Genomic DNA, 48,319 nt, shown 5'->3' on the forward strand with positions numbered 1-48,319 from the left:
TGTGGCGGCCGCCCGAGGAGTCGAACGGGGACTTGCGCACCAGGCGGTGCACGCCGGTCTCGGTGCGCAACAGGCCGAAGGCGTAGTCGCCCTCGACCTTGATGGTCGCGCCCTTGATTCCGGCGGTGTCGCCGGGCGTTTCGTCTTCGATCTGCGTCTTGAAGCCCTTGCGCTCGGCGTACTTCAGGTACTGGCGCAGCAGCATGCTGGCCCAGTCGCAAGCCTCGGTGCCGCCGGCGCCGGCCTGGATGTCGACGAAGGCGTTGAGCGGGTCGGCCGGGTTGTTGAACATCCGGCGGAATTCGAGCTGCTTGATGTCTGCTTCGAGCGCGGTGGCGTCATCAGAGATGGACTGCAAGCCGTCCATGTCGCCTTCTTCCTTGGACATCTCGAAGAGCTCGGAGTTGTCCGAAAGGCCATTGGTGAGCCGGTCGAGCGTGACGACCACGTCGTCGAGCGACTTCTTTTCCTTGCCCAGTTCCTGGGCCTTCTTGGGGTCGTTCCAGACGTTGGGGTCTTCGAGCGACGCGTTGACTGTCCTCAGTCGTTCAGCTTTGGCATCGTAGTCAAAGATACCTCCGTAAATCGACCGTGCGGGCGCTCAGGTCCGCGAGCATTGCGCCGATTTGGTTGATCTGTTCTGCGTCCATGGGGTGTCCTGACTGTGTTGGGTTGGTGTTCGGGGGAACCGGGTATTTTCTCACGCCCGAGAAGCCCGCCCTGGAGAGCCCCCGTATTGCTCCTTCCCCTCCCGGGGGAAGGCTGGGATGGGGGCACGACGGCCTTGAAAAAGCGGTGCGTGTCCAGAGGCCGCGTGCCCCCACCCCAACCCTCCCCCGGGAGCGGAGGGAGCCGGACAAGAAAAAGCCCCCTGGGCGCGTCGCGTGCGCACAGGGGGCAAGGGGGAAGATCAACCCGGGTCTGACTGCCTGCGCCGGATCAGAACGCCGGCACGAGCGAACCCTTGAACTGCGTCTCGATGAAGCTCTTCACCTCCGGCGACTGGTAGGCGGCCACGAGGCGCTTGGCCCACGGCTTGTCCTTGTCGGCGCGGCGCACGGCGATCAGGTTGGCGTAGGGGCTCTTCGGGGCTTCCTTGATCACGGCGTCCTTGTTGAGCGACAGGCCCGCCTTCTCGGCGTAGTCGTTGTTGATGGAGGCGATGGCCAGGTCGTCCAGCGAGCGCGGCAGCTGGGCCGCATCGAGCGCCACGAGCTTGAGCTTCTTGGGGTTGGTCACCACGTCCAGCGGGGTGGCGTTGTTGTTCTTCACCGCCTCGGGCTTGAGCGTGATGAGGCCGGCCGTCTGCAGCAGCAGGAGGGCGCGGTTGCCGTTCGACGGGTCGTTTTGGATGCCGACCGAGGCGCCATCGGGCAACTGGTCGATCGACTTGATCTTGCGCGAGTAGAAGCCCAGCGGCGCGGTGATCGTGAGGCCCACGGGCACGATGTCGAAGCCGCGCGCCTTGTTCTGGTTATCGAGGAAGGGCTGGTGCTGGAAGGCGTTGGCGTCCAGGTCGCCCGAGGCGAGCGCTGCGTTGGGCAGCTGGTAGTCGTTGAACACCACGACCTGGATGTTCAGGCCGTCCTTGGCGGCGACCTTCTTGACCACCTCGAAGATCTGCTCGCCGTTGCCGACCGAGACGCCGACTTTCAGGGTGTTCTTGTTGTCCTGCGCGAAGGCGGTGCCGCCGGCGAAAAGAGCGGTGGCCAGTGCGGCAAGGGCCAGGGTGCGGCGGCGGAAAGTGCTGTGCATGTTGTTGCGCGAAATCAAAAAATGAAGGCGCGAATGTGGCACTGCCGCACGGATTTGGGAACGAACCAATCCGCATATCGTTATGGCGCTCGCGGCGCGCGTCTTGAAATGCTTATGCGTTTTCATGCATAAGCAAGCGCCGATTTGTTCGTTCCCTTTTGGCGCCTTTGTTTTCATACTCGGCACCTTTTTGCGAACTCCGCGACCTGCCTTCATGCAGGCCGTGCCTCTCTCCATGACCAACCATTCGCCTGATACGGCCCGCGGCAACGCGGAGCAGCCGGTCATCCGTCTCCAATCGGTGCAGAAGTCCTTCGCCTTGCCCAGCGGCGAGGTGTTCGACGCCGTGCAGTCGCTCTCGCTCGACATCCACCAGGGCGACGTGTTCGGCCTGATCGGCAAGAGCGGCGCCGGCAAGTCGACGCTGCTGCGCCTCATCAACCTCTTGGAGCGTCCCGATGCGGGCCGCGTGCTGGTCGGCGGGCGCGACCTCACCACGCTCTCGCGCCGCGAGCTGCGCGACACGCGCCAGAACATCGGCATGATCTTCCAGCAGTTCAACCTGCTGCAGAACGCCACGGTGTTCGACAACGTGGCCTTCCCGCTGAAGATCCACGGCCGCCACTCCAAGGCCGAGATCAATGAGCGGGTGCGCGAATGCCTCGACCTCGTGGGCCTCGCCGAAAAGATCGACACCTACCCGGCCCAGCTCTCGGGCGGCCAGAAGCAGCGCGTGGCCATCGCCCGCGCGCTGGCGCCGCGCCCGCAGGTGCTGCTGTGCGACGAGCCCACCTCGGCGCTGGATACCGAAACCACCCGCGCGCTGCTCGAGACGCTGCGCGACATCAACCAGAAGATCGGCGTGACCATCGTGATCGTCACGCACGAGCTCTCGGTGGTCGAGGTGCTGTGCCGCAACGTGGCCATCCTCGAGAAGGGCCGGCTGGTGGAGCAGTTCGCCGTCGATGCGCCGAGCGAAGAGCGCAAGACCGCGCTCGGCCGCGAGATCGACGAGCTGGTGCGCCGCCGCGAGCGCGAGGCGCGCCTGCCGGTCGAGCCGCGTTCCGCATCCACCGCGCGCAATGCCGAGGAGGTGGCCTATGTTTGAGAACATCGCCCCCATCCTTCCCGAGCTCTGGACCGCCACGGGCCAGACTTTCATGATGCTGGCCATCGGCCTGTCGGCCGCGGTGCTGATCGGCGGGCCGCTGGGCATCCTGCTCTTCCTGCTGGGGCCGGGCCAGTCGCTGGAAAACAAGCCGGCGTTCCTGGTGCTGAACTGGATCGTGAACACGGTGCGGTCGTTCCCTTTCATCATCCTGCTGGTGGCGCTGGTGCCGTTCACGCGAATCATCGCGGGCACCTCCATCGGGCCGCTGGCGGCCGCGGTGCCGCTGTCGTTCGCGGCCATTCCGTATTTCGCGCGGCTGGTGGACCAGTGCCTGCGCGAAGTGCCGCGCGGCGTGATCGAGGCGGCGCACGCCATGGGCGCCTCGGAGCTGCAGATCGTCTGGCGCGTGCTGGTGGTCGAGGCGCGCTCGGGCCTGGTGCTCGCGCTCACGGTGCTGGCGGTGAGCTTTCTCTCGTACTCGGCGATTGCCGGCGTGGTGGGCGGCGGCGGCATCGGCGACCTGGCGATCCGCTACGGCTACTACCGCTTCCAGACCGACGTGATGGTGCTCACCGTGGCGCTGCTCGTGGTGCTGGTACAGATCCTGCAATTCGTGGGGAACACCACGGCGCGCAGGCTGGACAAGCGTTGATTTCCTTCTTTTCTCCTTTTCTCTTTTCTCCTGTTGCTCATTCCATGAAAACCGCATTGCTGCGCCGCTCCGTCCTCGCCCTGTCCCTCGTCGCGCTGTCGTTCGGCGGCCTCTCGCTCGCGCAGGCGCAAGACGCCAAGAAAAACCTCGTGATCGGCGGCACCGCCGGCTCGAACATCGACCAGCTGAAGGTCGGCATCGTCCCCATCCTCGAGAAGAAGGGCTACAAGGTGAAGCTGGTCGAGTTCAACGACTACGTGCAACCCAACCTCGCGCTCGCCCAGGGCTCGCTCGACGCCAATTTCTTCCAGCACCAGGTCTATCTGAAGAAGTTCTCCGCCGACCAGAAGCTGGACCTCGCCGAACTGGTGCAGGGCCCGATCGCGCCGCTGGGCGTGTATTCGACCAAGCGCAAGACGCTGGCCGACGTGAAGGAGGGCGACCGCGTGACGCTCCCGAATGACCCGAGCAACCTGGCGCGGGCGCTGGTGCTGCTGGAGCAGAACAAGCTCATCACCATCAAGGCCGGCGTGGACCCGATCCGGGCGTCTGAAAAGGACGTGGCCGAGAACCCGAAGAAGCTCAAGTTCATTCCGCTCGAAGCCGCGCAACTGCCGCGCTCGCTGGGCGACACCGAGTACGCCATCGTCAACGGCAACTTCGCGATCTCCTCGGGCCTGAAGCTCACCGAGGCCGTGGTGCTGGAGAAGACGCCCGACTACTACCTCAATGTGGTCGCGGTGAAGACCGGCGACAAGAACTCGGCCTGGGCCAAGGACATCGTCGAGGCCTACCACTCGAAGGAATTCAAGACGGTGGTCGATACCAAGTTCCAGGGCTACGCCAAGCCCAGCTTCCTGCAGTAGTCAACTTCAACGAAGGACGCCTCTCATGCCCGTGCTCGCCGTATTCGATGCCCAAGCCAACTGGCGCGACACGCACGTGTGCGACGGCTGGATCACCGAGCATCTGGCCCAGCAGGGCGTGAGCTGGGGGCGGGGCAAGGCGAAGAAGGGGCAGCGTGCGCTCGATGGGGCGGGGTTGTTCTATCTGCCTGTTGCAGATGGGTATCTGGGGCTGTTGTTCGAAGGGGGCGAGTGGGTTTCCATTCCCTCGGACAAGCCGCATTTCTTCGATGCGGGGGAGGCGGAGGCTCTCGATGGGCTGCCTGCCGAGTTGCCGCTGTTCGAGGCCTTTGTCGAAGAGGTGCTGTCGCTGACAGGGAACGACGCCGACGAAGAGTGAAGGTGGGATCGGGCTTCGAGGGCGTCGCTCGCAAGTTCGACGCCGCGCGCCCCCACCCCGGCCCTCCCCCGGAAGGGGAGGGAGAAAGTCAGAACGCGGCCCCGGTCTTAGATGTTGGCATTGCTCCTTCCCCTTCCGGGGGAAGGTTGGGATGGGGGCAAGCGGCGCTTGCAAAAGCTGTGCATGCGCGAAGGCCGCGTGCCCCCACCCCGACCCTCCCCCGGGAGGGGAGGGAGAAAGTCAGAACGCGGGCCCGTCTCAGGTGTTGGCATTGCTCCTTCCCCTTCCGGGGGAAGGTTGGGATGGGGGCAAGCGGCGCTTGCAAAAGCTGTGCACGCACGAAGGCCGCGTGCCCCCACCCCGACCCTCCACCGGGAGGGGAGGGAGAAAGTCAGAACGCGTCCCCGGTCTTAGGTGTGGTATTGCTCCTTCCCCTTCCGGGGGAAGGCTGGGATGGGGGCAAGCGGCGCTTGCAAAAGCTGTGCATGCGCGAAGGCCGCGTGCCCCCACCCCGACCCTCCCCCAGCGGGAGGGAGAAACACATCAAGCCGCCAGCCGCTGCGCAGGCCGCCCCCCAGGCCTCGCCAGCCCGAGGTGATCGCGCAAGGTGCGCCCTTCGTACTCGGTACGAAAGATCCCCCGCTTCTGCAGGATCGGCACCACGCCATCCACAAAGTCCTGCAGCCCGTGCGGCAGCGCATCGGGCATCAGGTTGAACCCGTCCGCCGCACCGCCCTTGAACCAATGCTCGATGTCGTCGGCGATCTGTTCCGGCGTCCCGACGATCACCCGATGCCCGCCGCCCCCCGCGAGCTCGCGAATCAGTTGGCGCACCGTGTAGCCGTGCGTGCGGGCGGCCGCGACCACCGCGTTGAAGAAGGTGTGGTTGCCGTTGCCATTGCCGGGGAGCGGCAGGTTCTCGGGCAGGCGCTCGTCGAGCTTCAGGCGATCGGGCGTGATGCCCAGCGTGCCCGCAATGCGCGTGAGGCTGTAGTCCCACGGGATCAGGTCGACCAGCTCGTCGCGACGACGACGGGCTTCGGCTTCGGTGCTGCCGACGATGGTGGTGAGGCCTGCCAGCACCTTCACCGCATCGGGCCCGCGGCCCAGTTCGGCGGCGCGGGTCTTGAGGGCGCGGGCGTAGGCGAGCGACTCCTCGAACGACTGCGAGGCCGAGAACACGGCTTCCGCATGGCGCGACGCGAGCTCGCGCCCATCGGCCGAAGCGCCGGCCTGCACCAGCACCGGATGCCCCTGCGGCGCACGCGGCAGGTTCAGCGGGCCCTGCACCGCGAAGTGCTCGCCGCGGTGCGCGATCGCGTGCACCTTGGCCGGGTCGATGAAGCTGCCGGTGGCCTTGTCGCCGACGAAGGCGTCGTCTTCCCAGCTGTCCCACAGCGCCTTCACGATGTCGGCGAACTCCGAGGCGCGGGCATAGCGCTTCGTGTGGTCGGGCGTGGTGTCCAGGCCAAAGTTGCGGGCCGAGGGCAGGTCGGCCGTGGTCACCATGTTCCAGCCGGCGCGGCCGTTGCTCACGTGGTCGAGCGTGGAGAAACGGCGCGCGATGTTGTAGGGCTCGTTGTAGCTGGTGGAGGCGGTGGCGATCAGGCCGATGTGCGTCGTCGCCGCGGCCACGCAGGCCAGGAGGATGGTGGGCTCCAGCGCGGTGATCGGGCGAAAGTGGATCTGGTCCACGATGGCCGCGTTGTCCGCGAGAAAGATCGCATCGAGCTTGGCCGCCTCGGCGATCTGCGCGGTGCGGATGTAGTGCTGGATGTCGGCGAACGCCCACGGGTCGCTCTCCGGCAGGCGCCAGGCCGAGGGCACGAAGCCCGAATGCAGGATGTTGACGTTCAGGTGCAGTTGCCTGCGCGGTGCGCTGTGGTTGCTCATTGGCTGAAGTAGTCCGGCAACCGGTAGCCCGCCCACACGGGGTTGGCCCTGAAGAACTTCTGGAACTCGGGTGACTGGTAGGCGGCCACGATGTCTTTCGCGAACTTCGCGTTCTCGTTGCTGCGCTTGACGGCCACCACATTCACGTAGGGCAGCGTCATGTCTTCGAGCTTGAGCGCCTCGGTGAGCTTCAGGCCCGAGGCGACGGCGAAGTTGCCCTGCACGGCCGCGAGGTCGGCATCGGCCAGCGAGCGCGGGGCCTGCGCGGCGTCCAGCGGCACGATCTTCAGGCGCTTGGGGTTGTTGACGATGTCGCGCTCCGACACGCTCAGCGGGCTCACACCCGGCTTGAGCGTGACCCAGCCGACGGCCGCGAGGATGTTGAGCGCGCGCGCCGCGTTCACCGGGTCGGCGGGCAGCGTGACGGTCGCGCCGTCGGGCACCTTGTCGAGCGACTTGTGGCGCTGCGAATAAAGGCCCATCGGCGGCGTCGGCACATGCACCACCGGCACGAGGTCGAAGCCCTGCTGCTTGTTGGTGGCGTTCAGGTACAGCGAGTGCTGGAAGATGTTGGCGTCGATCTGCCCGCGCTCGACCGCATCGTTGGGCTGCACGCCCTGGCTGAACTCGACGTACTTGACGGTGTAGCCCAGCTTCTTGAGCTGGGGCTCGATGCCGTTGGTGAAGGCATCGCGGTACGGGCCGGGCATGAAGCCCACGCGCAGGTCGTCGGCGTGGGCCGAAATGCCGAGGAGCAGGCTCAGTGCAAGGCCGCCGGACAGCGGGGCGAGGCGGCGCAGCCACGAGGGCGCGCGCGAGGACGAGGGCATGACGGTGACTCCGGGAGACGGCAAAAGAGTCGGCCACTCTAGGCGGCGGCGCCTGCAGCGCGAACGAAGATTTGCGCGCTTGGATATCCGGTCGGCGGATATCAGGCGGCCGCTTCGGCCTTGAGGAAATCGACGAAGGCGCGCAGCGGTGCCGGCATGTGCGTGCGGCTCGGGTAGTAAAGAAAGGGGCCCGAGAAACCCTGCCACCAGTCTTCCAGCACCGGTACCAGCGCGCCGCTGTCCAGCGAGGGGCGCAGGAACTCGTCGAAGGTGTAGATCACGCCCAGGCCCGATTCGGCCGCATGCAATTCCAGGTCGATCGTCGAAGCGACCAGCGGCCCGCTCGGCGTGATCTTCACCACCTTGCCCCGGCGGACGAAGCCCCAGGCCGCGAGTACGCCGCTTGAAAAACGGTGGCCGATGCAGGCGTGCTGCAGCAGGTCGGTCGGATGCTTCGGCGTGCCGTGCGCCGAAAGGTAGCCCGGCGATGCGGCGGCCACGAAGCGCTGCATGCGCGGGCCCAGGGGCACGGCGATCATGTCCCGCGCGATGCTCTCGTCATAGCGGATGCCCGCATCGAAGCCGGCCGCGAGCACGTCGATGAAGGTGTCGTTGGTCGTCACCTCGAGCGTGATGCCGGGGTGCGCGAGCAGGAAGCGGCTGGCCAGCGGCGGCAGCACGCGCTGCGCGACGATCGTCGGCACGTTGAGCCGCAGCGTGCCGGTGGGGCTGTCGCGAAAGCTGTTGAGCGTGTCGAGCGCGCCCGCGATATCGTCCAGCGACGGGGCGATGCGGTCCAGCAGCCGCTGCCCGGCTTCGGTGGGCGTGACGCTGCGGGTGGTGCGGTTCAGGAGGCGCACGCCCAGCTGCGCTTCGAGCCGGCGCATGGCCTCGCTGAGCGAGGAGGGCGACACGCCGCGCAAGGCGGCCGCACCGCGAAAGCCGCGGGCGCGCGTGACGGCGACGAAGGCGCCGAGGTCCGAGAGGTCGGGAGCGGTCATGGCGGGATTGTGCGGTTTATTGCACAGCTCGTGCGGTGACAGGCGGATTATCGAACGCCGTATTTCCTTCCAGACTCCAGCCATGCCGTTCGCAACCGCGAGCGAAACCGTCACAAAGGAAGCCGCAATGAACACACGTCATCTCGGGGCCAAGGGCCCGCAAGTCTCCGCCATCGGCCTCGGCTGCATGGGCATGTCGGGCATGTACGGCCCGTCGGACCGTGCCGAGAGCATCGCAACCATCCACGCCGCGATGGACGCGGGCGTCACGCTGCTGGACACCGGCGATTTCTACGGCAGCGGCCACAACGAGATGCTGATCGGCGAGGCCCTCAAGGGGCTGAAGGGCTCGCAGCGCGATGCGGCCGTGGTGAGCGTGAAGTTCGGCGCCATGCGCGATCCGGCCGGCGGCTGGATCGGCTACGACGCCCGTCCCGCGGCAGTGAAGAATTTCTTGGTCTATTCGCTGCAGCGGCTGGGCGTGGACCACATCGACATCTACCGCCCCGCGCGGCTCGATGCGAGCGTGCCGATCGAGGACACCGTGGGTGCCATCGCCGACATGGTGAAGGCCGGCTACGTGCGCCACATCGGCCTGTCGGAAGTGGGCTCGCACACGATCCGCAAGGCAGCCGCCGTGCACCCGATTGCCGACCTGCAGATCGAGTATTCGCTGATCTCGCGCGGCATCGAGGACGACATCCTGGCCACCTGCCGCGAACTGGGCATCGGCATCACCGCGTATGGCGTGCTCTCGCGCGGTCTCATCAGCGGGCACTGGCAGAAGGGCGGCGCGGGCGCGACGGATTTCCGCAACCACAGCCCGCGCTTCCAGGGCGAGAACGTCGAGCGCAACCTCGCGCTGGTCGAGGCGCTGCGCAAGATCGCAGAGTCCAGGGGCGCGACGGTCGCGCAGATCGCGATCGCCTGGGTGGCGGCGCAGGGCGACGACATCGTGCCGCTGGTGGGCGCGCGGCAGCGCACGCGGCTCGACGAAGCGCTGGGCTCGCTGGGCGTGGCGTTGAGGGCGGACGACCTCGCGGCCATCGAGCAGGCCGTGCCCAAGGGCGCGGCGGCGGGCGAGCGCTACGCGGCCGCGCAGATGGCGCACCTGGACAGCGAAGCGGGCCACGCCTGAGCGATATGCCGGGGGCTGGGCATGGCGGCGCGCCTTTTGTAGGATGCCGCCATGACCCAGCACATCGGAATCGTCGGCTGCTCGGCCGAAGGCGCATCGCTTTGCTACCAGACCATTTGCGTGGAGGGCGCGAAGCTGCTCGGGCCGCATGCGCATCCGGAAGTCTCGATGCACACGCCGTCGCTCTCGGACTACATGGAACACATCTACCGCGGCGACTGGCGCGGGGTGGGCGAGGTGATGCTCGCATCGGCGCACAAGCTCGCGAAGATCGGCGCGGACTTTCTGGTCTGCCCCGACAACACCATCCACCAGGCGTTGCCGTTCATCGAAGGGCGATCGCCGCTGCCCTGGCTGCACATTGCCGGGTGCGTTGCTGACGAGGCCGCGCAGCGCGGCTTTCGCCGCATCGGCATCACCGGCACGCGCTGGCTGACCGACAGCGAGGTGTACCCGGAGAAGCTCTCGGCCCGCGGACTTGAACACGTTCGCCCCACCATCGAGGAGCGCGACGAGATCGCCCGCATCATCATGGAAGAGCTGGTCTACGGCGTCTTCAAGCCAGATGCCGTGGCCACCTTCCAGCGGGTGATGCAGCGCCTGAAGGACGAGGAGGGCTGCGATGCGGTCGTGCTCGGCTGCACCGAGATCCCGCTGATCATGAGCGACGCCAATTCGCCGCTGCCCACGCTGGATTCGACGCGTCTGCTGGCACGCGCGGCATTGCGCCGCGCGACACAGGCGACGCAGAAAAACTAGGCCAGGAAATCTTCGATCAGCCGCGCCACGCGCTGCGGCTGGTCGTGGTGCAGCATGTGGCCCGCGTCGTCCAGGCGCTCGATGCGCACCGAGGGCACGGACCTCAGGCGCTCGTGGAATTCATCGAGCGTGTAGCGGTTCTTCCACCACCCCTGCAGGCTGTCGTCGGACGCCTCGACCATCAGCGTCGGCGCGGTGATGCGCGCATAGAGCGCGAGGGTTTCATCGACGCGAAAGATGTGCGCATTGACGATCTTGTGCGCCGCTTCGCCCAGGATCTGCCAGCGCATGCTGCCGTCGGGCTGCGGGTGGCCGGCCGACCAGTGGCTCGCGAGCCAGTCGGCCTTGTCCTGCGTGAGGCGCGGGTTGGTCTTCATGAGGCGGCGCGCCACGCCGTCGGCGGCCGAGTAGCCGGCGAGCGCCTTCTCGCCGCGGTGCAGGCCCTTGAGCTCGTCGATCCACTGGCCGTAGCGCGCGGGCGCTTCGTCGGGCTTGCGAAACGGCATGCCGAAGCCTTCGAGGTTGACCAGCCGGCGAATGCGCGCGGGCCGCACGCCCGCGTAGTGCATCGCGACGTTGCCGCCCATGCTGTGGCCGACGAGGTCGACCGGGCGGGCCGCATCACCTTCGCCCGCGTAGTGGTCGAGCAGCCATTCGAGGTCGGCCAGGTAGTCGGCGAGCCAGTAGTTGTCGACGCCGCCGCCATCGGTGAGGCCGAAGCCGCGCCAGTCGGGGGCGATGATGAAGCGGTCCTGTGCCAGCGCATCGACGACGAATTGCCACGAGGCCGCGACGTCCATCCAGCCGTGCACCAGCACGAGCGGCGGACGGTCCGGGGAGGGCTCGCCCCAGAGGCGCACGTGGTAGCTGAGGTTGCGCACGGGCACGAATTCGCTGCGCGAGGGACGGAGGGCTTGGTACATGGGCGCCGATGATAAGGAGCGGGGCGCGTTCGGGCAGTCCGGCAGACGACAGCCCGCACTCGGGCATTGGCCGTGCGGCAAGCGCGTTGCGGGGGAGGGCGGTAGCATCCCGCGCATGAAAAAGATCCAACTCGGTCAGAGCGACCTGCACGTCACCCCGATCTGCCTCGGCACCATGACTTTCGGCGAGCAGGTGGACGAGCCCACCTCCCACGCCATCCTGAGCCGTTCGCTCGAACGGGGCGTCGACTTCATCGACACCGCCGAGATGTACTCGGTGCCCACCCGCAAGGAAACCTACAGCGTCACCGAAACCATCATCGGCAACTGGTTTGCCGCCAACCCCGGCGCGCGCCAGAAGCTCGTGCTGGCCACCAAGGTCGCCGGCCCGCTGCGCAACACCCCCTGGGTGCGCGAAGGCGTGGGCATGACGGCCGCCGACATCGTTGCCTCGTGCGAGGCGAGCCTGAAGCGCCTGAAGACCGACACGATCGACCTCTACCAGATCCACTGGCCCGAGCGCCACGTGCCGGCCTTCGGCAACATCTACTACGACCCGGCCAAGGAAGTCACGCAGACCCCGATCCTCGAGCAGCTGGAGACCTTCGGCAAGCTGGTGAAGGCCGGCAAGATCCGCGCGATCGGCCTGTCGAATGAAACGCCCTACGGCGTGCACGAGTTCGTGCGCCTGGCCGAGCAGCACGGCCTGCCGCGCGTGGCGACGGTGCAGAACGTCTACAACCTCGCGAGCCGCGGCGCCGAGAACGGGCTGGACGAGACGATGCACCGGCTGGGTGTTTCGCTGCTGGCCTATTCGCCGCTCGCCTACGGCCTCTTGACCGGCAAATACGACAAGAGCGGCATCACCGGGCCCGACGCGCCCGAGGAAGCCCGCATCACCCGCTACGAGTCGGTGCGCAAACTGCGCTGGGGCCGCCCCGACGCGCTGAAGGCCGCGCGCCTGTACAACCAGCTGGCGCGCGACAACGGCCTCACGCCCACGCAGCTCGCGCTAGCGTTCTGCTACACCAAGTGGCAGGTGGCGAGCACGATCATCGGCGTGCGCACGCTCGAGCAGCTCGATGAAGACATCGATGCCTACGGCACCACGCTGTCGCCAGAAATCCTGGCCGAGATCGACAGGATCCGCTGGGACATCCGGGACCCGGCGGCGTGAGCGGCAAGAAGGTCCATGTCTCCGAAACGCCCGCAACGCAACTGCTGCGGGCGAACAAGATCGCCTTCACCGAGCATCCGTACGAATACATGGAGCATGGCGGCGCGCAGCGCGGCGCCGAGATGCTCGGGCTCGATCCGTTCACCGTCATCAAGACGCTGGTGATGCAGGACCAGGACGCCAAACCGCTCATCGTGCTGATGCACGGCAACCGCACCGTGTCGACCAAGAACCTCGCGCGGCAGATCGGCGCCAAGTCGGTCGAGCCCTGCAAGCCCGAGGTGGCGCAGCGCCACAGCGGCTACATGGTGGGCGGCACTTCGCCGTTCGGCACGCGGCGCCAGATGCCGGTCTACGTCGAATCGACCATCCTGGAACTGCCGAGGATCGTGCTGAACGGCGGGCGGCGCGGCTACCTCGTCGGCATCGATCCGCAGGTGTGCGTGGCGCTGCTGGGGGCCAAGCCGGTGCAGTGCGCGCTGGCAGAATAGCCGCCGCGGCGCGTCGGCCTCACGACGCAGCCGCCCGATAAGAACAAACCATTCCCGCGGAGCGCTGCCTTGAGCTTTCACCTGCCGTCCCTCATCGCCATCGTGGCGTCGTACCTGATCGGCTCGCTGTCCTTCGCGGTCATCGTGAGCAAGTCGCTCGGCATGGCCGATCCGCGCAGCTACGGCAGCGGCAACCCCGGCGCGACCAACGTGCTGCGTTCGGGCAACAAGGGCGCGGCGCTGGCCACGCTGCTGCTCGACGCGCTCAAGGGCTGGCTGCCGGTGTTCCTGATCCGCCATTTCGGCGCGCAATGGGGCCTTGGCGATGGCGTTGCCGCCGTGGCGGGCCTCGCGGCCTTCCTGGGGCACCTGTACCCGGTGTTCTTCAACTTCCAGGGTGGCAAGGGCGTGGCCACCGCAGCGGGCGTGCTGGTGGGCATCGCGCCCTGGCTGGGGCTGGCGACCGGCGCGACCTGGCTGATCATCGCGATCTTCTTCCGCTATTCGTCGCTGTCGTCGCTGGTGGCTGCCTTTTTTGCGCCGGCCTATTACCTCCTGGGCGGCAACATTGCGTGGCCACTCGACCGCACGGTGCTGATTGCGATCATCATCATGAGTCTGCTGCTGGTCTGGCGGCACCGCGAAAACATCCGCCGGCTCGCGGCCGGCACGGAGTCGAAACTCGGCTCGAAGAAAAAGGCTTGAGGAACACCATGGCAACCATTACCCGCTTTCACGTCGGCCCGCGCCTGTCGGAGACGGCCGTGCACAACGGCACCATCTACCTCGCCGGCCAGGTGCCCGACGACACCTCGCAGGACATCCGCGGCCAGACCACGCAGGTACTCGCCATGGTCGATCGCCTGCTGGCCGAGGCCGGCAGCGACAAGTCGCGCATCCTCATGACGCAGATCTTTTTGGCCGACATCACCGACATCACGGCGATGAACGAGGTGTGGGATGCGTGGATTCCGGCCGGCAACACGCCACCGCGCGCGACGGTGCAGGCCAAGATGGCCAATGCGGCCTACAAGATAGAGATCGTCGTCACGGCCGCTCAAGCCTGAGCGGCCAGGACTTTTTGTGAGGGCCGCCGCGCACGGCCGCCCGACGCGGCCGGCCCGCGCCCGGTAGGGGGTTGGCGAAGCGACACGAAATGCGCGCAGCCTGCGGCGAGCAATCAGTACCGCTTTTCCAGGACCATCTGGTCCGCGTCTCGGCGCATGGAGAAACGGTTGATGAAGCTGTTGCCCAGCAGCACGAAGGGCATCGGCTCGGGCGAGACGATGGCGTCGATGTCGTAGACCTCGACATCGCCGACGCGCACGGATTGCAGCCGCAGCCTGTACCCGACGGTCACGCCGTTGGCGGTGCTCATCTGGACCCGCTGGCCCTTGCTGTAGTCCAGCCCGATGCGCTGTGCATCGCCAGCCGACAGCGCGATCGACGTGGCTCCCGTATCGAGCATGAATGTGACCGTGCGGCCATTGATGGTGCCCTGCGTCATGTAGTGGCCGCGGCTGTCGGCCGGCAGCACGATGCGGTTGCCGCCACCGCCTGACCCTCCGCCGCCGCCGATGCTGACCGGCGTGTCCATGCGCAGATTGACGCGCTTTCCCTCGAGTTCGACCACGGCCTGCTCGGCCTGCAGCGACACCAGCTTCACGCCCTGGAAGCTCTCGCCGACCGCCACCGTCTTGGGCGGTGCGCCGTTCACGATCAGGATCGCGCGGCTGCCGATGGTGCCGGTGAGCATCACAGAACTGGCCGCATGCGCCGTTGCAACGCCAGCCAGGAGAAGCGCCGTCGCCGCGGCGAGGGATTTCATGGAATCAGTCGCGGAAGTTGTTGAACGACAGCGGCATGTCCGGCACGTCCTTCTTGATCAGCGCCATTGCGGCCTGCAGGTCGTCGCGCTTGGCGCCGGTGATGCGCACCGCGTCGCCCTGGATCGCGGCCTGCACCTTGAGCTTGCTGTCCTTGACGATGCGGGTGATCTTCTTGGCCTGCTCGCTCTCGATGCCGCTCTTGACCTTGATGACCTGCTTGACCTTGTCGCCGCCCATCTTCTGGACGTCGCCCTTGTCGAGGAAACGCACGTCGACGCTGCGCTTGGTGAGCTTGCTGCGGAGGATGTCTTCGACCTGCACGAGCTGGAACTCGGCATCGCCGATCATGGTGATTTCCTTGTCCTTGAGGTCGACGGCGGCCGCCGTGCCCTTGAAGTCGAAGCGCGTCGCGATTTCCTTGGCGGTGTTTTCGACCGCATTCTTCACTTCGGGCAGATTGGGTTCGCAGACGGTATCGAAAGACGGCATGGGCTCTCCTGATGTCACTTGTGCTGGATGCGACAATTCTCCCATGATCGTGGAGCACAACGTCCCCCTGCAGCCGTACAACAGTTTCGGCATCGTCGCGCGCGCGCAGCGCCTGGCGCGCATCACGGACGAGGCCGATGTCGCCGAACTCCTGGCCGGTCCCGACTGGCACGGCGCCCCCCGTTTCGTGCTGGGCGGCGGCAGCAACATCGTGCTGACCGGCGACGTCAAGCCGCTGGTGCTCAAGGTGGAAATCAAGGGCTTGCGGCTGGTCGAGGAGACGCCGAGGGCCTGGATCGTGGAGGCCGGCGCCGGAGAGATCTGGCACGACGCCGTCGAATGGATGGTGCGCAACGGCTACCCGGGCCTCGAAAACCTGGCCCTCATTCCGGGCACCGTGGGCGGCTCGCCGGTACAGAACATCGGCGCCTACGGCGTCGAGCTGCAGGACCGCTTCGAATCGCTCGACGCCATCGACCTGGACACCGGCCGCAGCTTCACGCTCGATGCGGCCCAGTGCGCCTTCGGCTACCGCGATTCGGTCTTCAAGCACGTGCGCAGCGGCCCGAACGATTTCGGCCTCGCGGGCCGGGCGCTCATCACCCGGGTGCGTTTCCGGCTGCCCAAGCCCTGGAAAGCGGTGGTCGGCTACCTCGATCTCGAACGCAAGATGGAAGAAACCGGCAACTTCACGCCGAGTGCCGTCGATATCTTCGATTGGGTTTGCGCCATCCGCCGCGCCAAGCTGCCCGACTGGCGCGTGCTGGGCAATGCCGGCAGCTTCTTCAAGAACCCGACCGTCACGCCCGAACAGTGCGCCGACATCATCGCGCGCGATCCCAAGATCGTTCACTACCCGATGGCAGACGGCAGCATCAAGCTCGCGGCCGGCTGGCTCATCGATGCGTGCGGCTGGAAGGGCAAGTCGGTCGGCAATGCCGGCGTGTACGAGCGGCAAGCGCTGGTGCTGGTCAACCGCGGCGGCAGCGAGAACCCGGTGACCGGCGGCGAGGTGATGACTCTGGCCAAGGCCATCCAGACCAGCGTGTACGAGCGCTTCGGCATCCGGCTGGAGCCGGAGCCGGTGGTGGTCTGATGGATCTGGACTTTCTGCACCTGAACTTCCGCCGGCGCATCGGCGCCCTGGTATGGGCCCGGCGCGCGGTGCCTCTTGTTGCGTTGCTGGCCGCGTTCATCGGCTCGCACCGCTGGGGTGTGGTGGTTGCCGTGATCCTGGTGGCGGCGCTGTTTTCGGCCGTGCTCAAGTTCCTCGAGACCAGCCTGCGTCGCCAGTTCATCCGTGAGGCACGGCTGCCGCCCTTCCTGATCGGCAAGCTGCGCGAAGCCCATCCGCAACTGAGCCGCCGCGATGCCGAGTTGGTGCTGCGGGGCCTGCGCCAGTTCTTCATGGCCCACCTGCGCAGCGAGCGCAAGTTCGTCGCCATGCCCTCGAAGGTGGTCGACACCGCCTGGCACGAGTTCATCCTGCATACGCAGGGCTACCAGAACTGGTGCAAGGCGGCTTTCGGCGGCATGCTGCACCACAGCCCGGCCGAGGTGCTGGGCAAGGACCCCAAGCGCAACGACGGCCTGCGGCGCAGCTGGTATTGGGCGTGCAAGGAAGAGAGCATCGATCCGCGCAAGCCGACGCGCCTGCCGCTGCTGTTTGCACTGGACATCAAGTTCGCGATTCCTGGCGGCTTCGAGTACGTGCCCGACTGCAAGGCAGTCGACCGGCACAACGGCTCGACCGCGCAGTGCGGCAGCGAATTCGGCGAGTCCTCGTCGGATGGCGGCAGCTCGGGCGATGCCAACGGTTTCGGCGGCAGCGAATCGAGCAGCGGCAGTGATGGCGGGGGCGGGGACTCCGGCGGCGGCGACAGCGGTGGGGGTTGTGGAGGCGGCTGCGGCGGAGGCGGCGGGGACTGAGCCACGCATCACGCGCGACGGCACACCAAAGAAAAACGGGCCCATCGGGCCCGTTCGTCATATGGAGCGCGCTGGCTTACTTGCTGCCGCTCTCGTCGTCGTTCACGAGCTTGGGCAGCGAAGCGCCCTGGCTCGACGACAGCAGCCCGGTGCGGGTGTAGATCGCCAGCTTCTCGCGCGTGTCGATGATGTCCAGGTTGCGCATCGTCAGCTGGCCGATGCGATCGAGCGGCGTGAAGGCGCCCTCGACCTTTTCCATGCTCAGGCGCTCGGGCTTGTAGGTGAGGTTGGGCGACTCGGTGTTCAGGATCGAGTAGTCATTGCCGCGGCGCAGCTCGACCGTCACCTCGCCGGTGATGGCGCGCGCGACCCAGCGCTGGGCCGTCTCGCGCAGCATGATGGCCTGCGGGTCGAACCAGCGGCCCTGGTAGAGCAGGCGGCCGAGCTTGCGGCCGTGGTCGCGGTACTGCTCGATCGTGTCTTCGTTGTGGATGCCGGTGACGAGGCGCTCGTAGGCGATGAACAGCAGCGCGAGACCCGGGGCCTCGTAGATGCCGCGGCTCTTGGCTTCGATGATGCGGTTCTCGATCTGGTCGCTCATGCCCAGGCCGTGGCGCCCGCCGATGCGGTTGGCTTCCAGGATCAGCTCGACCATGTTCGGGTAGGCCACGCCGTTCAGCGCGACGGGCACGCCTTCTTCGAAGCGCACCGAGACGGTTTCGCGCTTGACCTCGACTTCGTCCTTCCAGAACGCGACGCCCATGATGGGCTGCACGATCTGCATGCCGCTGTTCAGATGCTCCAGGTCCTTGGCCTCGTGCGTGGCGCCCAGCATGTTGGAGTCGGTCGAATAGGCCTTCTCGGACGACATCTTGTAGGCGAAGCCGGCCTTCTGCATGAACTCCGACATTTCCTTGCGGCCGCCCAGCTCGTCGATGAAGACCTGGTCGAGCCAGGGTTTGTAGATCTTGAGCGCGGGGTTGGTGAGCAGGCCGTAGCGGTAGAAGCGCTCGATGTCGTTGCCCTTGTAGGTGCTGCCGTCGCCCCAGATGTGGACGTCGTCTTCCTTCATGGCCGACACCAGCATGGTGCCGGTCACCGCGCGGCCGAGCGGCGTGGTGTTGAAGTAGGTAACGCCCGCCGTGGTGACGTGGAAGGCGCCGGCCTGCAGCGCGGCGATGCCCTCGTTGGCCAGCTGCGCGCGGCAGTCGATCAGGCGCGCGTTCTCGGCGCCGTAGAGCATCGCCTTGCGCGGGATCTCGTCGTAGTCGGGCTCGTCGGGCTGGCCGAGGTTGGCGGTGTAGGCGTAGGGAATCGCGCCCTTGTTGCGCATCCAGTGCAGGGCCGCGCTGGTGTCCAGGCCGCCGGAGAAGGCAATGCCGACCTTCTGGCCGGCGGGAACGTTTTGGAGGATGGTCGACATGTCAGGGTCCCGGGTTCAGCCGAAATGGCAGATGTAGCTGTAGGGCTCGCCGGTCACCCGGATCTGGAAGCTCGAATTGCCCGGCACGTTGAACTTCTGGCCCGGGCCCGAAGCCACCCATTCGGTGGTGCCGGCCAGCAGGTATTCGCAGCTGCCCGACGTGCCTTCCATGATTTCCGGGGCGCCGGTATTGAAGGTGAGGGTGGACGGGAGAATCACGCCGACCGATTTCTTCGTGCCGTCTGCGAGCGTAAGGCCGTGGCTCACGCACTTGCCGTCGAAATACACATTGGCCTTGGTGGCCACTGCGGCGCTGTTCAGTGTTTCGGTAATCGTCGTCATTGGGTGGCGCCGGCGCACGGGGCGTTCGGCTAATCGAGGACGCACCGCACCGGCGGCGCACCCGTCAGGGTTGGGAAAGTCCTCGATTTTAGGGGCTCGGCCAAGCCCCGCCCGCTCAGCGGTGCCAGCCGCCGCGGTAACCGCCGTAGCCGCGATAGCCGTAGCCACCGTAGCCGCGGCCGTAGTAGCCGCCGCCCCAGCCGCGCGAGTAGCCCAGGTTCAGCGAGATGCCGACCGGCGGATAGACGTAGGGCTGTGCATAGGGGTAGGAGTAGGCCGGCTGCACGTACACCGGCGGCGCATAGACCGGGGCCGGCTGCGCATAGACCGGCGCACCCTGTCCGGAGACCACGACGCCGGGCTCAGGCACGACGTTTTCCCAGGGGGAGCCGCCTTGTTGGCCCTGTTGATACTGCTCCTGGTACTGCGGGTCTTGCTGGTACTGCTGGCCGTTGTTGGCCTCGACCGGGTAGACCTGGGGCTGCGGCTGGACGGGCATGCTGATTGCGCCCGTTGTCGTCACGCCATATGCGCTGGCCTGGATCGGGATCGTGGCCCCTGGCCGGCTGGTGGTGCGCGTCGTGTACTGGCGGCCCTGGTATTCGTAGGTGACGTTGTAGCTGACGTCGCTGCCGGTCGTCTCGCGGATCGGCGTGGCGGAAATCACCCGGGCCTGGACCACTTGCTGCGCCTGTGCGATGCCGGCGCCCGTTGCCAGCAGCCCGGCCACCGAAAGCCCCGCGAGGGTGCGAAAAACGTGTCTGTTCATGGTGTTCTCTCCTGCAGATCGAGGTTGGAGGCCGGCCGGCGAGACGGGGTTCCGGGGTTTACACGGCGTTCACAGCCCAGGTTTGGGCATCGAATCCCGTCGTAACGCCGGTTTTCGGCCCCCAGTTGACCACCGGCCGCTTGATCAGGCTCGGGTTGGCAAGCAACACGGCACGTGCCGAGGCGGCGTCGACCACGCTGTTCTGCGTGGCTTCGTCCAGCTTGCGCCAGGTGGTGCCCCGGCGGTTGACCAGCGCCTCCCAACCCGGCTTTTTCAGCCACTGGTCGAGTTCGGCCTCGGGCACGCCCTGTTTCTTGAAATCGTGGAAGGTGTAGGCCACGTGGTGTTCGTCGAGCCAGGCGCGGGCGCGCTTGACGGTGTCGCAGTTCGGTATTCCGTAAAGCACGGTTTTCGGGGGAGAAGGGTTCATCATTTTGTTGCGTCGCTAGGAAACAAGCTAGGAAACGGGCTGGGCGCGTTTGGCCTCAAGAAGTCGCTTCTCGGTCTCAAGGAAAGCAATTTAAACTCCTTCCTAGCATCCGAGCTTTCGCGACCGCAGCAAAGCAGCCGGGTTACAAATTGGTTTCCGACGATCACCGCCCCTATGGGATAACGTCGGGTGTTTCTGGGTCCACATTGACCTGTGACTGGCGGGCAGTCCTTGTACCAAGGATGAGTCATGTCTGCCGTATCCCTGGGCGAAACATCGCCCGAAACTGCTGTCAACCAGCATGCCCTTCTGGTTGTCAAGGCAAAGGAAGAATTAGACGCTGCAATCAGCGCCTTCTTCCATTCGCGCTACATACCCGAAATCGCAGAAGACCAAGCGAAACACCGAAGCGCCATGCTTGACAAGGCTCTTTGTCCGGTCATGCGGGAGATTTACCGTGCAGCCCCCTGAACTTGGCGCCGGCCTCCCAGAAGTCATGCTCACGGAAGAAGTTGCCACCTTCCTTCGCATGTCGCCCGAGTCGCTGACCAACATGTACTACAAGCGCAAGAAATGGCTCCCGCCGCGCACGAAGTTGGGTGGCGTCTACCGGTACTTGAAGCGGGACGTTATCGCTTGCGTCGCGCCCTCGCCCCAAGAACGATAGTCGGCCTTCACGGCGTTCTTTTCTCGCCTTTCGAGCGCCGGAAAACTACTATTAATCGTCGGTAGCGAAAGCCGATTTCTCCGCCTTAAACCCCCGGACCTGCGCGGCCACCGGGGGTTCTTTTCCCAAACATTTTTGGTAGTACAGCCCTCGGGTTGCGCTGCCGCATGGAGCTTACATGCCTGCATCTGGACCCCTTGGTAAGTGGACGATGGCCGACCTTGCCGAAGAACTAAATATTGGCCTGCCATGGATGCGGCAGTCTTTGGCCGAAAAGGGGTGCCCAAAGCTGGTGCCCGACCTGCGCGCGGGACTTCTCAACCTGTACGGCGACGACACCGCCGAACGCTGGCTCGCTGCCTATCGCAAGTGGCGCGAAGAAGAACCCGCTCGCAAAGCCGCCAAGCGTGCTGATGACGAGTCCCGCGCCAGGTTCGCGAGGGAGGCCGAAATGACTCGCATCAATATCGAGCAGAGACTGATCGCGGAGGGGCAAGCCGCGCAGGCTCAACACGAGGCTGACGAGGCCGCGTTCAACGCCGAGGCTGCGAAGGGGTGGAAGTGAAGCTGCCGCGACGTTTCTACATGTACCCCGGCAGGTCACTCATTCATCTGCTCTGCGACCTCGGCATCCAGCCGCGCAGCCATGGGCAGCTCAAGGCGCAGCAGTACTACCGTCGCCATTTTGACCAATACGAACGCGGCCCACGCAGCCGCATCAAGTCGTTCCGCAAGGAATACCGCCACCTGCTGCGCCGGTACCTGCCTGACCCGCTGGTCGAGCCGCCCCTGCCGACGTTTGAGCGTCTGCCCGCCGATGCTTACGAGCGCGCTGTCCTGTTGGTGCGCGCCTTGAGGGGAGAAATGCGATGAGCGCCGTAATGAATGTGACTCATGTCACTGCGGACTCGGAAGGCTTCATGCTGGAAGACCTTATGAAGTCGGGTCTTGTGCCGTCGGACTTTCCGGTTGCTCCGAAGCCTTTGCTGCCGACCGATGACGGACAGGCCCGATACAGGCTCTGGTACGACAGCGACTACTACAAGGACCGCATCGACCGTGACCTAAACAAGTACATCGCGCCAAAGGGCAGGCCAGCCGCGCACGTTTGCGTCGGATCGCCCATCGAGTTCAACATCGGACACATGAATGCGTCGGTGGAGGGCTTCAAGAAGTCGGTTCTGTTCCACCTGACCACGGGCATCCCGACGATGGTGATGGACAGTTGCAACGACTTCGCCGAGAACGGGAGCGATGGCGAAGATGGGGCCCAAAGCCGGACGGTGCGGCTCGACATTCTTGATGGGTTGCGCCCGGGAAAAGTGCATTTGGCAATGTTCGACGGCGACTGGGCGACCAACCCCGATGTGGCTCGTGCATTAGCCACCTTCGCCCTTGAACTCGACAGCTACGGGGTGCAGGCCCGCTTCCCCGACTTCGGCACGGACGACAAGGGCAAGAAGCAGGGCTATGACGATTGGTACGTTTCCAAGTACGGCACGGATCGCGAGTACTGGCCTCTGCCGGAAGACGTCATCAAGGCAATATTTGCCCTACCGCAGGTGCCGGTGACAGAACTGGAAGAAGCGAAGAAATGGGCGCTCGCAACGCTAGACCGCTTCAACCAAAGCTATACCGACCTGAGCGACCGGGGCAACGCATCACTGCTTTTGCGCCTGCTCGGCAAGAACAACGTGCGCTACCTGAAGGACGTTGATGAGTGGGTGCATTGGAACGGCTCGCGCTGGGTGAATGTCGGCTCGACGCCCTATGAGATGACCAACGTGGTCAGTCGTTATTACTTCTTGCGCGCCCAGCGACTTCAACTCATGGCGTCCGCAATGCCTGCGGATGACGAGCACAAAGAGAGGCGCGAGGCTCTGAAGAAAGAGGCTGCGGCTAAGCACAAGTGGGCGGAAAGCAAGTGCTCGTCCGTGCCGGGGCGTCAGGCCATGCTGAAGGACGCTGCCGAGCGCAGGCAGATTCAGGGGCGGCTGTCGGACTTTGATGTTGACGGCGACTTGCTTGCGGTGCCAAACGGTGTTGTAGACCTGCGCACGGGTGAGGTCCGCGCAGAGCGGCAGGACGATTTGGTCCTGAAGCGGTGCGCGGTCGCTTATGACGGCACGGAACCGACCGGGGAGGGCGCATACCGCGCGCGCCACTTTGTCGAAGGCATCACTGGCCTGCGTCACGGCGAGACGGACGAGGACCGCGAGCGCTGGCTGCAGATGCGTATCGGCGCAGCGCTGCGGGGGCGTAACACGCTCCAGCAGATGGAGATTTGGCACGGCAAGGGCGCGAACGGCAAGAGCGTGCTGGCGAAGACGCTGACCGCCGCCCTTGGTGACTATGCCGCGACAGTGCCTGCGGCAGCGCTGCTGACGAGCGCGCGGGGTCGTGATCCCGAGAGTGCCTCTCCGTTTCTCGTGCGCGCTATCGGCACTCGCATGGTGTTCGCCAGCGAGACCAGCGATACGGCGTATCTGGACGAGCCGCGAGTGAAGATGCTAACGGGCGGCGACAAGATCAACGTCCGAGGCAACTACCAGGACGGCGGCGAATACGCGGTGACGTTCACTCTAGTGCTGCTGACGAACCCTCTGCCAAACGTGGCGGAAGGGGATGCTGCGCTATGGGACCGGCTCGCACCGTTCCCGTTCCTCGTGCGGTGGCGCCGTGCCGGGGTGCTCGCCGCGACGGACGGCGATGACCTATCCATGCCCGAGGCCGATCAATGGCTGCAGAACGTGATGGCCGAGGGCCGCGATGCCGATGCTCTGCGTTGGCTGCTCTGGTGGGCGATCCAAGGTGGAGTGGCGTGGGAGCGGGAGGGCTTGCCGAAGACGCCGCCCGCTGATTTGGTGCGCAACGCCGAGGCTTACCGGGGAGCGCAAGACAAGCTGGGCCGATGGCTGGACGACATGGGCTACGAAGTTGTGGGTCCATCGAAGGGCAGCACCCCGAGCACAGAGATTTTCGGCTCCTACGTCCACTGGTGTGAGAGCGAAGGCGTGAAAGCCGGATCGGCCTCGACTTTTAGCAAACGTCTTATCGACTATGCAAAAGGTCAGATCGAGTCAGGCAAAAGCAATGGCGTCCGAGTGCTAAAGGGGATTGTTAGGCGAGGAAATAAATGAAAGCCGAGCCGGAAAGTAATTTGGCAGGGTCGGGAGGGTCGGGAAGGGTCGCGTCTCCGGGAAGTGTTCTAGGAATTAAGAAATTTAAATTTCTAGTTAGAAACAATAGAAATTACCCGACCCTACCCGACCCTCCCGCCCCTGCAGTGGTGTCCCCCGTGAATTGGAGTGCGAAGTGAAATACTGGAAAATTGAAGACGTAAACAATGGCCTCTGCACGGTTGCAGAAGTTGGTACGCCGCGCCCGGAGTCGGTGGCCGTGGTAGAGCCGCCCCCACCCGCCGTTTTCGATCCTGAGGCACCGCAGGTCTCCCTCCGCGAGCAGCTAAGCAAAGACGCACTGGTGGCCTATCGAGAACTGGGCGGTGTCGAGTACCTGAAGAAGAACCCCGCGCTGCTGGATAAGGTGCTGGCCAAGAGCATCGCGCCGGAGCCGATCACGGTTCACAACAACATTCGGCTGGACGATATGCCCTGGATCACGGCCCAGCGGCACGCCTATAAATTCCGCGACCTCGCGGAAGACGCCGAGATTAAGCATGCCGATCCCCGCTTGCCAGCGCTTGGAACGCCGCGAGATTCCGGCGATCCGCTACTACCCCCGCCCGAACCGGAATAACGCGCGTACGGGCCTTTAATCGCTTCGCACTAGCGCGGCCTAGCTCACCGTCTAGCCACGCAGCGCTAAGTCCTTGATCTGCACTGACAACGCTATACCGAGGGGGTATACCGGGTGAGCCGGACGGCTGCGACGGCGACCGGGCGTAGGCCTATAAGGCTAGGCGCTGCACCTGCTGCGACAGGGCCAGGACCGTGTGCCGGCAGCGGGAGAGGTGGGCTCGCATGGCCTGCTGATGATGAACCGGCTGCATGTGTGGCAAATACGGCGGGTGGGGGTGGGTGAGCATGTCATTGACAGCCCTTGCGGAGCCTGCACCGGAATCCACACCACTCACGGCATCGCAGCATCGGCCTCCACCAAAAACTTCAACGTTGAGGCGGTCATATGGAGCATGTACGAAACAAGGTGCGTTGGAACTTCAGTCGGATCGGCGCCTTGCCCGTGACCAGCCAGCCGGTTCCTGCCTGTAGGGATCGCCCCCTCAAGCATTGATCGAAGTCCACCAAGCTGCGACTGCCAGAAATCGGGAATCAGCCCGTTCTTAAGGCAAATATCGATGAGCGCTTTGGACGTGTCTTTTTGTCCATAGGCCCACCCGCGTTTGTCGCAAATCCCCATCATCAAGCTCTCAAACGACTTCAGGCAATCGTTCAACGCTTCTTTGCCGTTCCCATGGCGATAGTGTTCGTGCGCACTTAGATATTCATCTTCCGCACCTTTGAAGTACGGCTTATTGAGCAGGCTCAACAAGGGCTTCACTACCTCTACGTGGATTAATTCTGAGTCGATCCGAATTATTTCGCCGTTTGTGAATTGATAACCCAATCCGTGCTCTTTAAACCTGATATTTAGGTCGCCAATCGCTTTGTCGCATATTTTGCTAGATTGGGCTCGCCCGCGATACAAAAATGAGCGGGCACTAGTATCAATTACTTGAAACGCAAGTTCGATTACATCTAGTGTGTGCTCAAATGAAGTCGCAAGGTTCATGAATTGGAGTAGTTCTTCCAATCTTGAGATAAACCCCGCGTCGCCCACTAGTTCCGCAACGCCGTATTCTTCCCGCAATGTTTGGACTATATACGCGTGGGCTTGCATTGACTCGCTGCTAGCTCCGTGGTTTCCAAGCCCTTCAATAATCAGATAGCCAACCTGTATCAAAAATTGGGGCGGGAAACTATCGTATGTATAGAATTCGTGAGCTTCGCCGCGCAGACGTTTTTGTCTTTTTGAATATGTCTCGAAAACCACAAAACTCTCCAATTAGGTAGAAATCCTAATAGCCCATTGCTATTTATTTCTTTATAGGCGGCGCTAATTCCGGGAAAATAGACTTTTCGGAATTAGGGCGTTGTAATGAATTGTAGTTCGCCTCCCAATTCAGAGCCAGAGAAATCGGGGTTCGGTGTTCTGCGCATAGGCTCTGCATCACTGACGGCAGAGCAGGTGGACGAACTGCTCGCACGGTACGAGTACCACGCCCGCAAGGCGCAGGGCTTCCTGCTTGAGGCATTTGCGCTGGACGAAGCCGCCATGGATCGGCACTTCCCGCATCTGCGCAAGGTCCACCTGCCACTTCGCAAGCCGGACTTGAACATTTCTCCCGGGTTCACGACGCTGCAAGCTGCACTGCTCTCGGCGAAGCCCCGCGCCAAGCCAGAGGACGACGCAGCCCGCGACTTGGAGCGCCGCAGCTTCGACAGGACCCACCCCGACTACGAGCCCCTGACAGACGAGCAAAAGATGCGTCGTTGGAATGCAGGCGGCTACGTAGACATGCCCCGAGAGATGGCCCGCAGCTTCGGCATCTCGATGCGCGAGGTTGAGCACTTCACCAAGCTCAGCAGGGACGCCGCGCCCGAGCCCACCTATGTTTCTTCGCTTCCGCGTGCCGCACTCGACAAGGCCGCTGGACGCACCCGCGCCGAGGGCGCACCTCAGCCTTGGAAGGACTCCAAATGAGCTTCACCCCCAACTACACCTCTGACGAGGAGCTGGCGTTCTTCGGCAATCCCGGCGTCGTGTTCCGAGCCCGCGCGCTTCCGCCCGAGCAACGGGCACACCTTGTCCGCGACCTGAAGCAGTTCAGGCGCGCTGAGAACGGTGATCGTGCCCGGCCCGACGCGATCAACAACGCGACCGCTGAGCCCACCGTTGCGAACAGGTACGGCCTCGCCACTCCGTTCGCCCCCCGCGACACGCACCGCCCGGATCGCGCGAACAACCCCGAAGTGATGCGGCACATGCGTGAGCTCAGCCAGCGCATCGAGGACGAGGGCATCACCCATGACTTGCAGAAGCGGATGACCACGGATGCCGACCGACCGCTGACCGAACCCACGCTGCGCGACCAGATCGCGGCGGCGGTGACCGTTCACAACGCCGACTAGCCGGAGCCGACCATGTCCACCTATGAAGAACTCCCCGCCAGCTTCGGCAACGAAGCGCTGATGCGTCGACAAGCCCAGCTTCGCGACCGCGAGGCTGATTTGCGCGAGGCCGCGAAAGCTGCTCGCAACGCGATGCCCCCTCAAGGGCAGATGGTCTCAGGCATCTACGTGAAACCATCCCTTTCGCAGCAATTGACCCCCGTCGCGCAGCAGATCGCGCAGGCGATCCAGAAGAAGGGGCTTGAGGCTGACCAGACCGGCTACGACTTGGTCGAGTCGAGCGCTGTTCAGCAGCACATGGCGCAGCAGCCCCCCGACACCGCCCCAATTCAGGCGAAGTTGGCGTGGGCGCAGAAGGGTGCGCAGATTCCAGCGTTGCGCTCGCTGATGACCGACTACGCCAAAGACCTGACCATCAACGAGCCCGAGCGCATCGCGAACCGGGCCGACAAGAAGGACGCGCGTGCTGCCGCCATCGCTGAGGCCCAGCGCAAACAGCAGGAAGATTTGGCATACAAGCGCGAACACGATGCCAGCAACGATCAGTTGCGCCGCGACCTGGCTGAGAACTCCAACGACCTCCGGCGCACGCTAGCGACCGCTGTACGCGCGAGTGGCGGTGGAGGCGGGGCCGACAAGGCCAGCAACTACCAGATCGTTCAGGACGCACAGGGGAACGCGGTGCGCGTTAACAAGCTGACGGGCGAACAGTTCCCCCTCGGCGCTGTAGGTCGTGAAGCAGCAGGCATCACGAAGGAGCGGCAAGAGCAGGGCGAGAAGGTCTCCAACGCCAAAAAGGCGCTCTCCGATCTGGACGAAGCCGAGCGCCTGTTGCCGATGGCGACCGGCTCGGCGGCTGGCTCGCTGCGGGACACCATCGCGGGGGCCGCAGGTATCTCCACCGATGGCGCAAAGGCGGCTGCGCGGCTCGATCAGATCGCCTCCACGCTTACGAGCCAGGTGCCACGGCTCGGCGGTGCGACCTCCGACAAGGACTTGCAGTTTTACAAGGAGCAGGTCGGCAACCTCGGCGACCGCTCCAAGCCTGTTGGCACGCGGCTTGCCGCGCTCAAGCAGGTCCGCAAGTTCATGGAGCGCGCCTCCGATCCGTCGTCTTATGCATCGCCCACGGGTCGGCCCGCGAGCGCGGGACCGAGTATCCGCCAAGCTGTGGAAACTGCGGCAGAGAAGCAAGACGCCCCGAAACCTCGCATGAAGTTCAACCCGGCCACGGGCAAGTTGGAGTAACCGATGCGCGAAGTCGAGTTGCCCAACGGCTCCATTGGCGAGTTTCCCGACAGCATGGATGACGCAGCTATCGCGTCCGTCCTGCGCAAGCAGTTCCCCGCCAAGACCTACACCGACGCCCCCGGCGAGAACTACTCCAACGAGGGTCGCAGTCAAGCGCCGACGCTCCGCCAAACTCTGGAGAACCAGTTTGCCGGTGGGTTCGCTGAAAAGCTCGGCGGTGTGGTTCGCGACGTGGCGGTGGGCGCTCGCAAGGGTGTCCGCGACATGGTCGATTCGCTGGACAAAGAGGTGGTCGCCGGTCCTGCATCGCCTGTACCCAGCGATCATCCGGTGGCCCGAGATGCCCGCGCATACGTCAGCCCTGAGTCCTTGGAGGCGAACAAGGCATACGGCGCCGCTGGCCCCGCTGCTGGTGTCGGGCGCGTTCTGCCTGAACTCGCTCTCACCGCGGTGCCAATCGCAGGGGCTAGCGCCAAGCTCGCCCAAGGCGCTCGGATGGCGCTGCCCAAAGCGCTCCAAGGGCTCTCGGGCCTGATTGGCGATGTTGGGGCGAATGCCGGCTACGCCGCCGCAACGGCTGCTCCCGGAGAAGCAGCCGACGCAGCGAAGTGGGGTGCAGCCGGCGCTGTCGGCGGGCGGGTCTTGGGGCGTGCGATCGGCTTGGGTAAATCGCTGATCTCCAAAGATGCGCAAGCGCTGGTGGATGCAGGTGTACGACCAACACCGGGCCAGCTGTTCGGGGATGGTCCCATCGGCAGTACCGTTCGCCGCCTTGAGGATGCGGCAACCTCGCTACCCCTCGTGGGTGATGCACTCAAATACGCTCGCAATCGCTCGCTCAGCGAGTACGGCAACGCCGAGATCAACGCCGCGTTGAGGCCGCTCGGCGTGGCCGTGAAGGGCTCCGGCGCGGATGCTGTCGAACAGGCCCAGCGCATCATTTCGAGTACCTACGACAAGGTGTTGCCCCAGACGGTCATCCGCCCGCAAATCGTCAAGCAGGCTCTCGTCAAAGCGCTTGACGACATCGACAACATCCCGCTGCTCACGACCGAGCAAGGCGGGCTGATTCGGCGCTATGTGTCGGGAAAGATTCTGCCTACCGCTCAGGAGGCGACGCAGCGGGGCGGCGCGATCCCGGGCGAGATTGCCAATCGCATTGATGGCGAGATTGGTCACTATGCCCGGGAGTTCACCAAGTCGCAAAACCCTTCGGATCACTCGCTTGGGGAGGCGTTCTATGCGCTCCAATCCGCCCTGCGCGAGACGGTGGAGGGGCTCACGCCGGAGGCTACAAAAACATTGGGTCAGGCGCGCACCGCGTACCGACACTTGCTCCCCATCGTCAGCGCGGCTGACAAGACCGCATCCGGGCAGTTCACGCCTCGCCAACTCAACCGTGGTGCGTCCAAATTCGATCAGGCGCCTAGCGCACTGAATCGGGCGGGCCAGAATGTTCTCCCAAGCACGATCCCTGACAGCGGCACGGCCGGACGTGCGCTGTGGGCGCTGGCGATAGGCGGCGGGGGAGCGGCGCTTGCTGGACACGCAGCCCCCGCTGCGGTTGCCGCCGCGCTTTATTCCAGCGCTGGGGTCGGGCTCATGGTCAAGGGGCTTCGCGGCGATCTGGCCCCCGGGGTCTATAACGTACTGATCGACATGGCCCCTCACAAACAGGCGGAGTGGTTGGTCAAGTTCGCTCAACAACATCCGCAGTTCAAGGATCGCATTTCCGAGGTGGGCCAGCAATTGGTTTCGCAGATCGGGCGCGCGATGGCGGCCCAAGGAGGTCAAGATGCTCCGCGCAACTGATGTTCTCAATGCGGCCATCGATGCGCGAGACGATGAGGCCGAGCGGGTGCAGTCGAAGCGGGCCGCTGGCATGTCGCAAGCCGACCTCCAGAAATGGATGATCGCGGAGGCCAATCGATTGGTCGAAGCGCGCCGACAGATCGAACGCCCGGCGCGTGCGGTCTGGACGAATCAGATCCACAACCCGAATGAGCGCGCCCCTGATCTGGAGCGCGCGGCGATCAACGACACAGCCGCGCAGGTTGCAGCGAGGCTGGCAAAGCGAGATAGCGCCGATGAAGACGCCCGCTGGTGAGCTAACCCACGTTGCGTATCTCGGCGCGTTCCTAGTGTCGGGGGTACTCTGCCGCAGTGACCTGTACCACGATGCCGAGGGCGTCTACTGGGCCGAGCCGACGAGAACCAACCCCGATGGGTCATGGGTCTCGGCGCTCCATCGGCTCGATGCGACTGATAAGGCTGGAGCAGTAGGGGAAGCGCTTCTGTCGTCGCTGGTGGTGCTGGACCGGGATGGCTTCGACCCGAAGTTCATGACGATCATTCACCACGCGCCGGGGCTCGCGGAGAGCGCTGCACAGGTCGATTCGATCTCCCCCCGCGTTCATTGAGGGTTCAACGGTGTTCTCCCCAAAATTCGACGCGCTCGCGGGTACCGGCCCGGGGCTATCGCCCGAAGAGCCGCCTGTGCAGCCAGAAATCCGTGCCGCTGCAGCGTCGAAATCCGAGGGGAAGGGGGTAGGTAGCCCCGAGCGTCGCGGGGCTCCCCTAGAGGCCGGGCTTCCGAACACGCGCATCGAGGCGTGTCAGGAACTGATGCTCGCGGTAGTCCTGCAGGGGTTGCGAGACGATGACCTGGACTATGTGCTCAGCCCCACGTTTATCCATCACTGCTGCTATGTTGGGCTTGACCCCGACACGGCGTTGAACATCAAGATCAAATACCTGCGCCGTGAGATTGATCCGGCGAACCTTTGGCCTGACTCTCGGCGGCGTAGGGTACTGGCGGAATAGGGACCGGGGACAACGCGGCCACTTCACGCCGGAGCTTCTCCACCTGCAGTTGCAGCATCTCATCCTGTACAGGCTGAACGTCTTTGTGCCACTTGTAGAAGCCGTAAACGCCGAGCCAGAATCCCAAAGCCGCGATAGCTGACAGGCAGTGTCCAAGAAAGTCTTTGTCGCTCTTGGCCACGACGATGAGTTTCCCGAGCAGCTCGCGCTTGGCGACGTCAGGTGGAGTCGGTTGCGCGATTGCTTTGACGGTCTCTAGGTCAATCGTAGAGCGGTACAAATAATCATTTGTGCTGCGCTGAAGGGCGATGATCGCGCCGACTCCGAAAACGAATAGCAACAGCCCAAATAGCGCGTAGAACTTGAAGATGTTGTCGGTAGGTACGGGGATTTTGTCCATCTCACTCACTCCTTTTAAGCTTTTGAAGTCTGAAGCATGGCGGGTATGGGACTAGCGGCATCCAAACCCTTCAACTTACGATCCGCGATTACAAAAGGAGAAGATGATGAAGAAATTGCTAATAGCAGGATTCGTGTCGCTCTTGAGCGTCGGTGGGCTAGCGCAGGTCAATGAGGGCGCGAAATTCATGAGATTCACGATGGGCGCAGACCCGATAGTTCAGGTGGCCTTTGCCACATCGGAACTTTGTCGAACCTATGACGAGGCATCGAAGAAGCAAGTTGCTGAAGGCGCACCGATGAACGGGATCAAGTTCAACTGCTCGGAAACGAGCGTGGCCTCGATCCTCCCATACGAGGGGGTGCTGCGTGATGAGCTTTTCGGCGTGCCGGTGGTCGTCTCCTCTAAGACTGAATTGAGGTGTCTCAATTCACTTGCCGAGCTTCTTAAGATCAAAGACACGAACTCTGGCCGGCCAGTTTTCACCTCGGTAGCTGCCTGCAAGCTGAAGAACTGACCTAGCCACGGCTTCCGGCGCTGGATGACTAGCCGGAAATGCCATCCAGGTACTTGCGCACGGTCAGGTCATCCATGAAAGCATAGTGCCGTTCGGTGGTTTGGATGTTCCGGTGGCCCAGCGTTTCCTTCACCACTTCCAGTGGCGCGCCCCCGCGCAGCAGAACTGACCCGAACGTCCGGCGCAGATCGTGAGGCGTGGCGTGCTCGATCCCTGCCGCTTCGAGCACGCGCAACCACGCATATCCGGGTTCCGTGATGTGACCGCTGCGGCTTTTCTTGGGGCTCGGGAAGACCCATGTTTTGTCCTTGCCGACCTGCTCCCGGAACAACTCCACCGCCTCAGCGCGCAGCCGGACTCGCATGACGTTCTTCATCTTGCTTTCGGAGCCCGGGATCGTCCAGATCGCTGCTTCAAGGTCTACATCCTTCCAGTTGGCCGCGGCAAGGTTTCCCCAGCGAACGCCGGTGAGTTGGAGCAGCCTGAAGAAAGGCCGCCAGATCGTGAACTTGAATTCGTCCGTCTCCAGCGCCGCAAGCACTTGCCCACGCTCGCGGTCGTTCAGAACTCGGTCGCGTGGCTCAGACTCGATCAGCTCAAGGTCCATGCCGACGTTGTCGCCCTGATACAGCTTGCGCCGAATCGCATAGGCGTAGACCGCCCGGAAGCTCTTGAGCGCTCGGGTCGCCGCAGCAGGGCCGCGTTCTTTTGTAATCTTGCTCTGGCGACCTTCCAACTCGATGGCCGTGATATTCCCCATAGGGCGTTCCAGCCAGTCGTCATAGACGCCTTCTCGGCGGAACGTTTCATCAGCCCACCGCGGCTGCTTCCGCTTTTTCAAGGTAAGCGAGTCGGTGTACTCATCCAGCGCCGCGCCGAGCGTGGTGGTCACAGCTTTAGGTGTCGCGCTGGCCTCATATTTGAGGGCTGCGTATATCTCCTTGGCCTTCTGGCGAGCCTCGTCCACCGGCAGGTCGATGTAGTCACCCAGTGACCGCCGAACCGCGTGCTTCCGGGCGGCGATCCACTTGTAAATGCCCCACTTCTTGGCGGTGCCTCCGGCCGTAACGTAAAGGCGCAGGTACTGGACCTCATCGTCGGCGTATTCGCCATCGGTCTTGAGAGCCCGGACGTTCGCCTCGGTGAAATGCATCCGCTTCATGCCTTCACCACCTTCCGAGTGCGGCTGTTGGTGGTCTTGGGCTTAGCGACCTTTGGCGTGTAGCCCTCGGTCTCGATCACGAGGCTGGTCTTGGCCGCGACCGTGTCGGTGGCGAGCACCTTGACGTAGTACAGCGTGGCGCCGTCTTTGAAGTAGATGTAGGCGCTGCCCCGGCCTTCCGTGGTCCATGCGTCGGCGGGCTTGCCGTCCAGCGTGGCGACGAACGGGGCCGAACGCGGCGCGGTCTTGTACTTGGTGGCGGCGACCTTTTGCGTGCCGGTGGAGAGAGTGAGGATGAAGTTGGTCATGTCGGGCTTCCGGTAGTGGCGAATCAAAACGTTCGCCCGACAACGAATTCTGAGTGGATGAATTGGCTGTCGTCTATGGATTCACACCGACGTTTAGTGTGTACGGTTGGGGGCCGCTAGGCGAGTCGCTAGAGCGCGGGCTAATCGGCGGTTAGGAACGGTTATGAGCCGTCCGTTGCTTTTTAGCCCCTCCCACTCGGAGAAGCGTTGAAAACGGATGCGCGGTTATGCCCCGTTATGGGGCCCTTTCGTCCCAGTTCGGGATGCCGTATAGGGTTGTCATGGCCGCCATGATGCCGCGCCCGGCGGGTCGGCGACAATGCCGGCCTCCATGGAAACCCTTAACGACTGGCTCGCGCGCGCCGAGCAACTCCATCCCAAGAACATCGAACTGGGCCTCGAACGCGCCAAGGAGATGGCCGGGCGCCTCGGCCTGAAATTCGGCTGCCCCGTCATCACGGTCGCGGGCACCAACGGCAAGGGCTCGACCTGCGCCATGCTCGAATCGATCCTCACGCATGCGGGCTATCGCACGGCGGTGTTCACGTCCCCCCATCTCGTCCACTTCGAAGAGCGGCTGCGCCTGAAGGGCGAGTCGGCCGATGCTTCCAAATTGATAGCGAGCTTCGAAGTGGTGGAAAAGGTCCGCGGCGACATGCCCCTGACCTACTTCGAATTCACCACCCTCGGCATCCTGCACTGCATGATCCAGGAAAAGCCCGATGTGGCGATCCTCGAGGTCGGCCTCGGCGGCCGGCTCGATGCGGTGAACATCATCGACGCCGACTGCGCGGTCATCACCAGCATCGACCTGGACCACATGGAATACCTCGGTCCCGACCGCGAAAGCATCGGCTTCGAGAAGGCCGGCATCCTGCGCGCCGGCAAAGCCGCGATCGTGAGCGACCCGATGCCGCCGCAGAGCGTGATCGACCACGCCAACGCCATCGGCGCCGATCTCTGGCGCTTCGGGACCGACTTCAACGTCTCGGGCGACAAGCAGCAATGGGGCTGGTCGGGGCGCGGCAGGCGCTACAGCGGGCTGGCCTATCCGGCGCTGCGCGGCGCCAACCAGCTCATCAACGCCGCGGGCGTGCTCGCGGCGCTCGAGGCGCTAAGGCCGCAATTGCCGATCACGGCGCAGGCGGTGCGCAACGGGCTCGCGATGGTCGAGTTGCCGGGCCGGTTCCAGATCGTGCCGGGCGAGCCCGCGCTGGTGCTCGACGTGGCGCACAACGCGCACGCGGTCGCTGCGCTGGCCGAGAACCTCGACGCGATGGGTTTCTTCCCGACGACGCACGGCGTGTTCGGTGTCATGGCCGACAAGGACCTCGCCCCCATCCTCGCCCGCATCGGGCCGATGATCGACCGCTGGTACTTCACCGACCTGCCCACGCCGCGCGCGGCCAAGGCGGCCGATCTGCTCGCCGCTTGGCAGGCACAGAACACACGCGCCGACGCCTCCGGCAGCGTGCATCCAGGCCCGATGGATGCGTTGCGCGCAGCCATCGGGCACGCAGACCCCGCTGATAGAATCGTGGTCTTCGGATCGTTCTTCACCGTGGGTGGCGTGCTCGAAAACGGCACCCCCCGGCTGCAAGCCAAACACCTGTCGCCGGGCGGCTGACCGACAGGTCGACCGCACCACCTGGCATCACCTCGCTGCACTCCTTCAGGGATCGAACTTCATGGCGTTTTTCAAGTTCCGCACGCGCGGCCCACAAGGCAACGAAGGACGCAACGCCCCGGCGGCAGTCCCCGCGGAAAGTGTCGAAACCATGCGTCGGCGCGCGCGCCATCGGTTGCTGGGCGCGGCGGTGCTGGTGCTGCTGGGCGTGATCGGCTTCCCGCTGCTGTTCGACACCCAGCCGCGGCCCGTGTCGGTCGACATCCCCATCGAGATTCCGGACCGCAACAAGGTCAAGCCTTTGCCCGTGCCTGCCGCACCGGCAACGCCGCCCGCAACGAGCAGCGCACCGGCTGCGCCCGACAACAGCTCCCGCGTCGCGGCCGCCTCGTCGGCCGGCGGCATGATCACCGAGACCGCCGACGGCACCGTGATCGACCCCGGCAAGCCCGTGGCCAGCACGCCGCCTGCCGCCGAGTCCAAACCCAAGCCCGAGCCGAAGCCCGAGGCCAAACCCGAAGCGAAACCCGAGGCCAAGCCGAAGCCGGAGGCCAAGCCCGAAGTCAAGCCGGAACCCAAGCCCAAGCCGGAAGCAAAGCCGAAGCCGGAACCCAAGCCCGCCGCCTCCGCGGACGATGGCGCCCGCGCACGTGCGCTGCTCGAAGGCAAGCCCTTGACCACAGCCGCCGCCGCAACGCCCAAGCCGGCCGCAGCCGACGAGGCCGCAGGCCGCTTCATCGTGCAGGTCGGCGCCTTCGCCGATGCCGACAAGGCGCGCGAAGTCCGCCAGAAGCTGGAACGCGCCGGCCTGAAGACCTACGTTCACGTGACCAAGACGGCCGACGGCGAGCGCACGCGTGTGCGTGTCGGCCCCTTCGCTTCGCGTGCCGAGGCGGACAAGGCGGCGGAGAAGGTCAAGGGCTTGTCTTTGTCGGCCGCGATCCTCACGTTGTAGACACGACGCGCCTGTTGCCGTGGCATTGCTCGACTGGATCGCCGTCACGCTCATCGTGCTGTCGATGCTGTTCGGCCTCATGCGGGGCCTGGTGTTCGAAGTGATTTCGCTGGTGGGCTGGGTGGCTGCTTTCATCGCCGCCCAGTGGCTGGCTTCCGATGTGGCGGCATGGTTGCCGTTCGGGGAGCCGCAAGCCGCGTGGCGTTATCCGCTGGCCTTCGTGCTGGTGTTCGTGGCGGTGGCGTTCGGCGCGGGGCTCGTGGCGGCCCTCACGCGCAAGCTGATCACCGTGGTGGGCCTTCGGCCCGTGGACCGGATTTTGGGAGCTGCCTTCGGTGCGGCGCGGGGTGCAGTGGCCCTGCTCGTGCTGGCAGTCGTTGTTCATTTGCTGGTGTTGAGCGACAGTGCCTGGTGGCGCGACTCGCTCAGTGCCGGTGTTCTCGATGCGGCATTGCAGGGCCTGAAACCCGCGCTGCCTGAAAAGTTGGCAAGCTACCTGCCCTGAAGGAATCGCTCATGTGTGGAATCGTCGGCGTTGTCAGCAACGCACCCGTCAACCAGTTGCTCTATGACGCGCTGCTGCTCCTGCAGCACCGCGGCCAGGACGCGGCCGGCATCGTGACCTTGCTGGAACGCAAGTTCTTCATGCACAAGGCCAAGGGCATGGTGCGCGACGTGTTCCGCACCCGCAACATGCGCGCGCTGCCGGGCAACGTGGGCCTGGGCCAGGTGCGCTACCCGACCGCCGGCAACGCCTACAGCGAGGAAGAGGCGCAGCCTTTCTACGTGAATGCGCCTTTCGGCATCGTGCTCGTGCACAACGGCAACCTGACCAACGCGCACGCGCTGCGTTCGGAGCTGTTCTCCACCGACCACCGCCACACCAACACCGAGAGCGATTCCGAAGTGCTGCTCAACGTGCTCGCGCACGAGCTGGAGCGCTCGTCGCGCGGTGTGCCGCTGCATCCGGCCGAAGTGTTCGCCGCGGTCAAGAACATGCACAAGCGCCTGCGCGGCTCGTACGCCGTGGTGTCGCTCATCGCCGGCCACGGGCTGCTCGCCTTCCGCGATCCGTACGGCATCCGCCCGCTGTGCATGGGCCGCAACGAGAAGGACGGCACCGTCATGGTGGCCAGCGAATCGGTCGCGCTCGAAGGCTCGGGCCATGTGTTCGAGCGCAACATCAACCCGGGCGAAGCGGTATTCATCGACCTGGAAGGCAAGGTCCACTCGATGCAATGCGCCGAGGCGCCGACGCTCAACCCCTGCATCTTCGAATTCGTGTACCTGGCTCGCCCGGATTCGGTGCTCGACGGCATCTCGGTCTACCAGGCGCGCCTGAACTTGGGCGAGACGCTGGCCAAGCGCGTGGTCTCCACGGTGCCGCCGAACCAGATCGACGTGATCATCCCGATCCCCGAATCGAGCCGCCCGAGCGCCACGCAGCTCGCGCACCTTCTGGGCGTGCCGTATCGCGAAGGCTTCGTGAAGAACCGCTACGTGGGTCGCACCTTCATCATGCCGGGGCAGGGCGTTCGCAAGAAGTCGGTGCGCCAGAAGCTCAACGTGATCGCCAGCGAGTTCAAGGGCCGCAACGTTCTGCTGGTGGACGACTCCATCGTGCGCGGCACCACCAGCCGCGAAATCGTGCAGATGGCGCGCGACGCCGGCGCCCGCAAGGTGTACCTCGCGAGCGCCGCGCCGCCGGTGCGCTACCCCAACGTCTACGGCATCGACATGCCGACCAAGGACGAACTGGTCGCGCACGACCGCACCGTCGAGGAGATCCGCGAACTGATCGGCTGCGATGCGCTGATCTACCAGGACGTCGATGCCATGAAGCGCGCCATCGGGTCGCTCAATACCAAGCTCGACGGTTTCGATGCCTCCTGCTTCGACGGCGTGTACGTGACCGGAGATATCGACACCGATGCCATCTCGCGCATGAACGGCAACCGCCCCCGCATCGAAGAGACCGAAGAAGATTCTTCGCGCCTCGCACTCCCCAATCACAGCGAGTGAGAGCTGAAGTGACCGACGAACGAACCCTGCCGCCCGGACTGCACCGCGACACGCTCGCGCTGCGCACCGGGCTGGCGCCGAGCCAGCACGGCGAGCACTCCGAAGCGCTGTTCCTGACCAGCGGCTTCGTGCAGCCCGATGCCGAGACCTCGGCACGCCGCTTTGCCGGCACCGAGCAAGGCTTTACCTACTCGCGCACCTCCAACCCGACGGTGGCCAGCTTCGAGCAGCGCCTGGCTGCGCTCGAAGGCACCGAGGCGGCCATCGGCGCGTCGACCGGCATGGGCGCGATCCTCATGATGTGCATGGGCCTGCTCAAGGCCGGTGACCACGTGATCTGCTCGCGTTCGGTGTTCGGCTCCACGCTGAACCTGTTCGGCAAGGAGTTCGCCAAGTTCGGCGTCGAGACCACCTTCGTCTCGCAGACCGACGTGGCCGAATGGCGCGCGGCGGTGAAGCCGAACACCAAGCTGTTGTTCGCCGAGACGCCGACCAATCCGCTGACGGAGGTCTGCGACATCAGGGCGCTTGCCGACCTGGCCCATGGCGCCGGTGCGCTGCTCGCGGTCGACAACTGCTTCTGCACGCCTGCGCTGCAGCGGCCGGTCGAGCTGGGCGCCGACCTCATCATCCATTCGGGCACCAAGTACCTCGATGGCCAGGGCCGCGTGATGGCCGGTGCGATCTGCGGTCCGTCGAAGCTCATCGTCGACGTGTTCGGCCCGATCGTGCGCACCGCCGGCATGGCGCTGTCGCCGTTCAATGCATGGGTCGTGCTCAAGGGCATGGAAACGCTCGGCATCCGCATGAAGGCGCAGTGCGCGAATGCGCTGGCCGTGGCGCAATGGCTCGAGCAGCAGTCCGGCATCGCGCGTGTTTACTACCCCGGTCTCGCTTCGCACGGGCAGCATGAGCTCGCGATGCGCCAGCAGTCGGGGCAGGGCGGGGCGGTGGTGTCGTTCGACGTCGTCGGCGACACGCCCGAAGCCGCGCGCGCCAATGCCTTCCACGTGATCAACAGCACGCGCGTGGTGAGCATCGCCACCAACCTGGGCGACACCAAGACCATCATCACGCACCCGGGTACGACCTCGCACGGACGCCTCACCGAAGTGCAGCGCCAGGCAGCCGGCATCAGCCAGGGGTTGATCCGCCTGGCGATCGGCCTGGAGTACATCGACGACATCACGGCCGACCTCTCGCGCGGCCTGAGCACACTGAACACCTGAATCGATTTCATGACCGGCAAAGTTCGCACCCGCATCGCTCCGTCTCCCACCGGCTTCCTTCACTTGGGCACGGCCCGCACTGCGCTCTATTCGTGGGCCTACGCGCGCCACCACGGCGGCGAGTTCGTGCTGCGCATCGAGGACACCGACGTGGCCCGCTCCACGCAGGACTCGACCGACCAGATCCTCGCGTCGATGCAGTGGCTCGGCCTCGACTACGACGAAGGCCCGATCTACCAGATGCAGCGCCTGGAGCGCTACCGCGAAGTCATCGCGCAGATGCTCGCGGCCGGCACCGCCTACCACTGCTACTGCACGCCCGCCGAGCTCGACGAGATGCGCGAAGCGCAGCGCGCGCGCGGCGAGAAGACGCTGTACGACCGCCGTTGGCGCCCCGAGCCGGGCAAGGTGCTGCCGCCCGTGCCCGAAGGCGTGCCGCCGGTGGTGCGCTTCTGCAATCCGCCCGAAGGCGACGTGACGTGGAACGACCTCGTCAAGGGCGAGATCACCATCAACAACCGCGAGATCGACGACCTGATCATCCTGCGGCCCGACGGTGTGCCGACCTACAACTTCGCGGTGGTGGTCGACGACTGGGACATGAACATCACGCACGTGTTCCGTGGCGACGAGCACATCAACAACACGCCCTGGCAGATCAACATCTTCCGCGCGCTCGGCGCACCGCTGCCGCAGTTCGGCCACGTGCCGGTGATCCTGGGCGACGATGGACAGAAGCTCTCCAAGCGCCGCGGCGCCGTGAGTGTCACCGCCTATGAAGAGAACGGCTACCTGCCCGAGGCGATGCTGAACTACCTCGCGCGCCTGGGCTGGAGCCACGGCGACGACGAGCTCTTCACGCGCGAGCAGATGGTGAGCTGGTTCGACGGTTCGCACCTCTCCAAGAGCCCTGCCCAATGGGATGCGGCGAAGCTCGCGTGGGTCAACGCGCAGTACATCAAGGCCAAGGCCGATGCGGAACTCGCGCCGCTGGTGGCATCGCAGCTGAAGAAGCGCGGCATCGAAGCCGACGACCGGCTCGTTGCCATCTGTGCACTCTTCAAGGACCGCTGCGAAACCACGGTCGCACTGGCCGACTGGGCCGCTGCGTTCTATACGGACGTGACGCCCAGCGATGCCGATCGCGCGCAGCACGTCACCGATGCTGTGAAGCCAGTCATCGCGACGCTGGCCGAGAAGCTCGCGAGCGTGACGTGGGAAAAAGTTTCGATCGCCGCGGCCATCAAGGAAGTTCTGGCCGCGCATTCTGTGAAAATGCCCGTGTTGGCAATGCCGGTTCGCGTCCTCGTGATGGGAACACCGCAGACGCCATCCCTCGATTCGGTGCTCGCAATCTTTTCTCGTGAAAAAGTTGTGGAGCGTTTGAAAAGGGCCTGATTTTTCGGTCTATAATTTGAGGCTCGACACCGACACACGGTAATTCTGAAAAGAAAAGCCTGAAAGTCAAATGGGGGTATAGCTCAGCTGGGAGAGCGCTTGCATGGCATGCAAGAGGTCATCGGTTCGATCCCGTTTACCTCCACCATCAAAAGTGTCGAGAAGAAGATAAGTGCTGATCGCAGCACGGTTCCTAAGGTTTTGACCCTATCGTCTAGAGGCCTAGGACACCACCCTTTCACGGTGGCTACCGGGGTTCGAATCCCCGTAGGGTCGCCAGTTTCATGCAAGTGAAGCAGGCACAAGTCGTCAGCACTTGGCTCCGCAAGGAGTGAACGTTGTCTACCAGGAGTGGTAGTTCAGTTGGTTAGAATACCGGCCTGTCACGCCGGGGGTCGCGGGTTCGAGTCCCGTCCACTCCGCCAGATAAAACCCCTCGCAGCTTTCGAGCTTCGAGGGGTTTCCTCTTTCTGGGCTGCGCGAATCGCCTCGGGCGCATATCGACTTTCACGCGCCTTGTTTCGCCGTCATGCCGAATGCGCTGCGCAGGAGATCGCTTCGATCCGCACCACGAGGGTGACGAAGAAGGCGCAGTTCGCGCCCAAGCGCGCCGGCAGCGCGGCGTATCTCCCTAGGTCTGCATGTACGCATCGGCCGTGCCGCTGTCCTGCTGCAGCTCGCCCATCATCTCCCGCACGGTCGACTCGATCGTGCAAGACATGGCATCCAGCGCCAGGTCGTTCGGCGCGGTGCCGAAGGGCTCCTCGATCTCTGCGCCCAGCGCTTCCAGTGCGAAGAAGGTGTAGGCGATGAAGGTGACCACCACCGGCGTCATCGGTCCGATCGAGTCGACCAGGCCGAAAGGCAGCAGCACGCAATAGAGGTAGATGGTCCGGTGGATGATCACCGAGTAGGTGAAGGGAATCGGCGTGCTCGCGATGCGCTCGCACCCGCCCAGTGCCTCCGTCAACCGCCCGAGTGGCACCTCCATCGCCTGGACCAATGCCGGCGCCAAGTGGCCTTGCCTTCGAAGATCGCGCAGCCACTCGCCCACCATCAAGAGCAGCATCGCTGGCTTGAAGCGCGCCGCTGCCAGGCGTGCGCAGTCGTCGGCCGGCAGAAGGCGCGCAAGATCGGCCCCGGGGTCGCTGCCGCGCAGTTGATGACGCAGCGCATGCACGAAGGCGATGAGCCGCGCGACCGGAAGGTCGATGCCGGCGGGCGCATCGGTCAAGGTGAGCAGTTGCCGCACCAATGTGCGCGTCTCGTTGAGGAGCGTGCCCCACAGCGTGCGCGCCTCCCAGTAGCGCGAGTAGCTCGTGCCATTGCGAAAGCCCAGGAAGATCGCCAGCGTGAGCCCGATGAGCGAGAACGGCACGAAGTTGAGCGGCACTTTCCACTGGAACAGGCGGCCGTGCAGCACCGTCACGAGCACGGCGAAGGCGGTGGTCCACAGCAGTTGCGGCGCGATGTCCTGCAGGACCGAGCCGCGCCAAACGAACAGCATGCGAAGCCAGTGGGGGCGGGGTCTGACGATCATCGGATTGAAATTATCCGCGCCTGATTGCGCATTGCAGCGCTGGTCTTTGCCTTCTTGAATATAGAAGGCGACGGCGCTTTTCTGGAGCGTCTGAAGTGACGCCTCATTGAAGACGCCGTCCGTCACGCCTTCTGATAATTGCAATACAAAGTACGTGCGAACCCCGATCCAGCGGCACGACTCCTGCTTCTAGACTTGCTCGCGACACAGTCTTCAAGCAGGTATTCGATGCAGCAAGGAAAACACAGAATCGCCGTCATCCCGGGTGACGGCATCGGGGTCGAAGTGGTGCCCGAAGGCCTTCGCGTGCTCGAGGCCGTGAGCCGCAAGTTCGGCATCGAGTTCAGCTTCGATCATTTCGACTGGGGCTCCGACCACTACGTGCGCCACGGCCTCATGATGCCGGCCGATTGGGACGAGCAGATCAAGGGCCACGACGCCATCTACTTCGGCGCCGTCGGCGCGCCCGACAAGGTGCCCGACCACATCGCCGTGTGGGGCCTCCTGATCAAGATCCGCCGCGAGTTCGACCAGTACGTCAACCTTCGCCCCGTACGCCTGATGCCCGGCGTGCCCGGCCCGCTCGCGCACCGCAAGCCCGGCGACATCGACTTTCTCGTGGTGCGTGAAAACACCGAAGGCGAATACACCTCGGTGGGTGGACGTCTCTTCGAAGGCACGCCGCGCGAAATGGCGATCCAGGAGGCCGTGTTCACGCGCCACGGCGTCGACCGCATCCTGAAATACGCCTACGAACTCGCGAGCAAGCGCCCGCGCAAGAACCTCGTGGCAGCGACCAAGTCGAACGGCATCTCGATCACCATGCCGTACTGGGACGAGCGCCTTGCGGAGATGGCCAAGCGCCATCCCGATATCGCCACGAGCAAGTACCACATCGACATCCTGTGCGCGCACTTCGTGCAGCACCCCGACTGGTTCGACGTGGTCGTGGCCTCCAACCTCTTCGGCGACATCCTCTCCGACCTGGGCCCGGCCTGCACCGGCACCATCGGCATCGCGCCGTCGGCCAACCTGAACCCCGAACGCGCATTCCCTTCGCTGTTCGAGCCGGTGCACGGCTCGGCGCCCGACATCGCGGGCAAGGGCATCGCCAACCCGATCGGTCAGATCTGGTCGGCCGCGCTCATGCTCGACCACCTGGGCAACGGCGACCCGGTGTATGCAGAGGCGTCGGCCGCCGTGCTCTCGGCCATCGAGACCGTGCTGAGCGAAGGCCCGCGCACGCGCGACATGGGTGGCACGGCGAACACGGTCGACGTGGGCCGTGCCATCGCCAGTTGCATTGGATGAACCGGTGCCGCACAAGGCATAGGGGCGGATAGATGGGCCTCTTCCTGCTCAAGCGCCTGGCGACGCTGGTCGGCACGCTGATCGGCGCGTCGGTCATCGTCTTCCTCGTCCTGGAAATCCTGCCCGGCAATGCTGCGCAGATGCTCATGGGCCCCGACGCCTCGCCCGATGCGGTGGCCGCACTCGCCACGAAACTGGGCCTCGACCAGCCCGCGTGGACGCGCTACTGGCACTGGATCGGCGGCATCCTCACCGGCAACCTGGGCGACAGCTACGCCTACGGCTCGCCGGTGCTCGACCTGATCCTCGAGCGCCTCGCGCTCACGGTGCCGCTCGCCGTGCTCGCGATGACGCTCACTACCGTGCTCGCGCTCATCGTCGGCGTGACCGCCGCGGCGCGCCACAACAAGATGGGCGACGTGGGCCTCATGGGCATGACGCAGGTGGGCATCGCGATTCCGAATTTCTGGTTCGCGATCCTCCTGATCCTGGTGTTCTCGGTGAAGCTGCAATGGTTCTCCGCAGGCGGCTTCGACGGATGGGGCGAGGGCGTGTTGAGCGGCGTGAAATCGCTGCTGCTGCCGGCGCTGTCGCTCGCGGTGGTGCAGGCCGCGATCCTCGCGCGCATCACGCGCTCGGCCGTGCTCGAAGTGATGCGCGAAGACTTCGTGCGCACCGCGCGCGCCAAGGGCGTGTCGCAACGTGCGGTGCTGTGGCTGCACGTGCTGCGCAACGCGATGATCCCGGTCATCACCGTGATGGGCATGCAGTTCTCGGAGCTGCTCGCTGGCACCATCGTGATCGAGAACGTGTTCTACCTGCCGGGCCTCGGCCGGCTGATCTTCCAGGCCATCAGCAACCGCGACCTGGTCGTCGTACGCAACTGCGTGATGCTGCTCGCGGCGCTCGTGGTCATCGTGAACTTCGTGGTCGACGTGCTCTACGCCGTGATCGACCCGCGCATCAAGGCGAGCGACATATGAACGCCATCGTTGCTCCCAACGTTCCCAGCGCAGCCGCGCTCAAGGTGCCGGGCTTCTGGCGCCGCGCGTTGCACCACCGCAGCTTCGTCATCGGCGCCGTCCTCGCGGCGCTGCTGCTGCTGGCCGCGCTCGTGTCGTTCGTGTGGACGCCGTGGTCGCCCTACGACATGGACATGGCCAACAAGATGCAGGCGCCCTCGGCCGCGCACTGGCTCGGCACCGACGCCTTCGGACGCGACGTGGCTTCGCTGCTGCTCGTGGGTGCGCGCGCCTCCATCCTCGTGGGCGTGATCGCCGTGGGCATCGGCCTGGTGGTCGGCACGGCGCTCGGCCTGCTGGCGGCCGCACGGCGCGGCTGGGTCGAAGAAGCGATCATGCGTTTCGCCGACTTCTCGCTCGCGTTTCCCGCCATCCTCTCGGCGATCATGATGACGGCGGTGTTCGGCGCGGGCATCGTCAACGCCATCGTCGCGATCGGCATCTACAACATCCCGACCTTCGCGCGCATCACGCGTGCTTCGGCGAATGCGATCTGGTCGCGCGAGTACATCGCTGCCGCGCGCGCCTGCGGAAAGGGGTCGTTCTCGATCACGATGCAGCACGTGCTGCCGAACATTTCTGCCGTGCTGATCGTGCAGATCACCATCCGATTCGCCATCGCGATCCTTGCCGAAGCCGCGCTCTCCTACCTCGGCCTGGGCACGCAGCCGCCGCAGCCTTCGTGGGGCCGCATGCTCAGCGAGGCGCAGACGCTCATGTTCCAGCAGCCGCTCCTGGCCGTCTTCCCCGGCATGGCGATCGCACTGGCGGTGCTGGGCCTCAACCTCCTGGGCGACGGCTTGCGCGACCTGCTCGATCCGCGCCTTGCACGCGCTCGCTGAACCATGCCACTTCTCGAAGTCAACGATCTGCGCATCGGCCTGCAAACGCAGCGCGGCCCGGCCGAAGCGGTGCGCGGCATTTCCTTTTCCCTGGAGCGCGGCGAAACGCTGGGCATCGTCGGCGAATCGGGCTGCGGCAAGTCGATCACCGTGATGTCGCTCATGGGCCTGCTGCCCTCGACGGCCAAGGTGAGCGGCAGCATCCGCCTCGACGGGCAAGAACTCGTCGGGCTGCCCGAAAAGGCGATGTGCCAGATCCGCGGCAACCGCATCGGCATGATCTTCCAGGAGCCGATGACGGCGCTGAACCCGGTGCACACCATCGCGCGCCAGGTCGGCGAGCCGCTGCGGCTGCATCGCGGGCTTTCGAAGGCGCAGGCGCGTCAAGAAGCGCTGGGCCTCCTGGAACGCGTGGGCATTCCCGACGCGGCCTCGCGGCTCGATGCGTATCCGCACCAGTTCTCGGGCGGCCAGCGGCAACGCATCGGCATCGCGATGGCGCTGGCCTGCGGCCCCGACCTGCTGATTGCCGACGAGCCCACCACTGCGCTCGACGTCACCATCCAGAAGCAGGTGCTGGACCTCATCCAGAGCCTGGTCGCCGAGATGGGCATGGCGCTGATCCTCATCTCGCACGACCTCGGCGTGATCGCGAACAGCGTGCAGCGCATGCTCGTGATGTACGGCGGCAGCATGGTCGAGAGCGGGCCCACCAAGGCCGTGTTCGCGGAGCGCGCGCATCCCTACACGCGCGGCCTGTTCGCGGCGCGGCCCGTGCTCGGTGCGCCGCGCACCGGCCGGCTGGTCACCATTCGCGGCAGCGTGCCCGAGCTCGTCGACCTGCCGCGCGGCTGTGCCTTCGCCGGTCGCTGCAGCTTCACGGCCGACATGTGCTACACGACGAAGCCGCCGCTGGCCATGAAGCCGAGCGGCCATGCCGTGCGGTGCCTCCGTCTCGAAGAAATCGCGGCGCAGAGCGCCGTCCCCGCATGAGCAGACCCGCCAAGGCCCAGCCGCTGCTGGAGGTGACCGACCTCGTGCGCCACTACGACCTGCCGCGCGAAAAGCTCTTTGCGCCGCCGCCCACCGTCAAGGCGCTCAACGGCGTGAGCTTCGAGGTCGAAGCCGGCCGCAGCCTCGGCATCGTCGGCGAATCGGGTTCGGGCAAGTCGACCATCGCGCGTCTTGTGATGGCGCTCGATACGCCCACCTCGGGCAGTGTGAAGCTGCTCGGGCGCGACTTGCACACCTTGCCGAAGAGCGAGCTGCGCAATGCGCGACGCGATTTCCAGATGGTCTTTCAAGATCCCTACGGTTCGCTCGACCCACGCCAGACCGTCGCACGCATCGTCGCCGAGCCGCTCGAAGCCTTGGCCGAAGTCTCGCGCAAGGAGCAGCGCGAGCGCGCCGCCGAATCGCTCGCAGCGGTGGGCCTTCGCACGACGGACATGGACAAGTACCCGCACGAGTTCTCGGGCGGACAAAGACAGCGCATCGCCATCGCACGCGCACTCATCACGCGCCCCAAGCTCATCGTCGCCGACGAGCCCGTGAGCGCGCTCGACGTGTCGGTGCAGGCGCAGGTGCTCAACCTCATGCAGGACCTGCAGCAGCAGTTCGGCATCAGCTACCTGCTCATCAGCCACGACCTCGCGGTGGTCAACCACCTGTGCGACGACGTTGCCGTTGTCTTCAAGGGCCGGATCGTGGAGCAGGGCGCGCCGGGCCACCTGTTCCGCCACGCGCAGCACCCTTACACGCGGACGCTGCTGTCCGCCGTTTTGCAGACGCCCGCGGCCTGAGCCGCGCGGATCATCCCCTTACTTCTGGAGAAATAAACGAATGTTGAAGCGACGCACCCTCATGGGCACGGCGATGGCCGCAGCGATCCCGGGCGCCTTTCTCCCGCTGGCGCAGGCGCAGACGGGCAAGAACATGCTGAGCATCGGCATGCCGCTGGAGCCGCCGGGCCTGGACCCGACCACCGGTGCCGCCTCGGCCATTGCCGAGATCACGCAATACAACATCTTCGAGACGCTCACCAAGGTCAACGCCGACGGCTCGGTCACGCCGATGCTCGCCGAGAGCTGGTCGTCGTCGCCCGACATGAAGACCTTCGTCTTCAAGCTGCGCCGCGGCGTGCGCTTCGAGAACGGGCAGCCCTTCAACGCGGCCACGGTCAAGTTCTCGTTCGATCGGGCGGGCGGCGCCAAGAGCACGAACAAGGACAAGCGCTTCTTCAGCGAGATCGGCACCGTGGTGCTCGACGAGTACACGGTGGGCGTGAACAGCACGCTCTCGAACCCCGACCTGCCGTTCATGCTCGGCCAGTCCACCGCCTGCATCGTCGAGCCCAAAAGCGCCGAGACCAATGCGACCGCACCCGTGGGCACAGGCCCCTACAAGCTTGCCGCATGGCAGCGCGGCGCCTCGTGCACGCTGGTGAAGTCGCCGACCTACCGCGACCCGAACCTCGCGAAGGTCGAGAAGTTCGTCTTCCGCTTCATGTCCGACACGGCCGCACAAACTGCGGCGCTGATGGCCAACGACATCGACATCTTCCCGCGCGCGGGCACCCGCTCGGTGGCGCAGTTCAAGGGCAATCCGCGCTTCCAGGTGCTGGAGGTGGGCACGCGCGGCAAGGTCATCCTCACCATCAACAACCGCAAGAAGCCTCTGGACGACGTGCGCGTGCGCCGCGCGATCCTGGCGGCGCTGGACCGCAACACCATCATCCAGGGCGCGGCCGACGGTTTCGGCAAGCCCATTGGCAGCCACTACGCGATGGGCGCGCCGGGCTACATCGACACGACCGCGCTGAACCCCTACGACGTCGAGAAGGCCAAGCGCCTGCTCGCAGAGGCCGGCGTGAAGACGCCGCTCGAACTGCGCCTGACGCTGCCGCCG

General features: G+C 64.9%; 53 protein-coding genes and 3 tRNA genes (1 of these 56 cut by a window edge). 39 read left to right on the top strand and 17 right to left on the bottom strand.

Annotation, left to right across the window (positions count from 1 at the left end; genetic code table 11):
* Both prfB and RT97_RS28110 read right to left on the bottom strand, forming a co-directional pair.
* Positions 1–650, bottom strand: a protein-coding gene (gene prfB / locus RT97_RS28105; RefSeq protein WP_155403914.1) for a peptide chain release factor 2 whose coding sequence is annotated in 2 segments (ribosomal slippage) — positions 1–568 and positions 570–650 — 1,104 coding nt in all (it extends 455 nt beyond the left edge of the window). Because the reading frame shifts where the segments join, the coding sequence is not laid out codon by codon here.
* A 289-nt stretch (positions 651–939) separates the two neighbouring features.
* Positions 940–1,755, bottom strand: coding sequence for a MetQ/NlpA family ABC transporter substrate-binding protein (locus RT97_RS28110; protein WP_042582197.1), 816 nt, complete (start codon positions 1,753–1,755; stop codon positions 940–942).
* A 235-nt stretch (positions 1,756–1,990) separates the two neighbouring features.
* Between RT97_RS28110 and RT97_RS28115 the strand changes: the two genes are divergently transcribed.
* Genes RT97_RS28115 through RT97_RS28130 form a run of 4 tightly spaced genes read left to right on the top strand, consistent with a single transcriptional unit; the run spans position 1,991 to position 4,763 of the window.
* Positions 1,991–2,863: a methionine ABC transporter ATP-binding protein gene (locus RT97_RS28115; RefSeq protein ID WP_042582147.1), complete on the top strand. Its 873-nt coding sequence runs from the start codon at positions 1,991–1,993 to the stop codon at positions 2,861–2,863.
* Positions 2,856–3,518 carry a methionine ABC transporter permease gene (locus RT97_RS28120; protein ID WP_042582148.1) on the top strand — a complete coding sequence of 221 codons (663 nt, stop codon included), beginning with the start codon at positions 2,856–2,858 and terminating at the stop codon, positions 3,516–3,518. The genes RT97_RS28115 and RT97_RS28120 overlap by 8 nt, the downstream gene beginning before the upstream one ends.
* Before the next feature lie 44 nt (positions 3,519–3,562).
* Positions 3,563–4,384, top strand: coding sequence for a MetQ/NlpA family ABC transporter substrate-binding protein (locus RT97_RS28125; protein ID WP_042582149.1), 822 nt, complete (start codon positions 3,563–3,565; stop codon positions 4,382–4,384).
* A 25-nt stretch (positions 4,385–4,409) separates the two neighbouring features.
* The gene (locus RT97_RS28130; protein ID WP_042582150.1) at positions 4,410–4,763 is read left to right on the top strand and encodes a hypothetical protein; all 354 of its coding nucleotides are present in this window, start codon (positions 4,410–4,412) and stop codon (positions 4,761–4,763) included.
* Between the two features lie 543 nt (positions 4,764–5,306).
* Here RT97_RS28130 and RT97_RS28135 read toward each other — a convergent pair.
* From RT97_RS28135 to RT97_RS28145, 3 genes are all read right to left on the bottom strand, one after another.
* Entirely contained in the window at positions 5,307–6,656 is a 1,350-nt protein-coding gene (locus tag RT97_RS28135; protein WP_042582151.1) for an LLM class flavin-dependent oxidoreductase, read from the bottom strand.
* Positions 6,653–7,486, bottom strand: coding sequence for a MetQ/NlpA family ABC transporter substrate-binding protein (locus RT97_RS28140; RefSeq protein WP_042582152.1), 834 nt, complete (start codon positions 7,484–7,486; stop codon positions 6,653–6,655). Before RT97_RS28140 ends, RT97_RS28135 begins: the two co-directional genes overlap by 4 nt.
* A gap of 101 nt (positions 7,487–7,587) precedes the next feature.
* Positions 7,588–8,487 (bottom strand): LysR family transcriptional regulator, encoded by a 900-nt coding sequence (locus RT97_RS28145; RefSeq protein WP_042582153.1) that lies wholly within the window; start codon positions 8,485–8,487, stop codon positions 7,588–7,590.
* Between the two features lie 127 nt (positions 8,488–8,614).
* On the opposite strand from RT97_RS28145, the gene RT97_RS28150 reads away from it, so the two are divergent.
* The gene (locus RT97_RS28150) at positions 8,615–9,625 is read left to right on the top strand and encodes an aldo/keto reductase (RefSeq protein WP_042582154.1); all 1,011 of its coding nucleotides are present in this window, start codon (positions 8,615–8,617) and stop codon (positions 9,623–9,625) included.
* A 51-nt stretch (positions 9,626–9,676) separates the two neighbouring features.
* Positions 9,677–10,384, top strand: coding sequence for an aspartate/glutamate racemase family protein (locus RT97_RS28155; protein WP_042582155.1), 708 nt, complete (start codon positions 9,677–9,679; stop codon positions 10,382–10,384).
* Here the strand turns inward: RT97_RS28155 and RT97_RS28160 are convergent.
* Complete coding sequence (locus RT97_RS28160; protein WP_042582156.1) at positions 10,381–11,307, bottom strand: alpha/beta fold hydrolase; 927 nt, start codon at positions 11,305–11,307, stop codon at positions 10,381–10,383. The genes RT97_RS28155 and RT97_RS28160 overlap by 4 nt on opposite strands.
* A gap of 115 nt (positions 11,308–11,422) precedes the next feature.
* Between RT97_RS28160 and RT97_RS28165 the strand changes: the two genes are divergently transcribed.
* From RT97_RS28165 to RT97_RS28180, 4 genes are all read left to right on the top strand, one after another.
* Positions 11,423–12,484 (top strand): aldo/keto reductase, encoded by a 1,062-nt coding sequence (locus RT97_RS28165; RefSeq protein ID WP_042582157.1) that lies wholly within the window; start codon positions 11,423–11,425, stop codon positions 12,482–12,484.
* Complete coding sequence (locus RT97_RS28170; RefSeq protein ID WP_042582158.1) at positions 12,481–12,975, top strand: aminoacyl-tRNA deacylase; 495 nt, start codon at positions 12,481–12,483, stop codon at positions 12,973–12,975. The genes RT97_RS28165 and RT97_RS28170 overlap by 4 nt, the downstream gene beginning before the upstream one ends.
* Positions 12,976–13,044: 69 nt before the next feature.
* Entirely contained in the window at positions 13,045–13,680 is a 636-nt protein-coding gene (plsY, locus tag RT97_RS28175) for a glycerol-3-phosphate 1-O-acyltransferase PlsY (protein WP_042582159.1), read from the top strand.
* Between the two features lie 8 nt (positions 13,681–13,688).
* The gene (locus RT97_RS28180) at positions 13,689–14,042 is read left to right on the top strand and encodes a RidA family protein (RefSeq protein WP_042582160.1); all 354 of its coding nucleotides are present in this window, start codon (positions 13,689–13,691) and stop codon (positions 14,040–14,042) included.
* 113 nt (positions 14,043–14,155) lie between these two features.
* Here RT97_RS28180 and RT97_RS28185 read toward each other — a convergent pair whose 3' ends face one another.
* Both RT97_RS28185 and RT97_RS28190 read right to left on the bottom strand, forming a co-directional pair.
* The gene (locus tag RT97_RS28185) at positions 14,156–14,803 is read right to left on the bottom strand and encodes a retropepsin-like aspartic protease family protein (protein ID WP_042582161.1); all 648 of its coding nucleotides are present in this window, start codon (positions 14,801–14,803) and stop codon (positions 14,156–14,158) included.
* A 4-nt stretch (positions 14,804–14,807) separates the two neighbouring features.
* Complete coding sequence (locus RT97_RS28190; RefSeq protein ID WP_013542743.1) at positions 14,808–15,293, bottom strand: YajQ family cyclic di-GMP-binding protein; 486 nt, start codon at positions 15,291–15,293, stop codon at positions 14,808–14,810.
* A 43-nt stretch (positions 15,294–15,336) separates the two neighbouring features.
* On the opposite strand from RT97_RS28190, the gene murB reads away from it, so the two are divergent.
* Complete coding sequence (murB, locus tag RT97_RS28195) at positions 15,337–16,389, top strand: UDP-N-acetylmuramate dehydrogenase (RefSeq protein ID WP_042582162.1); 1,053 nt, start codon at positions 15,337–15,339, stop codon at positions 16,387–16,389.
* Entirely contained in the window at positions 16,389–17,222 is an 834-nt protein-coding gene (locus RT97_RS33560; RefSeq protein ID WP_042582163.1) for a glycine-rich domain-containing protein, read from the top strand. The genes murB and RT97_RS33560 overlap by 1 nt, the downstream gene beginning before the upstream one ends.
* A 76-nt stretch (positions 17,223–17,298) precedes the next feature.
* On the opposite strand, the gene argG is transcribed toward RT97_RS33560, so the two are convergent.
* The 4 genes from argG to RT97_RS28220 all read right to left on the bottom strand — a co-directional run bounded on the left by argG (position 17,299) and on the right by RT97_RS28220 (position 20,186).
* Positions 17,299–18,645 (bottom strand): argininosuccinate synthase, encoded by a 1,347-nt coding sequence (gene argG / locus RT97_RS28205; protein WP_042582164.1) that lies wholly within the window; start codon positions 18,643–18,645, stop codon positions 17,299–17,301.
* 15 nt (positions 18,646–18,660) lie between these two features.
* Positions 18,661–18,987 carry a pyrimidine/purine nucleoside phosphorylase gene (locus RT97_RS28210; protein WP_042582165.1) on the bottom strand — a complete coding sequence of 109 codons (327 nt, stop codon included), beginning with the start codon at positions 18,985–18,987 and terminating at the stop codon, positions 18,661–18,663.
* Positions 18,988–19,102: 115 nt separating this feature from the next.
* Positions 19,103–19,756 (bottom strand): hypothetical protein, encoded by a 654-nt coding sequence (locus tag RT97_RS28215; RefSeq protein ID WP_042582166.1) that lies wholly within the window; start codon positions 19,754–19,756, stop codon positions 19,103–19,105.
* A 58-nt stretch (positions 19,757–19,814) separates the two neighbouring features.
* Entirely contained in the window at positions 19,815–20,186 is a 372-nt protein-coding gene (locus RT97_RS28220; RefSeq protein ID WP_042582198.1) for an ArsC family reductase, read from the bottom strand.
* Positions 20,187–20,435: 249 nt separating this feature from the next.
* Here RT97_RS28220 and RT97_RS33265 point away from each other — a divergent pair, with 249 nt between their 5' ends.
* From RT97_RS33265 to RT97_RS28240, 5 genes are all read left to right on the top strand, one after another.
* Positions 20,436–20,657 carry a hypothetical protein gene (locus RT97_RS33265; RefSeq protein WP_155403915.1) on the top strand — a complete coding sequence of 74 codons (222 nt, stop codon included), beginning with the start codon at positions 20,436–20,438 and terminating at the stop codon, positions 20,655–20,657.
* Between the two features lie 407 nt (positions 20,658–21,064).
* Positions 21,065–21,418, top strand: coding sequence for a hypothetical protein (locus RT97_RS28225; RefSeq protein WP_155403916.1), 354 nt, complete (start codon positions 21,065–21,067; stop codon positions 21,416–21,418).
* On the top strand, positions 21,409–21,726 hold the full coding sequence (locus RT97_RS28230) for a hypothetical protein (RefSeq protein ID WP_155403917.1): 318 nt from the start codon (positions 21,409–21,411) through the stop codon (positions 21,724–21,726). The genes RT97_RS28225 and RT97_RS28230 overlap by 10 nt, the downstream gene beginning before the upstream one ends.
* On the top strand, positions 21,723–23,993 hold the full coding sequence (locus RT97_RS28235) for a DNA primase family protein (RefSeq protein WP_042582169.1): 2,271 nt from the start codon (positions 21,723–21,725) through the stop codon (positions 23,991–23,993). The genes RT97_RS28230 and RT97_RS28235 overlap by 4 nt, the downstream gene beginning before the upstream one ends.
* A 175-nt stretch (positions 23,994–24,168) precedes the next feature.
* Positions 24,169–24,612, top strand: coding sequence for a hypothetical protein (locus RT97_RS28240; RefSeq protein WP_155403918.1), 444 nt, complete (start codon positions 24,169–24,171; stop codon positions 24,610–24,612).
* Between the two features lie 333 nt (positions 24,613–24,945).
* Here the strand turns inward: RT97_RS28240 and RT97_RS28245 are convergent, their stop codons facing one another.
* The gene (locus tag RT97_RS28245; RefSeq protein WP_042582199.1) at positions 24,946–25,866 is read right to left on the bottom strand and encodes an STM4504/CBY_0614 family protein; all 921 of its coding nucleotides are present in this window, start codon (positions 25,864–25,866) and stop codon (positions 24,946–24,948) included.
* A 195-nt stretch (positions 25,867–26,061) separates the two neighbouring features.
* Between RT97_RS28245 and RT97_RS28250 the strand changes: the two genes are divergently transcribed.
* From RT97_RS28250 to RT97_RS28275, 6 genes are read left to right on the top strand one after another with little or no spacing between them, the layout of a single operon-like run.
* The gene (locus tag RT97_RS28250; RefSeq protein ID WP_042582171.1) at positions 26,062–26,577 is read left to right on the top strand and encodes a hypothetical protein; all 516 of its coding nucleotides are present in this window, start codon (positions 26,062–26,064) and stop codon (positions 26,575–26,577) included.
* Positions 26,574–27,005, top strand: a complete 432-nt coding sequence (locus tag RT97_RS28255) for a hypothetical protein (protein WP_042582172.1) — start codon at positions 26,574–26,576, stop codon at positions 27,003–27,005. Before RT97_RS28250 ends, RT97_RS28255 begins: the two co-directional genes overlap by 4 nt.
* 12 nt (positions 27,006–27,017) lie before the next feature.
* Positions 27,018–28,253, top strand: a complete 1,236-nt coding sequence (locus RT97_RS28260) for a hypothetical protein (protein ID WP_042582173.1) — start codon at positions 27,018–27,020, stop codon at positions 28,251–28,253.
* 3 nt (positions 28,254–28,256) lie between these two features.
* Positions 28,257–30,068: a hypothetical protein gene (locus RT97_RS28265; RefSeq protein WP_042582174.1), complete on the top strand. Its 1,812-nt coding sequence runs from the start codon at positions 28,257–28,259 to the stop codon at positions 30,066–30,068.
* Positions 30,052–30,363 (top strand): hypothetical protein, encoded by a 312-nt coding sequence (locus RT97_RS28270; protein ID WP_042582175.1) that lies wholly within the window; start codon positions 30,052–30,054, stop codon positions 30,361–30,363. Before RT97_RS28265 ends, RT97_RS28270 begins: the two co-directional genes overlap by 17 nt.
* Positions 30,344–30,676, top strand: coding sequence for a hypothetical protein (locus RT97_RS28275; RefSeq protein ID WP_042582176.1), 333 nt, complete (start codon positions 30,344–30,346; stop codon positions 30,674–30,676). Before RT97_RS28270 ends, RT97_RS28275 begins: the two co-directional genes overlap by 20 nt.
* Before the next feature lie 326 nt (positions 30,677–31,002).
* Here RT97_RS28275 and RT97_RS28280 read toward each other — a convergent pair whose 3' ends face one another.
* On the bottom strand, positions 31,003–31,479 hold the full coding sequence (locus RT97_RS28280) for a hypothetical protein (RefSeq protein ID WP_052810780.1): 477 nt from the start codon (positions 31,477–31,479) through the stop codon (positions 31,003–31,005).
* Positions 31,480–31,585: 106 nt separating this feature from the next.
* Between RT97_RS28280 and RT97_RS28285 the strand changes: the two genes are divergently transcribed.
* A complete protein-coding gene (locus RT97_RS28285; protein ID WP_155403919.1) occupies positions 31,586–31,996 on the top strand; it encodes a hypothetical protein in 411 nt (136 codons plus the stop codon).
* A 28-nt stretch (positions 31,997–32,024) separates the two neighbouring features.
* Here RT97_RS28285 and RT97_RS28290 read toward each other — a convergent pair whose 3' ends face one another.
* Together RT97_RS28290 and RT97_RS28295 are read right to left on the bottom strand one after the other, a co-directional pair.
* Positions 32,025–33,158 carry a tyrosine-type recombinase/integrase gene (locus RT97_RS28290; protein ID WP_080898463.1) on the bottom strand — a complete coding sequence of 378 codons (1,134 nt, stop codon included), beginning with the start codon at positions 33,156–33,158 and terminating at the stop codon, positions 32,025–32,027.
* Positions 33,155–33,466, bottom strand: a complete 312-nt coding sequence (locus RT97_RS28295) for a hypothetical protein (protein WP_042582179.1) — start codon at positions 33,464–33,466, stop codon at positions 33,155–33,157. The genes RT97_RS28290 and RT97_RS28295 overlap by 4 nt, the downstream gene beginning before the upstream one ends.
* 319 nt (positions 33,467–33,785) lie before the next feature.
* Here RT97_RS28295 and folC point away from each other — a divergent pair, with 319 nt between their 5' ends.
* The 9 genes from folC (at position 33,786) to RT97_RS28340 (ending at position 41,122) form a co-directional block, all read left to right on the top strand.
* Complete coding sequence (gene folC, locus RT97_RS28300; RefSeq protein ID WP_042582180.1) at positions 33,786–35,093, top strand: bifunctional tetrahydrofolate synthase/dihydrofolate synthase; 1,308 nt, start codon at positions 33,786–33,788, stop codon at positions 35,091–35,093.
* 61 nt (positions 35,094–35,154) lie between these two features.
* Entirely contained in the window at positions 35,155–36,048 is an 894-nt protein-coding gene (locus RT97_RS28305) for an SPOR domain-containing protein (RefSeq protein WP_042582181.1), read from the top strand.
* A 19-nt stretch (positions 36,049–36,067) separates the two neighbouring features.
* Positions 36,068–36,553: a CvpA family protein gene (locus tag RT97_RS28310; RefSeq protein ID WP_042582182.1), complete on the top strand. Its 486-nt coding sequence runs from the start codon at positions 36,068–36,070 to the stop codon at positions 36,551–36,553.
* An 11-nt stretch (positions 36,554–36,564) separates the two neighbouring features.
* Positions 36,565–38,070: an amidophosphoribosyltransferase gene (gene purF, locus RT97_RS28315; protein WP_042582183.1), complete on the top strand. Its 1,506-nt coding sequence runs from the start codon at positions 36,565–36,567 to the stop codon at positions 38,068–38,070.
* 8 nt (positions 38,071–38,078) lie between these two features.
* Positions 38,079–39,299, top strand: coding sequence for an O-succinylhomoserine sulfhydrylase (locus tag RT97_RS28320; RefSeq protein WP_042582184.1), 1,221 nt, complete (start codon positions 38,079–38,081; stop codon positions 39,297–39,299).
* Positions 39,300–39,308: 9 nt separating this feature from the next.
* The gene (gltX, locus tag RT97_RS28325; protein WP_042582185.1) at positions 39,309–40,697 is read left to right on the top strand and encodes a glutamate--tRNA ligase; all 1,389 of its coding nucleotides are present in this window, start codon (positions 39,309–39,311) and stop codon (positions 40,695–40,697) included.
* Between the two features lie 72 nt (positions 40,698–40,769).
* Positions 40,770–40,845: transfer RNA gene (locus tag RT97_RS28330), tRNA-Ala, on the top strand.
* A 55-nt stretch (positions 40,846–40,900) separates the two neighbouring features.
* Positions 40,901–40,976 (top strand) — tRNA-Glu (locus RT97_RS28335).
* A 69-nt stretch (positions 40,977–41,045) separates the two neighbouring features.
* Positions 41,046–41,122, top strand: a tRNA-Asp gene (locus tag RT97_RS28340).
* Positions 41,123–41,328: 206 nt separating this feature from the next.
* Here RT97_RS28340 and RT97_RS28345 read toward each other — a convergent pair.
* Complete coding sequence (locus tag RT97_RS28345; RefSeq protein WP_042582201.1) at positions 41,329–42,237, bottom strand: bestrophin family protein; 909 nt, start codon at positions 42,235–42,237, stop codon at positions 41,329–41,331.
* A gap of 228 nt (positions 42,238–42,465) precedes the next feature.
* Between RT97_RS28345 and RT97_RS28350 the strand changes: the two genes are divergently transcribed.
* The 6 genes from RT97_RS28350 to RT97_RS28375 form a co-directional block, all read left to right on the top strand.
* Entirely contained in the window at positions 42,466–43,548 is a 1,083-nt protein-coding gene (locus RT97_RS28350) for a tartrate dehydrogenase (RefSeq protein WP_042582186.1), read from the top strand.
* A 32-nt stretch (positions 43,549–43,580) separates the two neighbouring features.
* Positions 43,581–44,531, top strand: coding sequence for an ABC transporter permease (locus tag RT97_RS28355; RefSeq protein ID WP_042582187.1), 951 nt, complete (start codon positions 43,581–43,583; stop codon positions 44,529–44,531).
* Positions 44,528–45,412: an ABC transporter permease gene (locus RT97_RS28360; protein ID WP_042582188.1), complete on the top strand. Its 885-nt coding sequence runs from the start codon at positions 44,528–44,530 to the stop codon at positions 45,410–45,412. Before RT97_RS28355 ends, RT97_RS28360 begins: the two co-directional genes overlap by 4 nt.
* A gap of 3 nt (positions 45,413–45,415) precedes the next feature.
* The gene (locus tag RT97_RS28365) at positions 45,416–46,405 is read left to right on the top strand and encodes an ABC transporter ATP-binding protein (RefSeq protein ID WP_042582189.1); all 990 of its coding nucleotides are present in this window, start codon (positions 45,416–45,418) and stop codon (positions 46,403–46,405) included.
* Positions 46,402–47,214, top strand: a complete 813-nt coding sequence (locus RT97_RS28370) for an ATP-binding cassette domain-containing protein (RefSeq protein ID WP_042582190.1) — start codon at positions 46,402–46,404, stop codon at positions 47,212–47,214. Before RT97_RS28365 ends, RT97_RS28370 begins: the two co-directional genes overlap by 4 nt.
* A 40-nt stretch (positions 47,215–47,254) precedes the next feature.
* Positions 47,255–48,319, top strand: a 1,065-nt coding sequence (locus tag RT97_RS28375) for an ABC transporter substrate-binding protein (protein WP_042582202.1), incomplete at its 3' end; no start/stop codon positions are given.

The sequence above is a fragment of the Variovorax paradoxus genome (assembly GCF_000834655.1).
GTDB lineage: Bacteria > Pseudomonadota > Gammaproteobacteria > Burkholderiales > Burkholderiaceae_C > Variovorax > Variovorax paradoxus_F.

Coding starts and splice junctions, on each gene's coding strand:
- RT97_RS28355 (WP_042582187.1), top strand. CDS start 43,581: ATGGGCCTCTTCCTGCTCAAGCGCCTGGCGACGCTGGTCGGCACGCTG.
- RT97_RS28165 (WP_042582157.1), top strand. CDS start 11,423: ATGAAAAAGATCCAACTCGGTCAGAGCGACCTGCACGTCACCCCGATC.
- RT97_RS28350 (WP_042582186.1), top strand. CDS start 42,466: ATGCAGCAAGGAAAACACAGAATCGCCGTCATCCCGGGTGACGGCATC.
- RT97_RS28210 (WP_042582165.1), bottom strand. CDS start 18,987: ATGACGACGATTACCGAAACACTGAACAGCGCCGCAGTGGCCACCAAG.
- RT97_RS28370 (WP_042582190.1), top strand. CDS start 46,402: ATGAGCAGACCCGCCAAGGCCCAGCCGCTGCTGGAGGTGACCGACCTC.
- RT97_RS28155 (WP_042582155.1), top strand. CDS start 9,677: ATGACCCAGCACATCGGAATCGTCGGCTGCTCGGCCGAAGGCGCATCG.
- RT97_RS28190 (WP_013542743.1), bottom strand. CDS start 15,293: ATGCCGTCTTTCGATACCGTCTGCGAACCCAATCTGCCCGAAGTGAAG.
- RT97_RS28110 (WP_042582197.1), bottom strand. CDS start 1,755: ATGCACAGCACTTTCCGCCGCCGCACCCTGGCCCTTGCCGCACTGGCC.
- RT97_RS28270 (WP_042582175.1), top strand. CDS start 30,052: ATGCTCCGCGCAACTGATGTTCTCAATGCGGCCATCGATGCGCGAGAC.
- RT97_RS28365 (WP_042582189.1), top strand. CDS start 45,416: ATGCCACTTCTCGAAGTCAACGATCTGCGCATCGGCCTGCAAACGCAG.
- RT97_RS28255 (WP_042582172.1), top strand. CDS start 26,574: ATGAGCTTCACCCCCAACTACACCTCTGACGAGGAGCTGGCGTTCTTC.
- RT97_RS28290 (WP_080898463.1), bottom strand. CDS start 33,158: ATGAAGCGGATGCATTTCACCGAGGCGAACGTCCGGGCTCTCAAGACC.
- RT97_RS28220 (WP_042582198.1), bottom strand. CDS start 20,186: ATGAACCCTTCTCCCCCGAAAACCGTGCTTTACGGAATACCGAACTGC.
- RT97_RS28360 (WP_042582188.1), top strand. CDS start 44,528: ATGAACGCCATCGTTGCTCCCAACGTTCCCAGCGCAGCCGCGCTCAAG.
- RT97_RS28145 (WP_042582153.1), bottom strand. CDS start 8,487: ATGACCGCTCCCGACCTCTCGGACCTCGGCGCCTTCGTCGCCGTCACG.
- RT97_RS28115 (WP_042582147.1), top strand. CDS start 1,991: ATGACCAACCATTCGCCTGATACGGCCCGCGGCAACGCGGAGCAGCCG.
- RT97_RS28235 (WP_042582169.1), top strand. CDS start 21,723: ATGAGCGCCGTAATGAATGTGACTCATGTCACTGCGGACTCGGAAGGC.
- RT97_RS28275 (WP_042582176.1), top strand. CDS start 30,344: ATGAAGACGCCCGCTGGTGAGCTAACCCACGTTGCGTATCTCGGCGCG.
- RT97_RS28260 (WP_042582173.1), top strand. CDS start 27,018: ATGTCCACCTATGAAGAACTCCCCGCCAGCTTCGGCAACGAAGCGCTG.
- RT97_RS28125 (WP_042582149.1), top strand. CDS start 3,563: ATGAAAACCGCATTGCTGCGCCGCTCCGTCCTCGCCCTGTCCCTCGTC.
- RT97_RS28265 (WP_042582174.1), top strand. CDS start 28,257: ATGCGCGAAGTCGAGTTGCCCAACGGCTCCATTGGCGAGTTTCCCGAC.
- RT97_RS28305 (WP_042582181.1), top strand. CDS start 35,155: ATGGCGTTTTTCAAGTTCCGCACGCGCGGCCCACAAGGCAACGAAGGA.
- RT97_RS28180 (WP_042582160.1), top strand. CDS start 13,689: ATGGCAACCATTACCCGCTTTCACGTCGGCCCGCGCCTGTCGGAGACG.
- RT97_RS28120 (WP_042582148.1), top strand. CDS start 2,856: ATGTTTGAGAACATCGCCCCCATCCTTCCCGAGCTCTGGACCGCCACG.
- RT97_RS28185 (WP_042582161.1), bottom strand. CDS start 14,803: ATGAAATCCCTCGCCGCGGCGACGGCGCTTCTCCTGGCTGGCGTTGCA.
- RT97_RS28295 (WP_042582179.1), bottom strand. CDS start 33,466: ATGACCAACTTCATCCTCACTCTCTCCACCGGCACGCAAAAGGTCGCC.
- folC (WP_042582180.1), top strand. CDS start 33,786: ATGCCGGCCTCCATGGAAACCCTTAACGACTGGCTCGCGCGCGCCGAG.
- RT97_RS28285 (WP_155403919.1), top strand. CDS start 31,586: ATGAAGAAATTGCTAATAGCAGGATTCGTGTCGCTCTTGAGCGTCGGT.
- RT97_RS28215 (WP_042582166.1), bottom strand. CDS start 19,756: ATGAACAGACACGTTTTTCGCACCCTCGCGGGGCTTTCGGTGGCCGGG.
- RT97_RS28150 (WP_042582154.1), top strand. CDS start 8,615: ATGAACACACGTCATCTCGGGGCCAAGGGCCCGCAAGTCTCCGCCATC.
- RT97_RS28135 (WP_042582151.1), bottom strand. CDS start 6,656: ATGAGCAACCACAGCGCACCGCGCAGGCAACTGCACCTGAACGTCAAC.
- RT97_RS33560 (WP_042582163.1), top strand. CDS start 16,389: ATGGATCTGGACTTTCTGCACCTGAACTTCCGCCGGCGCATCGGCGCC.
- RT97_RS28345 (WP_042582201.1), bottom strand. CDS start 42,237: ATGATCGTCAGACCCCGCCCCCACTGGCTTCGCATGCTGTTCGTTTGG.
- purF (WP_042582183.1), top strand. CDS start 36,565: ATGTGTGGAATCGTCGGCGTTGTCAGCAACGCACCCGTCAACCAGTTG.
- RT97_RS28225 (WP_155403916.1), top strand. CDS start 21,065: ATGGCCGACCTTGCCGAAGAACTAAATATTGGCCTGCCATGGATGCGG.
- RT97_RS28160 (WP_042582156.1), bottom strand. CDS start 11,307: ATGTACCAAGCCCTCCGTCCCTCGCGCAGCGAATTCGTGCCCGTGCGC.
- RT97_RS28140 (WP_042582152.1), bottom strand. CDS start 7,486: ATGCCCTCGTCCTCGCGCGCGCCCTCGTGGCTGCGCCGCCTCGCCCCG.
- murB (WP_042582162.1), top strand. CDS start 15,337: ATGATCGTGGAGCACAACGTCCCCCTGCAGCCGTACAACAGTTTCGGC.
- RT97_RS28280 (WP_052810780.1), bottom strand. CDS start 31,479: ATGGACAAAATCCCCGTACCTACCGACAACATCTTCAAGTTCTACGCG.
- gltX (WP_042582185.1), top strand. CDS start 39,309: ATGACCGGCAAAGTTCGCACCCGCATCGCTCCGTCTCCCACCGGCTTC.
- argG (WP_042582164.1), bottom strand. CDS start 18,645: ATGTCGACCATCCTCCAAAACGTTCCCGCCGGCCAGAAGGTCGGCATT.
- RT97_RS28130 (WP_042582150.1), top strand. CDS start 4,410: ATGCCCGTGCTCGCCGTATTCGATGCCCAAGCCAACTGGCGCGACACG.
- RT97_RS33265 (WP_155403915.1), top strand. CDS start 20,436: ATGTCTGCCGTATCCCTGGGCGAAACATCGCCCGAAACTGCTGTCAAC.